54 protein-coding genes (2 of these 54 cut by a window edge) are annotated in these 54,119 nt (G+C 69.5%); 30 read left to right on the forward strand and 24 right to left on the reverse strand.

Features of this window, described 5'->3' with window-relative positions; all coding sequences use genetic code 11:
* Nucleotides 1-856: the 3' portion of an N-acetylmuramoyl-L-alanine amidase gene (locus C7416_RS09685; RefSeq protein ID WP_111518557.1), read on the forward strand. It extends 659 nt beyond the left edge of the window; 856 of the gene's 1,515 nt are visible here — the last part of the coding sequence; its start codon lies beyond the left edge, outside the window; its stop codon occupies nt 854-856.
* An 80-nt stretch (nt 857-936) separates the two neighbouring features.
* On the opposite strand, the gene C7416_RS09690 is transcribed toward C7416_RS09685, so the two are convergent.
* The gene (locus C7416_RS09690) at nt 937-1,962 is read right to left on the reverse strand and encodes a bile acid:sodium symporter family protein (protein WP_111518559.1); all 1,026 of its coding nucleotides are present in this window, start codon (nt 1,960-1,962) and stop codon (nt 937-939) included.
* Between the two features lie 104 nt (nt 1,963-2,066).
* Here C7416_RS09690 and C7416_RS09695 point away from each other — a divergent pair, with 104 nt between their 5' ends.
* A complete protein-coding gene (locus C7416_RS09695) occupies nt 2,067-2,984 on the forward strand; it encodes a LysR family transcriptional regulator (RefSeq protein WP_111518561.1) in 918 nt (305 codons plus the stop codon).
* A 16-nt stretch (nt 2,985-3,000) separates the two neighbouring features.
* Here the strand turns inward: C7416_RS09695 and C7416_RS09700 are convergent, their stop codons facing one another.
* On the reverse strand, nt 3,001-3,780 hold the full coding sequence (locus C7416_RS09700; protein WP_111518563.1) for a class I SAM-dependent methyltransferase: 780 nt from the start codon (nt 3,778-3,780) through the stop codon (nt 3,001-3,003).
* Nucleotides 3,781-3,940: 160 nt separating this feature from the next.
* Here C7416_RS09700 and C7416_RS09705 point away from each other — a divergent pair, with 160 nt between their 5' ends.
* Nucleotides 3,941-4,759: an MmyB family transcriptional regulator gene (locus C7416_RS09705; protein ID WP_111518565.1), complete on the forward strand. Its 819-nt coding sequence runs from the start codon at nt 3,941-3,943 to the stop codon at nt 4,757-4,759.
* 21 nt (nt 4,760-4,780) lie between these two features.
* Here C7416_RS09705 and C7416_RS09710 read toward each other — a convergent pair whose 3' ends face one another.
* The 8 genes from C7416_RS09710 to C7416_RS09745 form a co-directional block, all read right to left on the reverse strand.
* A complete protein-coding gene (locus tag C7416_RS09710; RefSeq protein WP_111518567.1) occupies nt 4,781-5,539 on the reverse strand; it encodes a 3-hydroxyacyl-CoA dehydrogenase in 759 nt (252 codons plus the stop codon).
* A gap of 162 nt (nt 5,540-5,701) precedes the next feature.
* Nucleotides 5,702-5,911, reverse strand: coding sequence for a type II toxin-antitoxin system Phd/YefM family antitoxin (locus C7416_RS09715; protein WP_111518569.1), 210 nt, complete (start codon nt 5,909-5,911; stop codon nt 5,702-5,704).
* 121 nt (nt 5,912-6,032) lie between these two features.
* Nucleotides 6,033-6,698: an adenylate kinase gene (gene adk, locus C7416_RS09720; protein WP_018008913.1), complete on the reverse strand. Its 666-nt coding sequence runs from the start codon at nt 6,696-6,698 to the stop codon at nt 6,033-6,035.
* 403 nt (nt 6,699-7,101) lie between these two features.
* Nucleotides 7,102-7,911 (reverse strand): 3-deoxy-manno-octulosonate cytidylyltransferase, encoded by an 810-nt coding sequence (kdsB, locus tag C7416_RS09725; RefSeq protein WP_111518571.1) that lies wholly within the window; start codon nt 7,909-7,911, stop codon nt 7,102-7,104.
* An 11-nt stretch (nt 7,912-7,922) separates the two neighbouring features.
* The gene (locus C7416_RS09730) at nt 7,923-8,126 is read right to left on the reverse strand and encodes a Trm112 family protein (RefSeq protein ID WP_111518577.1); all 204 of its coding nucleotides are present in this window, start codon (nt 8,124-8,126) and stop codon (nt 7,923-7,925) included.
* Nucleotides 8,107-9,210 (reverse strand): tetraacyldisaccharide 4'-kinase, encoded by a 1,104-nt coding sequence (lpxK, locus tag C7416_RS09735; RefSeq protein ID WP_111518580.1) that lies wholly within the window; start codon nt 9,208-9,210, stop codon nt 8,107-8,109. The genes C7416_RS09730 and lpxK overlap by 20 nt, the downstream gene beginning before the upstream one ends.
* Nucleotides 9,211-9,354: 144 nt before the next feature.
* Nucleotides 9,355-9,780, reverse strand: a complete 426-nt coding sequence (locus C7416_RS09740) for an ExbD/TolR family protein (protein ID WP_111518582.1) — start codon at nt 9,778-9,780, stop codon at nt 9,355-9,357.
* Between the two features lie 24 nt (nt 9,781-9,804).
* A complete protein-coding gene (locus C7416_RS09745) occupies nt 9,805-10,425 on the reverse strand; it encodes a MotA/TolQ/ExbB proton channel family protein (protein WP_026164567.1) in 621 nt (206 codons plus the stop codon).
* 1,073 nt (nt 10,426-11,498) lie between these two features.
* Here C7416_RS09745 and xseA point away from each other — a divergent pair.
* The 5 genes from xseA to C7416_RS09770 all read left to right on the forward strand — a co-directional run bounded on the left by xseA (nt 11,499) and on the right by C7416_RS09770 (nt 18,019).
* A complete protein-coding gene (xseA, locus tag C7416_RS09750) occupies nt 11,499-12,884 on the forward strand; it encodes an exodeoxyribonuclease VII large subunit (RefSeq protein WP_111518584.1) in 1,386 nt (461 codons plus the stop codon).
* Nucleotides 12,885-13,084: 200 nt separating this feature from the next.
* Nucleotides 13,085-13,666 carry a superoxide dismutase [Fe] gene (gene sodB, locus C7416_RS09755; RefSeq protein ID WP_012351891.1) on the forward strand — a complete coding sequence of 194 codons (582 nt, stop codon included), beginning with the start codon at nt 13,085-13,087 and terminating at the stop codon, nt 13,664-13,666.
* A 451-nt stretch (nt 13,667-14,117) separates the two neighbouring features.
* Nucleotides 14,118-15,212 (forward strand): porin, encoded by a 1,095-nt coding sequence (locus tag C7416_RS09760; RefSeq protein WP_111518586.1) that lies wholly within the window; start codon nt 14,118-14,120, stop codon nt 15,210-15,212.
* 53 nt (nt 15,213-15,265) lie between these two features.
* Nucleotides 15,266-16,246: a tripartite tricarboxylate transporter substrate binding protein gene (locus C7416_RS09765; RefSeq protein ID WP_111518588.1), complete on the forward strand. Its 981-nt coding sequence runs from the start codon at nt 15,266-15,268 to the stop codon at nt 16,244-16,246.
* A gap of 111 nt (nt 16,247-16,357) precedes the next feature.
* A complete protein-coding gene (locus tag C7416_RS09770) occupies nt 16,358-18,019 on the forward strand; it encodes an amidohydrolase (RefSeq protein ID WP_240988143.1) in 1,662 nt (553 codons plus the stop codon).
* 53 nt (nt 18,020-18,072) lie between these two features.
* On the opposite strand, the gene C7416_RS09775 is transcribed toward C7416_RS09770, so the two are convergent.
* Nucleotides 18,073-19,017 carry a LysR substrate-binding domain-containing protein gene (locus C7416_RS09775; protein WP_111518592.1) on the reverse strand — a complete coding sequence of 315 codons (945 nt, stop codon included), beginning with the start codon at nt 19,015-19,017 and terminating at the stop codon, nt 18,073-18,075.
* A gap of 79 nt (nt 19,018-19,096) precedes the next feature.
* Entirely contained in the window at nt 19,097-20,110 is a 1,014-nt protein-coding gene (locus C7416_RS09780) for a LacI family DNA-binding transcriptional regulator (protein ID WP_111518594.1), read from the reverse strand.
* 210 nt (nt 20,111-20,320) lie between these two features.
* Here C7416_RS09780 and C7416_RS09785 point away from each other — a divergent pair, with 210 nt between their 5' ends.
* Nucleotides 20,321-21,262: a zinc-binding dehydrogenase gene (locus C7416_RS09785; RefSeq protein ID WP_111518596.1), complete on the forward strand. Its 942-nt coding sequence runs from the start codon at nt 20,321-20,323 to the stop codon at nt 21,260-21,262.
* Between the two features lie 13 nt (nt 21,263-21,275).
* Here C7416_RS09785 and C7416_RS09790 read toward each other — a convergent pair whose 3' ends face one another.
* A complete protein-coding gene (locus C7416_RS09790; RefSeq protein WP_111518598.1) occupies nt 21,276-21,656 on the reverse strand; it encodes a hypothetical protein in 381 nt (126 codons plus the stop codon).
* 261 nt (nt 21,657-21,917) lie between these two features.
* Between C7416_RS09790 and C7416_RS09795 the strand changes: the two genes are divergently transcribed.
* Nucleotides 21,918-22,199, forward strand: a complete 282-nt coding sequence (locus C7416_RS09795) for a hypothetical protein (RefSeq protein WP_111518600.1) — start codon at nt 21,918-21,920, stop codon at nt 22,197-22,199.
* A gap of 5 nt (nt 22,200-22,204) precedes the next feature.
* Here the strand turns inward: C7416_RS09795 and C7416_RS09800 are convergent, their stop codons facing one another.
* Nucleotides 22,205-22,813, reverse strand: a complete 609-nt coding sequence (locus tag C7416_RS09800) for a UdgX family uracil-DNA binding protein (protein ID WP_111518609.1) — start codon at nt 22,811-22,813, stop codon at nt 22,205-22,207.
* A gap of 188 nt (nt 22,814-23,001) precedes the next feature.
* Between C7416_RS09800 and C7416_RS09805 the strand changes: the two genes are divergently transcribed.
* Complete coding sequence (locus tag C7416_RS09805; RefSeq protein WP_111518611.1) at nt 23,002-25,704, forward strand: ABC transporter transmembrane domain-containing protein; 2,703 nt, start codon at nt 23,002-23,004, stop codon at nt 25,702-25,704.
* A gap of 22 nt (nt 25,705-25,726) precedes the next feature.
* On the opposite strand, the gene C7416_RS09810 is transcribed toward C7416_RS09805, so the two are convergent.
* The 4 genes from C7416_RS09810 to C7416_RS09825 form a co-directional block, all read right to left on the reverse strand.
* Nucleotides 25,727-26,635: a glycosyltransferase family 2 protein gene (locus tag C7416_RS09810; protein WP_111518613.1), complete on the reverse strand. Its 909-nt coding sequence runs from the start codon at nt 26,633-26,635 to the stop codon at nt 25,727-25,729.
* Nucleotides 26,636-26,665: 30 nt separating this feature from the next.
* Nucleotides 26,666-27,427, reverse strand: a complete 762-nt coding sequence (locus tag C7416_RS09815) for a PIG-L family deacetylase (RefSeq protein ID WP_111518615.1) — start codon at nt 27,425-27,427, stop codon at nt 26,666-26,668.
* A gap of 29 nt (nt 27,428-27,456) precedes the next feature.
* Nucleotides 27,457-28,485, reverse strand: a complete 1,029-nt coding sequence (locus C7416_RS09820) for a UDP-glucuronic acid decarboxylase family protein (protein ID WP_111518617.1) — start codon at nt 28,483-28,485, stop codon at nt 27,457-27,459.
* Between the two features lie 77 nt (nt 28,486-28,562).
* Nucleotides 28,563-29,834: a glycosyltransferase gene (locus C7416_RS09825; protein ID WP_111518619.1), complete on the reverse strand. Its 1,272-nt coding sequence runs from the start codon at nt 29,832-29,834 to the stop codon at nt 28,563-28,565.
* Nucleotides 29,835-30,243: 409 nt separating this feature from the next.
* Between C7416_RS09825 and C7416_RS09830 the strand changes: the two genes are divergently transcribed.
* From C7416_RS09830 to C7416_RS09865, 8 genes are all read left to right on the forward strand, one after another.
* On the forward strand, nt 30,244-30,756 hold the full coding sequence (locus C7416_RS09830; protein ID WP_111519046.1) for a hypothetical protein: 513 nt from the start codon (nt 30,244-30,246) through the stop codon (nt 30,754-30,756).
* A gap of 201 nt (nt 30,757-30,957) precedes the next feature.
* Nucleotides 30,958-31,728: an SDR family oxidoreductase gene (locus tag C7416_RS09835; RefSeq protein ID WP_373424922.1), complete on the forward strand. Its 771-nt coding sequence runs from the start codon at nt 30,958-30,960 to the stop codon at nt 31,726-31,728.
* On the forward strand, nt 31,725-32,366 hold the full coding sequence (locus tag C7416_RS09840) for a D-glycero-alpha-D-manno-heptose-1,7-bisphosphate 7-phosphatase (protein ID WP_111518623.1): 642 nt from the start codon (nt 31,725-31,727) through the stop codon (nt 32,364-32,366). The genes C7416_RS09835 and C7416_RS09840 overlap by 4 nt, the downstream gene beginning before the upstream one ends.
* Nucleotides 32,363-33,604: a glycosyltransferase family 9 protein gene (locus C7416_RS09845; protein WP_111518625.1), complete on the forward strand. Its 1,242-nt coding sequence runs from the start codon at nt 32,363-32,365 to the stop codon at nt 33,602-33,604. Before C7416_RS09840 ends, C7416_RS09845 begins: the two co-directional genes overlap by 4 nt.
* Nucleotides 33,585-35,366: a carbamoyltransferase family protein gene (locus tag C7416_RS09850; protein WP_111518627.1), complete on the forward strand. Its 1,782-nt coding sequence runs from the start codon at nt 33,585-33,587 to the stop codon at nt 35,364-35,366. The genes C7416_RS09845 and C7416_RS09850 overlap by 20 nt, the downstream gene beginning before the upstream one ends.
* On the forward strand, nt 35,353-36,339 hold the full coding sequence (locus C7416_RS09855) for a glycosyltransferase family 2 protein (RefSeq protein ID WP_111518629.1): 987 nt from the start codon (nt 35,353-35,355) through the stop codon (nt 36,337-36,339). The genes C7416_RS09850 and C7416_RS09855 overlap by 14 nt, the downstream gene beginning before the upstream one ends.
* Nucleotides 36,340-36,464: 125 nt before the next feature.
* A complete protein-coding gene (locus C7416_RS09860) occupies nt 36,465-37,466 on the forward strand; it encodes a glycosyltransferase family 9 protein (RefSeq protein WP_232344495.1) in 1,002 nt (333 codons plus the stop codon).
* A complete protein-coding gene (locus tag C7416_RS09865; RefSeq protein WP_111518631.1) occupies nt 37,459-38,406 on the forward strand; it encodes a glycosyltransferase family 4 protein in 948 nt (315 codons plus the stop codon). The genes C7416_RS09860 and C7416_RS09865 overlap by 8 nt, the downstream gene beginning before the upstream one ends.
* Nucleotides 38,407-38,421: 15 nt before the next feature.
* Here the strand turns inward: C7416_RS09865 and C7416_RS09870 are convergent, their stop codons facing one another.
* Nucleotides 38,422-38,835 carry a hypothetical protein gene (locus C7416_RS09870; protein ID WP_111518633.1) on the reverse strand — a complete coding sequence of 138 codons (414 nt, stop codon included), beginning with the start codon at nt 38,833-38,835 and terminating at the stop codon, nt 38,422-38,424.
* A 61-nt stretch (nt 38,836-38,896) separates the two neighbouring features.
* The gene (locus C7416_RS09875) at nt 38,897-39,544 is read right to left on the reverse strand and encodes a recombinase family protein (protein ID WP_111518635.1); all 648 of its coding nucleotides are present in this window, start codon (nt 39,542-39,544) and stop codon (nt 38,897-38,899) included.
* Between the two features lie 371 nt (nt 39,545-39,915).
* On the opposite strand from C7416_RS09875, the gene C7416_RS09880 reads away from it, so the two are divergent.
* Entirely contained in the window at nt 39,916-40,383 is a 468-nt protein-coding gene (locus tag C7416_RS09880; RefSeq protein ID WP_111518644.1) for a hemerythrin domain-containing protein, read from the forward strand.
* 148 nt (nt 40,384-40,531) lie between these two features.
* Nucleotides 40,532-40,861: a ferredoxin FdxA gene (fdxA, locus tag C7416_RS09885; RefSeq protein ID WP_111518646.1), complete on the forward strand. Its 330-nt coding sequence runs from the start codon at nt 40,532-40,534 to the stop codon at nt 40,859-40,861.
* Here fdxA and C7416_RS09890 read toward each other — a convergent pair.
* On the reverse strand, nt 40,858-41,958 hold the full coding sequence (locus C7416_RS09890) for a substrate-binding domain-containing protein (RefSeq protein ID WP_111518648.1): 1,101 nt from the start codon (nt 41,956-41,958) through the stop codon (nt 40,858-40,860). The genes fdxA and C7416_RS09890 overlap by 4 nt on opposite strands.
* Nucleotides 41,959-42,118: 160 nt before the next feature.
* On the opposite strand from C7416_RS09890, the gene C7416_RS09895 reads away from it, so the two are divergent.
* The 5 genes from C7416_RS09895 to C7416_RS09915 are packed head-to-tail and all read left to right on the forward strand — an operon-like array spanning nt 42,119 to nt 48,261.
* Complete coding sequence (locus C7416_RS09895; protein WP_111518650.1) at nt 42,119-42,676, forward strand: formate dehydrogenase subunit gamma; 558 nt, start codon at nt 42,119-42,121, stop codon at nt 42,674-42,676.
* Nucleotides 42,673-44,235, forward strand: coding sequence for a formate dehydrogenase beta subunit (locus C7416_RS09900; protein WP_111518652.1), 1,563 nt, complete (start codon nt 42,673-42,675; stop codon nt 44,233-44,235). Before C7416_RS09895 ends, C7416_RS09900 begins: the two co-directional genes overlap by 4 nt.
* A gap of 35 nt (nt 44,236-44,270) precedes the next feature.
* Nucleotides 44,271-47,150, forward strand: coding sequence for a formate dehydrogenase subunit alpha (gene fdhF / locus C7416_RS09905; protein WP_111518654.1), 2,880 nt, complete (start codon nt 44,271-44,273; stop codon nt 47,148-47,150).
* Nucleotides 47,151-47,176: 26 nt separating this feature from the next.
* On the forward strand, nt 47,177-48,040 hold the full coding sequence (fdhD, locus tag C7416_RS09910) for a formate dehydrogenase accessory sulfurtransferase FdhD (RefSeq protein ID WP_373424923.1): 864 nt from the start codon (nt 47,177-47,179) through the stop codon (nt 48,038-48,040).
* A complete protein-coding gene (locus C7416_RS09915) occupies nt 48,037-48,261 on the forward strand; it encodes a formate dehydrogenase subunit delta (RefSeq protein ID WP_018008943.1) in 225 nt (74 codons plus the stop codon). Before fdhD ends, C7416_RS09915 begins: the two co-directional genes overlap by 4 nt.
* Before the next feature lie 10 nt (nt 48,262-48,271).
* Here C7416_RS09915 and C7416_RS09920 read toward each other — a convergent pair whose 3' ends face one another.
* Both C7416_RS09920 and C7416_RS09925 read right to left on the reverse strand, forming a co-directional pair.
* Nucleotides 48,272-48,967 carry a transglycosylase domain-containing protein gene (locus C7416_RS09920; RefSeq protein WP_111518658.1) on the reverse strand — a complete coding sequence of 232 codons (696 nt, stop codon included), beginning with the start codon at nt 48,965-48,967 and terminating at the stop codon, nt 48,272-48,274.
* A gap of 67 nt (nt 48,968-49,034) precedes the next feature.
* Nucleotides 49,035-50,561 (reverse strand): DASS family sodium-coupled anion symporter, encoded by a 1,527-nt coding sequence (locus C7416_RS09925; RefSeq protein WP_111518660.1) that lies wholly within the window; start codon nt 50,559-50,561, stop codon nt 49,035-49,037.
* 265 nt (nt 50,562-50,826) lie between these two features.
* Here C7416_RS09925 and C7416_RS09930 point away from each other — a divergent pair, with 265 nt between their 5' ends.
* The 4 genes from C7416_RS09930 to C7416_RS09945 all read left to right on the forward strand — a co-directional run bounded on the left by C7416_RS09930 (nt 50,827) and on the right by C7416_RS09945 (nt 53,499).
* A complete protein-coding gene (locus tag C7416_RS09930) occupies nt 50,827-51,072 on the forward strand; it encodes an RNA-binding protein (RefSeq protein ID WP_111518662.1) in 246 nt (81 codons plus the stop codon).
* Between the two features lie 50 nt (nt 51,073-51,122).
* Nucleotides 51,123-51,956, forward strand: coding sequence for a tyrosine-protein phosphatase (locus C7416_RS09935; protein ID WP_111518664.1), 834 nt, complete (start codon nt 51,123-51,125; stop codon nt 51,954-51,956).
* Nucleotides 51,957-52,052: 96 nt separating this feature from the next.
* Nucleotides 52,053-52,847, forward strand: a complete 795-nt coding sequence (locus C7416_RS09940) for a TOBE domain-containing protein (RefSeq protein ID WP_111518666.1) — start codon at nt 52,053-52,055, stop codon at nt 52,845-52,847.
* 52 nt (nt 52,848-52,899) lie between these two features.
* Complete coding sequence (locus tag C7416_RS09945) at nt 52,900-53,499, forward strand: LysE/ArgO family amino acid transporter (RefSeq protein ID WP_111518668.1); 600 nt, start codon at nt 52,900-52,902, stop codon at nt 53,497-53,499.
* Between the two features lie 47 nt (nt 53,500-53,546).
* On the opposite strand, the gene C7416_RS09950 is transcribed toward C7416_RS09945, so the two are convergent.
* Nucleotides 53,547-54,119, reverse strand: the 3' portion of a protein-coding gene (locus tag C7416_RS09950; RefSeq protein ID WP_111518670.1) for an ATP-binding cassette domain-containing protein. 150 nt of this gene lie beyond the right edge of the window; the window shows 573 of its 723 coding nt (coding positions 151-723); its start codon lies beyond the right edge, outside the window — the gene reads right to left on this strand; it ends in the stop codon at nt 53,547-53,549.

The raw sequence follows: 54,119 nt of genomic DNA on the forward strand, positions 1-54,119 counted from the left end.
CACTGCGCCGCCGCCGGTGGCAGCGGCCCGGCCGCGGCCGTCGACACCATCCACGGCACCGGTGCCGCCGGTGCCGGCCCCGAATGCCCCGGTGGTGCCGCCGGTTGCGCGCGACAATCCCACCGCCGAGCGTCCCTTCAAGATGCGTCGCCTGCTGACCGTGGCGATCGACCCCGGCCATGGCGGCGAAGACCCGGGCGCGATCGGCGCGGCCGGCTCGCGCGAGAAAGACGTGGTGCTGCAGATCGCGCACCGGCTGCGCGCCAAGATCGATGCCCAGCCCAATATGCGCGCGATGATGACGCGCGACGCCGATTTCTTCGTGCCGCTGAACGTGCGCGTGCAGAAGGCGCGCCGGGTGCAGGCCGACCTGTTCGTGTCGATCCACGCCGACGCCTTCCTGTCGCCCGAGGCGCGCGGCGCGTCGGTGTTCGCGCTGTCCGAGCGCGGCGCGTCCAGTACCGCGGCGCGCTGGCTGGCCAACAAGGAAAACGCCTCCGACCTGATCGGCGGCGCCAACATGGGCAACAAGGATGCGCAGGTGGCGCGCGTGCTGCTGGACCTGTCGACCACCGCGCAGATCAACGACAGCCTGCTGGTGGGCAAGGCCGTGCTGGGCGAGATCGGCGGCATTAACAAGCTGCACAAGGCCCGTGTCGAACAGGCCGGGTTTGCGGTGCTGAAGGCGCCGGACATCCCGTCGATCCTGATCGAAACCGCCTTCATCAGCAATCCGGAAGAGGAGCGCAAGCTCAACGACAACGCCCACCAGGAACAGCTGGCCAATGCCATCCTGAAAGGCATCCGCTCGTACTTCGCGCGCAATCCGCCGCTGTCGAAGAATCCGTCGGTCTGATCCGCCGCGCAGGCGGCGGGGCACAGAAAAAACCGGACATGCCCCAAGGGCATGTCCGGTTTTTTTCATGGTGGCGCGCTTCAGGCGCGCGCCGTGGCCTGGTCCTCCAGCAGCGCATCGCGGTTGGCATAGCGCGACGCGATCACCGAGCAGACGATCAGCTGCAGCTGGTGGTAGACCATCAGCGGCAGCACCAGCAGGCCCAGCGCCGGATGGCCGGCAAACAGGATCTTGGCCATCGGGATGCCGTTGGCCAGGCTCTTCTTCGAGCCGCAGAACACCGCGGTGATCTCATCCTCGACCGAAAAGCCCAGGCGGCGCGCGGTCAGCGTGGTGAAGCCCAGCACCACGAACAGCAGCACCGCGGCGATGCCCATCACCGCGCCGATGGTCTGCCACTGGTACTGGTGCCACAGGCCTTCGGCGGTGGCGTCGCAGAACGACGAGTAGACGATCAGCACGATCACGCCGCGGTCGATCTTGTTGGTGATGTGCTTCTTCTTGGCGAGCCAGCTGCCGATCAGCGGGCGCAGCAGCTGTCCCAGCGCGAACGGCAGCAGCAGCTGCAGCGCCACGCCGGTCAGCGCCTTGCCCAGCGGCATCGACGCGCCGCTGGCGCTGATCACCAGCCCCATCAGCAGCGGCGTCACCAGCATGCCGATCAGGCCCGAGATGGTGGCGTTGAAGATCGCGCCGGAGACATTGCCGCGCGCCATCGAGGTCATGGCCACCGACGACGACACCGTGGACGGCAGCGCGCACAGGAAGAACACGCCCAGCAGCAGGTCGGCCGGCAGCGTATTGCGCAGCGACAGCATCAGCAGCGCGCCCACCACCGGGAACACCACGTAGGTGAAGACCTGCACGAACACATGCAGGCGCCAGTGCTTGGCACCCGCCACCAGCTTGTCGCGCGACAGCGCCGCGCCGTGCAGGAAGAACACCAGCGCCACGCCCAGGCTGGTGACCACGCCGAGTTGCAGCGGGCCGTCGCCGGTGCCGAGTTCGGGCGCGGCCAGCGCGATGGCGATGGCGGTCAGCATGACGAGCACAAAGCCGTCGATCAGGTCATAGAGCTTCTTGAGATTGCGGACAATACGGGACATGACTGCGGGTGAAATCCTGCGATGTTAGGGTTTTGCCTAGTATTGGACGCTAGCCCGGTCTAGAATGCAAATTCATTTATAGAATCTATTTATCCGGTTGTTGCATGAATTACACATTGCGCCAGTTGCGCGTGTTTCTGGCGGTGGCCAGCAGTGGCGGCTTCAGCCGGGCCGCGGACGCGGTCGGACTGACCCAGCCGGCAGTCAGCCGCGGTGTCGCCGAGCTGGAAGACGCGCTCGGCGTGCGCCTGCTGGACCGCACCACGCGCGAAGTGGTGCTGACCGAGGCCGGCCATGCGCTGGCGCCGGCGCTGGAGCGCCTGCTCGGGCAACTGGACGACACCCTCGAAGAAACGCGGCAGCTCGGTGAGCGCTATCGCGGCCGTGTAGTGATAGCCGGCGCGCCGACCATCTCCGCCCGGCTGATGCCGCTCTACGTGGCCGCCTGCGCCGCGCAATATCCCGAGATCCGCCTGACCGTGCGCGACAACGTCCAGGCCGACGGGCTGGAGCAGGTCCGCGCCGGCGCGGTGGACTTCGGCGTGCTGATCGACCCGCTGGTGCGCGACGGGCTGCTGGTGGAGCCGGTCGCGACCGACCCGTTCTGCTTCGTTTGCCGGCGCGACCATCCGCTGGCGCAGGCGGAAACGGTGCCGTGGTCGGCGCTGCATGGGATGCGGCTGGTGCTGCTGGACTTTGCCTCGGGCAGCCGGCCGCTGATCGACCGCGTGTTCGGCCGCCACGGCGTGGTGCCGCAGGTGGTGCAGGAGCTGGGCCATTCGGCCAGCGTGTTCGGCATGGTCGAGGCCGGCATCGGCGCATCGGTGCTGCCGTCGTTCTCGCTGCCGCTGCCGGCGGCGTCGCCGCTGGTGTGGCGCCCGCTGGTGCCGTGCGAGGAACGCAGCATCGTCATGGTGCGGCGCGAGGACCGCTCCTTGTCGCCGGCCGCGGCGGCAGTGTGGGAACTGGTGCGGCGCCTGACCGTGCGGGCCGAGCCGCCAACGATCAGTGCCGCGGCCTGAGCAGGCTTGCTCCCTGTCAGCGCGCTGTCACCATCACCGCTTCCAGCTCGAAGCTGCCGTCTGCCTGCACGCGATAGTGCTCGCGCACTTCGGCGGGCGCCACCTGCCACAGGTGCCGGATCGCTTCCACCGCCACCGCCGGCGTGCGCATGCGCTGCACCCAGCTGTCGAACTCGATGCCAATGCGCCAGGTTTCCGATACGGCAATCGCTTCCGCGGCAAAGCCCGCGGCTTCGAACATCGCGCGCCAGGCCGCCGGGGTGTAGTCGCGCACGTGCGAGGGGTCGCGCAGCAACTCGACCGATTGCAGCCAGGTATCGCGCAGCGGATCCGGCGCGCCGGCGATGTCGATCATCACCACCTTGCCGCCGGGCTTGAGCACGCGGCGGATCTCGGCCAGCGCGGCGGGCACGTCGCGCCAGTGGTGCGCGCTCATGCGCGACACCACCGCGCAGAAGCTGGCATCGTCGAACGGCAGTTGCTCGGCCGCGCCCTGGCGGGTGCGCACATTGGACAGCCCGCGCTCGCGCGCGGCGGCCCCGACCACGGCCAGCATGTCGTCCGACAGATCGTAAGCGGTGACCTCGCCCGCCACCGCGGCGGCGGCAAAGCTGGCGTGGCCGGCGCCGCAGCCGAGGTCGAGCACGCGGCTGCGCGCGCGGTTGGCCGCCGGAATCAGCGCGGCCAGTTCGTCCTTCAGTTGCTGCAGGTCCGCGCCGCTGGCGTGGACCGCGCTGGTGAGATAGGCGCTGGCGGTGGCGCCGAACTGGGCGGCGACGAGTTCCTGTTGCTGCATGGTGCTGGGCTCCTTCAAGCCGCGGCCGAGCCAGGCCGGGCGGGTGCTGTTGTTGTCGGGGAGGGGACTTGCCCGCGAGGCGGGTCCGGCATACTGTAGGCGGGTCGTTTTCCCGGTACAAGTCACCGCTTTATCCTGGTATAAGCGCCACCAGCCTGCCATGCCGCCACTCGCCCCGCCTGCCCCTCCTCCAGCTTTGCCATCCTCGCCAGCCTCGCGGGAAGCAGTGCTCGGCGCCTTCCTGCGCGCGCACCGAGAACGCCTGGCGCCGGCGGATGTGGGGCTGGCGCCAGGCCAGCGCCGGCGCACGCCCGGGCTGCGCCGCGAGGAAGTGGCGCACCTGGCAGGGCTGAGCACGACCTGGGTGACATGGCTGGAACAGGGCCGGCCGGTGGCGCTGTCGGCGCGTGCGCTGGCCAGCCTGGCCGCGGCGCTGCGGCTGTCGCGCGCCGAACGCGCCTACCTGTTCGAACTGGCCGGCCGGCGCGATCCGCAACACGCCGCCGGCGAGCCGCTGCCGCCCGCGGTGCTGGCCAGCGTGCATGCCATCGACGGGCCGGCGTACCTGCTCGACCGCCAATGGACCGCGCTGGCCTGGAATGCCGCCGCCGCGGACCTGTTCATCGGCTGGCTCGACGCCGCCGCCACCGAGCGCAACTTGCTGCGCGCGATGTTCCTGTCGCCGGCGCTGCAGGCGCTGGTGCAAGACTGGCCGCACCGCGCCGCACGGCTGGTGGCGGAATTCCGCGCGCACAGCATCCGCCACGCCGATGCGGCGCCGACGCGGGCATTGATCGAGGGATTGATGGCTGAGAGCGCCGACTTCCGTGCCGCCTGGCTGTCGCAGGACGTGGAAGAGCGCGAGGGTGGGCGCCGCGGCTTTCGCCATCCGCGCCAGGGCGCGCTGCAGTTCGAGCAGTTGACGCTGGTGCCGGCGGCGGCGCCGGGGCTGATGCTGGTGATGCTGCTGCCCGGCTGAGCGGGCAGCAGCCAGGGCTACTTACTTAGGCTGCATCCGGATCGCGCCGTCCAGGCGGATCACCTCGCCGTTGAGCATGGGGTTCTCGATGATCGAGCGCGCCAGCTTCGCATATTCGGCGGGCCGGCCCAGTCGCGACGGGAACGGCACCATCTTGCCGAGCGCGTCCTGCACCTCCTGCGGCATGCCCAGCAGCATCGGCGTCTCGAACAGCCCCGGGGCGATGGTCATGCAGCGCACGCCGTCGCGCGCCAGGTCGCGCGCGATCGCCAGCGTCATGCCGACCACGCCGCCCTTGGACGCGGCATAGGCGGCCTGCCCGATCTGGCCATCGAAGGCCGCCACCGAGGCGGTATTGATGATCACGCCGCGCTCGCCCTCGCTGTCGGGGGCGTTCTGCACCATCGCCGCGGCGGCCAGGCGGATCATGTTGAAGGTGCCGATCAGGTTGATGCGGATGGTCTTGTCGAAGGCATCGAGCGGATGCGGACCATTCTTGCCGACCGTCTTGTTGGCGGTGGCAATGCCGGCGCAATTGACCAGCCCGGCAAGACGGCCAAGCGACTGCGCCGCCGCGACCGCGGCCTGGCCATCGGCTTCCGAGGTGACGTCGCAGCGCACGAAGCGGCCGCCGGTCTCGGCTGCCAGTGCCTGCCCGGCGGCCTCGTTCAGGTCGGCAATGACAACCCTGGCGCCGGCTTCGGCAAGCAGCCGCGCGGTGCCGGCGCCAAGGCCGGAGGCGCCGCCGGTGATGATGAAGACGTTGTCCTTGATTTCCACGATGGTGTCTCCTCGGTATGGTTTCCGTTTACGTAAACGTTAAGCATTGTACGGAGGCAGGGCCGATGTGCAAGGGGGCGGTCAATTTCCGGTAAGGGTACTGTTCAGGCGAAGTTGCCCGAAAATTGGGCGCCGATCACTCCGCCGTCACTGAACGGTCGTTCACACTGGATCACACGGTCTTTCATAGTGGGCCACCGTACCTTGCAAGACCTGCAGGGGATTGCGCGCCAGTCCGCGGTATGGACGCACTTCAAACGCCGGTCGACCGTGGTCGGTCACGACCATCGTTTCTCCGGTGGTTTCAATCTGGCGAAAATATTCGAGCGCGCGTGCCTTGAAATCCGTTTTCGATATATGGCTGGGTGGCATGACGTCTCCTAATAGCTGACGATTCGAACCATCACCACGATGCCAGACCAACATTCTTTGCTCAATAAAAAAAGCGGCCCGAAGGCCGCTTTCATCTTTCTGCATTGTCCGGCGAGACAAATTACTTCAGCGCCTCGAACACCCGCGCCGTGATTTCGTCGACGTTGCCGACGCCCAGGATCTTGCGGTACTTCGGCGGTGCCACCTTGGCCGCGGCGTCGCCGTTGGCGGCCCATGCCGAGTAGTAGTCGACCAGCGGACGGGTCTGCTGCGAGTAGACGTCGAGGCGCTTCTTGACGGTTTCTTCCTTGTCGTCGTCGCGCTGGATCAGCGGCTCGCCGGTCTCGTCGTCGACGCCTTCCGCCTTGGGCGGGTTGTACTTGAGGTGGTAGGTGCGGCCCGATGCCACGTGCACGCGGCGCCCGCTCATGCGTTCGATGATGGCGTCGAACGGCACGTCGATCTCGAGCACGTAGTCGATCGCCACGCCCGCGTCCTTCATCGCCTCGGCCTGCGGGATGGTGCGCGGGAAGCCGTCGAACAGGTAGCCGCTCTTGCAGTCGTCCTGCTTCAGGCGGTCCTTCACCAGGCCGATGATGATGTCGTCCGACACCAGTCCGCCCGCGTCCATGACCTTCTTGGCTTCCACGCCCAGCGGCGTGCCGGCCTTCACCGCGGCGCGCAGCATGTCGCCGGTGGAGATTTGCGGAATGCCGAACTTCTCGCAGATGAACTTGGCTTGCGTGCCTTTGCCGGCGCCAGGCGCGCCCAACAGGATCAAACGCATTTACGGGTCCTCAGAGTTTTTAATCCGGTATGGCGGGAGATCAGAAGGAGGGTAACGCCGTAACTTGACGCGAGACTGACTGCGGTCCCGGTGCGCGCTGACTGCGTTCAGCGCGGGCACGGCACAGGCGTACCCACGCGTACGGCCGGCGGCGGCTGCCAGGGGGATGGCGGCGCGGCGCACCGGACGGGCTCTATCTTTATCTCCCCACCGAGCCTTGGCCGGCGGCGCGATTGCTCGCGCCAGCGGGGCGGCTCTGTATCGGCAAGCATTATGCCATGAGGCAGCGGGGATTCGGCCCGAAATCGGCCCCCCGGTTCGGTTGCAGCAGAATCGACCTGAGCGGGCAGGCAACCGGCGCGGTGGCCCTGCCCGCGCCGGCGGGGATGCGTCGGGATGGCGGTCAGGGCCCTTCCTGGGCCATCGACTGCGCCCACAGCGCGCGCACCCGCTCGAGGTCGGCCTGGGTGTCGACGCCGGGCGCGGGCGCGGCGGCGGTCTGCATCACCGCGATGCGCTCGCCGTGCCACATCGCGCGCAGCTGCTCCAGCGCCTCGGCCTGCTCCAGCGGGGCCGCGGCCAGCGTGGGGAAGCGGCGCAGGAAGCCGGCGCGATAGGCGTACAGGCCGATATGGCGCAGCACCGGCATGTCGGGCAGCGGCACCCGGGCCGAAGCGGCGGGCATGGACGGCACGCCGGACCATGCGTCGCGCGCCCACGGAATCGGCGCGCGCGAGAAATACAGCGCGCGGCCGGCGGCGTCGCACACCACCTTGACCACGTTGGGATTGAACACCTCGGCGCTGTCGTGCAGCGGGTGGGCCGCGGTGGCGATGGCGCAGTCGGCGTGGTGCGCCAGGTGCAGCGCGACTTCGTCGATCAGCGCCGGCTCGATCAGCGGCTCGTCGCCCTGCACGTTGACGACGATGGCGTCGTCGGCCAGGCCCAGTTGCGCGGCGACCTCGGACAGGCGGTCGGTGCCGGACGGGTGGTCGGCGCGGGTCAGCACGGCTTCGATGCCGTGCGCGGCGCAGGCCTGCGCCACCGCGGGCGCGTCGGTGGCGACCACGGTGCGCTGCGCCGACGAGGCGTGCGCGCGTTCGGCCACGCGCACCACCATCGGGCGCCCGCCGATATCGGCCAGCGGCTTGTCGGGCAGGCGGGTCGAAGCCAGCCGTGCGGGAATGACGACGGTAAACGCGGGCAAGGTCATGGCCGCGCTGCTCAGTTGCCCGCCGGCGTGTCCGGCTCGATCACGCGGCCGGGCACCGACTGGCGGGCCTCGTCGGCCAGCATCACGGGGATGCCGTCGCGGATCGGGTAGGCCAGCTTGTCGGCGTGGCAGATCAGCTCCTGCGCGGCGCGGTCGTATTCCAGCTTGCCCTTGCACAGCGGGCAGACCAGGATTTCAAGCAGCCGGTTGTCCATCTCGGTGTTCCTCGTTGCGCCCGGCGGCGCCGCTCGCGGCGGCCGGCGCGGTCGGCGCGGGTTGGATTTGCGCCTGCACGGCGCGGCGGATTTTATCGATCAGGCCCGCGTCGATCACGGGCCTGGTGGGCACGACCCAGATGCGCGGGTCGTCGAAGCGCTCGCATTTTACGGCATCCTTCTCGGTGATCAGGATCACGTCGGCATCGAGCGCATCGGGATGGTCGACGAACGGGTCGACCACGAAGTCATAGTGGTCCGGCAGCGGCAGCGTCTTCGGCGCCAGGCCGGCGCCGCGCAGGCTGGCGAAGAAGCGCTCGGGGTTGCCGATGCCGGCCGCGGCCAGCACGCGCCGGCCGGCAAACGCGCTGAGCGGCCGCGCCATGGTGGGATCGGCAAGCTGCCACGCGTCATCCAGTTCCAGGCGCATGCCGTACACGCCGGGGCGGTCGGGGGTGGCGCGGAAGTTGGGGTCGTTGATCAGGGTGGCGTCGCGCGGGCGCGAGAGCGGCTCGCGCAGCGGGCCGGCCGGCAGCATCAGGCCGTTGCCGCCCATGCGCGCGTCGAACATCACGATCTCGAAGTCGCGCTGCAGCTTGTAGTGCTGCAGGCCGTCGTCGAGCAGCAGCACGTTAATGCCGGGGTGCGACACCAGCATGGCCTGCGCGCACAGCGCGCGGTCGGGGTAGACCCAGACCGGCACGTCGGTGGCGCGCGCGATCAGCAGCGGTTCGTCGCCCACGTCGCCGGCTTGCGAGGTCGGCTTGACCCGGCGCGGGTGCTTCAGCTGCACGCCGTAGCCGCGCGAGACCACGCCGGGCCGCAGCCCGGCCTCGGTCAGCGCATGCGCCAGCGCGATCACCGCGGGGGTCTTGCCGGTGCCGCCCACGGTGACGTTGCCGACCACCACCACCGGCATCGGCAGCCGCGTCGACTTGAACCAGCCACGCTGGTAGCCATGGCGGCGCACCCGCGCGACCAGGCCGAACAGCAGCGAGAACGGCAGCATCAGCCACGCGAACCAGCCGCGGCGTTGCCACTGGGCGGTCACGAAGTCGGCAAGGGCATGGCGGGGAACGGGCATGGACGCGGCGTGCGAGAGTCGATGGTCGGGATGCGATTGTAGTGCGCTCGCGGCTACGCCCCTCGGGGCGACTCAACCATTATGGGCATTGGCGTGCGCATGGAGCAAGGCCGCCGGCCGCCGGCGCACGGGCCGGCCTGGGGATCAGCGCGGCTGCGCGCTCTGCGTGGCAAAGGTCAGGCGCGACAGCCCGGCCAGCCGCGCGGCCTCCATCACGTTGACCACGGCCTGGTGCGTGGCCTGTGCGTCGGCGTTGACGATCACCACCGGCGCCTGGCCGCCGTTGCCCGCAACGGTGCGCAGCTGGTCGGCGAGGCTGGTGACGTCCTTGTGCTCCATCACCTGCTTGTTGACCGAGTAGACCCCGCGCGCGGACACCGACACCACGATCTCCTGCGGCTGCTGGCGCGCGCGCTCGGCGTCGGCGGTGGGCAGCTGGATCTGCAGCTCGGTAAAGCGCGAGTACGTGGTCGTGATCATCAGGAAGATCAGGATCACGAGCAGCACGTCGATCAGCGGGATCAGGTTGATCTCCGGCTCTTCGCGCCGCTGGCGGGAACGGAAGTGCATGGCGGTCGGGTGGACGAGCCGCGCTCAGGCGCGGCGCTGCGGCAGGATGGCGTCGAGGAACGAGGTGGCGCGGAATTCCAGTTCGGCCACGTAGTCGTCGACGCGGCGGCGGAAGTAGCGCCAGAAGATCAGCGCCGGGATCGCCACGATCAGGCCGAAGGCGGTGTTGTACAGCGCCACCGAGATGCCATGCGCCAGCTGCTCGGGGCTGGTGCCGGTGCCGCCCTGGCTGCCGAAGATCTCGATCATGCCGATCACCGTGCCCAGCAGCCCCATCAGCGGCGCCACCGAGGCGATCGTGCCAAGCGCGTTCAGGTAGCGCTCGAGCTCATGCGCGACCACGCGGCCGGCTTCCTCGACCACGTCCTTGGCGGCATCGCGCGAGGTATGCGGCTGCAGCACCACGTGGCGCAGCCCGGCGGCCAGCACGCGCCCCAGCGGTGAATTCTGTTCCAGCGTGTTGACCACTTCCGGCGTGGCGCGGCGCTGCTGCGCGGCCGCCAGCGCCTCTTCATAGAGCTTCGCCGGCAGCACCTTGCTGCGCTTGAGCGACAGGAAGCGTTCGACGATCAGCGCCAGCGCGATGACCGAGGCGAGCAACAGCGGCCAGATCGGCCAGCCGGCCGCTTGAATGATGGAAAACAATTGGACCCCCGGGATCGACAACCGAATTACGAAACCCCAAACCACCAACCGGCATGCCTTGAGGCGCGTGGGCATGGTGCCTTGCTGCGCGCTCCGGCATTGCTCTGAAAAAACAGGCGCCACTCTAACCCGCGGCCTGGCGCGCGGCAAGGGACGATGCGCGCCTGTCTCCGGCGCGCATCGTGTCACTGCCGCGCAGGCTGCCGCTTTCCACAGCCGGCAGGGACAGTGTTGTGGATCGATTGTGGAAAGTCGCCGGACAAGATGGCTAACTCATTGATCGGACAGGGAAAAGCAGGTGCTGCTTAAATTTTGTGCAATTGCGCTCCCCGGCGGCTGCGGCGCATCCGGCACGTGCCGCCGCGACGGCTGCCACGGTTTCGGGCCCCGCTTCTGTGCGCAAGCGCACGACTTTCCACAAAGCAGCGGGACAGTACTGTGGAGGGCTTGTGGAAAGATGCCTGAGAGTTTCCATAAACCATTGATTCCAAAGGGACTCCAATCCCCTGCTTAAAAAACAGGCAGACACGCTTATTCGCTGCGGGCCGGCGTCGCAGCGGACAGGCGTGGTTAAAAGCGCGGCTTGTCCACAGCGCGCAGGGAGAGCGCTGTGGATGGCTTGTGGACAAATCCGGGAGAAGATGCACAAGTTTTTGAATATCAAAGGTTTTTTTGGTGCTGCCGAGAAAATGTGCAAACGCAGCAGAAGCGTCCCCTGACGGCGCTGCCTTCGGGCGCTGGTTGGCCGGGCGCAGGGCGAGGCGCTTGGCGCATCCGATAAGCGGGCTACCCGCCACGCAGCGTGAAAAAGAGTTCTATAAGCCTCATTTTATCCAGAGAGGCTGTGGATAACTTTGTGAACAAGCGCTTGGGCGGCGATGTAAGTGGTTGATGCAAAAGAGAAATGGTTATATTGCCTAATTTTTGTTGTGCTCATAAATCGCATAAGAATCAAAGGCTTGCACGAACGAATGCGGCTTTCGGGGTAGCCCTTTGCCATCAACGCTACCCCCTTGACATTGCAGTTATGCTGTGGACATGTCTGATCCACGCCGCTTGCCCGCGGCCTCCTCATGTCTGACCTGCCGAATTTTCCGCGTGACCCTTCCACCACCACGCCGCGCAGCGGCCGCGAGGTGATTCCCGTCGGCGAACTCAACCACGCGATCGCGCGCGTGTTGGAACGCAGTTTTCCGCTCGCCTGGGTAAGGGGCGAAATCTCAAACTTCACGCGCGCCGCCAGCGGGCACTGGTATTTCTCGCTGAAGGACGCGCGCGCGCAGATCCGCTGCGTGATGTTCCGCGGGCGCAACCAGCATGTCGACTTCCAGCCGCGCGAGGGCGAGGCGGTCGAGGTGCGCGCCGTGGTCTCGATGTACGAGGCGCGCGGCGAGCTGCAACTGGGAGTCGAGGCGATGCGCCGCGCCGGCCTCGGCAACCTCTATGAAGCCTTCCTGCGGCTCAAGGAAAAGCTGTCGCAGGCCGGGCTGTTCGCGCCGGAGCGCAAGCGGCCGGTGCCGGCGCAGCCGCGCACCATCGGCGTGATCACGTCATTGCAGGCCGCGGCGCTGCGCGATGTGCTGAGCACGCTGCGGCGGCGCGCGCCGCATGTGCCGGTGGTGGTCTATCCGGTGCCGGTGCAGGGCACTGGCGCGGCGCAGAAGATCGCGGACATGCTCGACATGGCGGCCGCCCGCGCCGAATGCGACGTGCTGATCCTGTGCCGCGGCGGCGGCAGCATCGAAGACCTGTGGTCGTTCAATGAAGAGGTGGTGGCGCAGGCGATCGCGCGCTGCACGCTGCCGGTGGTCTCCGGCGTCGGCCACGAGACCGATTTCACCATCGCCGATTTCGTTGCCGACGTGCGCGCGCCGACGCCCACCGGCGCGGCCGAACTGGTCAGCCCCGATCGCGCGCACCTGCTCGCGCAGACGCTGCGCGCGCGCGATGCGCTCAGGCAATGCCTGCGCCGCGGGCTGGACCTGCGCGCGCAGCACCTCGACTGGCTGGCGCGGCGCGTGCGCAGCCCGCAGGCGCAGCTGCAGGAGCGCCGCGCGCAGGTCGACAATCTGGCGCGACATTTGCGGTCGGCATTGCGTGACACCGTGGTGTCGCAGCGCCATCGCCACCAGTTGCTGGCGATGCGCTGGCGCGCATGCCGCCCCGACGCCGCCGCGGCCCACGCCGACGTGGCGCGCCTGTGGCAGCGGCTGCAGGCAGCGGCGCTGCGCCAGCACGAGCGCGCCGGCCAGCGCCTGGCGCGCAGCGCCGGCGCGCTCGAATTGCTGGCGCCGCAACGCACGCTGGAGCGCGGCTATGCGGTGCTGCTCGACCAGCGCGGACGCGCGCTGCGCGCTCCCGCCGAGATCCGTGCCGGCAGCGTGGTCGAAGCGCACCTGGCCGAGGGCGTGGCCGATCTGGCGATCGCCGGCGTGCAGGCCAAGTTGCCGGAATTCTGAGCCGCCGCGCGGCGCCGGGAACGCCTCCCATTCGCGTGCGGCACAGGCCCGAAAGGCCGCGCCGAAATCTCCCGGAAAGCCGCGCGCGGACAAACTAACATCGGAGCAGGGGGCTTTGCGCCGCGGTTTGCGTGGGTCTTGCAAGTCCCCTACAATCGGCAATTCCGGACCCAACAACCCCAACCCACAGAGACAGAACAATGGAACACAAGCTCCCCCCGCTTCCGTACGCGCATGATGCCCTGGCTCCGCACATCTCCAAGGAGACGCTGGAGTTCCATCATGACAAGCACCACCAGACCTACGTCACCAACCTGAACAACCTCATCAAGGGCACCGAGTTCGAGAACGCGACCCTGGAAGAGATCGTCAAGAAGTCGTCGGGCGGCATCTTCAACAACGCCGCCCAGGTGTGGAACCACACCTTCTACTGGGATTCGCTGAAGCCCAACGGCGGCGGCCAGCCGACCGGCGCACTCGCCGATGCCATCAACGCCAAGTGGGGCTCGTTCGACAAGTTCAAGGAAGAGTTCACCAAGGTTGCCGTCGGCACCTTCGGTTCGGGCTGGGCCTGGCTGGTCAAGAAGGCCGACGGCTCGCTGGACCTGGTGTCCACCTCCAACGCCGCCACGCCGCTGACCACCGACGCCAAGCCGCTGCTGACCTGCGACGTGTGGGAGCACGCCTACTACATCGACTACCGCAATGCCCGCCCGAAGTACGTCGAGGCATTCTGGAACGTCGTGAACTGGGACTTCGCCGGCAAGAACTTCGCTGGCTGATCCACGCATCGTCCAGACCGCAGCAAACAAAAAAGGGCCGCCAGGCCCTTTTTTGTTGCCCCGCAATTCCGTAGTCCCGCACACTCCGCACTTCCTGTTTTCACGCCGTCCCATGGCTGGAACACAGCGACACACCACCGCCCACTACCGGGTCCCGCACCCGCGCCCTATGCTGCGGATGTCCATGCCAGCGTGGTCCGCCATCACGATAACAAATCGATATGGTGACCAAAAGAAAATGCGAATGGACGCTGCGATACCCGATTTCTAGAATCCCCTCACGCTGCATCGCCGCGTACATCCGCCGCATGAGATAGCGCAATCAAGAATCCAGACATTGCTGATGCCGTAGTCCGGGCAGGGGTTGCTGCTGCCCGCGATTTCGCGCACGGGGCGGGGCAGGCATCCCCGTATCGATTCGGACAGGCGCAAGACCGACACTGGAGACAACATGAACAACCCCCTTGCGGGCGCCACCTTTGCGGCGCTCGCGGCCTGCTGCACCGTCGCTTCGGCGCAGAACCACGTGACGCTGTATGGCCGGCTGAATACGTCGATGGAGTATTCGGACGCGTCTACGGCGTCCGACGGCACCAAGCTCGGCGGCACCGGCCGGCTTACCAACAACCGCTCGGTGTTCGGCATGCGCGGCGAAGAGGCGCTGTATGGCAGTCTGAAGGCGATCTGGCAGATCGAAAGCAACATCTCTTTGGATACGGGCAGCGGGCAACTGGCCAGCCGCAATACCCGCGTTGGGTTGGCCGGATCGGCCGGCAGCTTTTTCATGGGCAACTGGACCACGCCCTACCTCGAAGCCACGTCGTCCTACGATCCGTTCTATCCGACCACGGCCGGCTATATGGCGCTGATCGGCAACGGCTCGACCCCGACTTCCGACAACGTGCAGGACACCAGTGCCTTCGACCGCCGACAGAAGAACAGCCTGCACTACCGCAGCCCGAAATGGAACGGCTTCAGCGGCGGCGTGACCTGGGGCGTCAATGAAGAGCGCACCACGGTGCCGCGCAACCCCAGCCTGTGGTCGTTCGCCGCGGCCTATGACAACGGACCGCTGAACGTGGTGCTGGCCTACGAGCGCCACAACAACTACCAGGCCGCGGGCCGCGACGACGAAGGCATGAAGATCGGCCTGTCGTACCAGTTCCCGACCACCAGGGTATCCGCGATCTACGAGCGGCTGCACTACCGCACCGCCACCGGCGACCTGAAGCGCGATGCGTACTACGCCTCGGTGGTGCAGAAGCTGTGGACCGGCAGCCTGCGTGCCGGCGTCGGCTACGCCGGCAACGGCCGCGGCAACGCCACCGAGACAGTCGGCTTCTTCCGCAGCGGTCCGGACACCGGCGCCGTGCAGGCCACCGTCGGCTACGAATATCCGCTGTCCAAGCGCACCTCGGTGTTCGGCTTCTACAGCCGCATCTTCAACAAGAAGAACGCCACCTACGACTTTGCCATCAATGAACTCGGCATCTCCGCCGGCGCCGATCCGCAGACCTTTGCGCTGGGCATGCGCCACGTGTTCTGAAGGCGCTTCGCCGCAGGCCATTACCAAGACACCCACGATCCAGGAGACCCCACATGAGATTCCGCAACATGCTGCGCGCCACGCTGGCCGCCGCCTTGTGCCTGCCGCTGCTGCACGGCGCCGCGCGCGCCGACAGCTATCCCGACAAGCCGATCCGCATGGTGGTGCCGTTTGCCGCCGGCAGCGCCACCGACCTGCTCGCGCGCATCGTCAGCGCCGAGATGAGCGCCTCGTCGAACATGCAGATCGTCGTCGACAACCGGCCCGGCGCCGGCGGCACCATCGGCACCGCGGTGGTGGCCAAGGCTCCCGCTGACGGCTACACGCTGCTGCTGACGTCCGCCGGCCATGCGGTCAATCCCACGCTCTATCCGAAGCTGCCGTACGACACCACGCGCGACCTGAAGGGCATCTCCACGGTGGCGACCATGCCCTACCTGCTGGTGGTCAGCGCCTCCAGCCCGTACCGCACGCTCAAGGACCTGCTGGCCGCGGCGCGCGCCAAGCCCGATTCGGTCACCTACAGCTCGGCGGGCACCGGCAGCTCGTCGCACCTGAGCGGCGAGCTGTTCAACGTGACCGCCGGCGTGCAGACCCGGCATATCCCGTACAAGGGCGCGCCGGCCGCGATCACCGACGTGATGAGCGGACGCGTCGACATGTTCTTCGCCCCGTCGATCACCGCGCTCCAGTTCGTCAAGGACGGCAAGCTGCGCATCCTGGGCGTGGCCACGGCGGCGCGGGTGCCGTCGCTGCCGGACGTGCCCACCATCGCCGAGGCGGGCGTGCCGGGTTATGTGTTCGATGCGTGGTTCGGCGTGCTGGCGCCGGCGGGCACGCCCAAAGAGATCGTGGCGCGCCTGAATACGGCGATGCAGCAGGCGCTGGGCGCGCCGGCGACGCGCGACAAGCTGATGGCGCAAGGCGCCGAGGCCAAGCCGTCGACGCCGGCCGCGTTCGACAAGCTGATCGCCGCCGACATCGCCAAGCTCGAGCCCATCGTCAGGCGCTCGGGTGCGCAGCCGGGCCAGTAACGCTGCAGCACTGGCGCCCGCCCTGCGGGCGCCGCTTCCACTGACACACGGAACTCCGTTATGCGATGCATTGCACGGGCCCTGGCACATGCCACGGCGGTTGGTTGCCTGATGGCGGCATGGGGAACCCAGGCGCAGGCCGCCGCCGCGCACGCGGACCGGATCCTGGTCAACGGCACGGTGCTGACCATGGACGCCGCCGATACGGTGGCGCAGGCCATCGCCATCCGTGGCGAACACATCGTCGCGGTGGGCGCCAACCCGCAGATCCGCCGCCTGGCCGGCCCGGCTACCGAGGTCATCGACCTGGGCAGGCGCACTGTGATCCCGGGCCTGATCGACACCCATATCCACGCCATCCGCGGTGGCCAGAGCTATGCCTTCGAGACCTACTGGTACGAAGGCGAAACCACCAGCCTGGCCTCGGGGCTGGAGCAGTTGCGCCAGACTGCGCAGGCGCGCGGCCCGGGCAAGTGGGTGGCCGTGACCGGCTCGTGGCACCCCGACCAGTTCACCGAGAAGCGCGCCCCGACGCCGGCCGAGCTGACCGCGCTGCTGCCCGACAATCCGGCCTACGTGCAGTACCTGTACGACTACGCGCTGGTCAACGCCAGGGCGATCGAAGTGCTCAAGCTCGACCAGCCCGATGCGCTGCCGCCCGGCATCCGCATGGAGCGCGACGGCGACGGCCGTCTCACCGGCCGCGTGTTCGGGGCGATCCGGCCGCTGTCGGCGCTGTTCGGGCGCATCCTGGCGCAGAGCGATGTCGATGCCAAGGCCAGCCTGCAGGCCTTCTTCGGCCGGCTCAACAGCCTCGGTGTCACCGCGCTGATCGACCCGACCGCCGGGCCAGGCGTCGCGTACGATCCGCTGTTTGCACTGTGGCGCGAACAACGGCTGTCGCTGCGGGTCGGCTATCGCATCCCGACGCTGGTCGCGGGCAACGAGGCCGAGTGGTTCCGCAACACGCTGGCCTACCTGCCGCCGCGCATGGGCGACGGCAAGCTGCGTTTCCTTGGGCCGGGCGAGATGCTGGTGCATGGCATGGACGACGGCGTCACCATGGGCCCCGGCTTCCGTCCCACGGCGAAGGACCGCGAGGAGCTGCTGAAGGTTGCCACCTTCGCCGCCAGCCGCGGCTATCCGGTGGAGATCCACGCCTATACCGACGATGCCGCCAACGCCATCCTCGATGTGTTCGAGCAAGTGGCAAGACACCATGACCTGGGCAAGCTGCGCTGGGCCATGGCCCACCTGAACACCGGCAAGCCGGAAACGTTCCGGCGCATGAAGGCGCTCGGGCTGGCCTACACGGTGCAGATGGGGCCGTACTTCGAGGCCGGCGCCATCGGTCATGCCAACGGCCATCATGTGGCCGAAGCCGCGCCGCCGGTGCGGCTGGCGCTGGAGAACGGGCTGAAGGTGGCCGGCGGCACCGATGCCACGCGTATCGGCATCCCCGGCGTCTGGCGCGCGCTGGAGTTCCACGTCGGCGGCTATTCGATTGGCAGGGAAGTCCGGCGCAAGGAGGAGTTCCGGCTCTCGCGGCTGGAAGCGCTGCGGCTGTACACCGCGAATGCGGCGTGGATTTCGTTCGACGAGAGTTCGCGCGGCACGCTCGAGGCGGGCAAGCTGGCCGACCTGGCGGTGCTCGACAAGCCTTACCTGACCGTCCCGGTCGAAGACATCCATCGTATCCGTTCGGTGCTGACGATGGTGGGTGGCAGGGTGGTGCATGGCGATGGGGGCTTTGCTGCGCGCAAGGAGCGATAGGAGCAGCGAAAGCTCCGCGGAAGGGCAGACGTGCTTAACCGCGCCAACGCCCACTAAGAACCACCCCCGATCTCCCCCAGCACCCTGCAATTCGGCCAGCTCCCAGCCACCGCCAACTCCGTCGCCACCCGCCTCAGCGTTTCCATCACAGCCAGCGTCGCCCGCGACGGCGGCCGTGCCGCGGCATAGCCGATCAGCCGATGCAGTTCGAGCCCTTGCACCGGCACGGCCTGCAGGTGTCCGGCCTCCAGTTCATCCCGGATCGCCGCGGCAAAATGCACGGTCCAGCCGAACCCGCGCGCCACCAGTCGCCGGGCTACCTCGATCGATTCCACCTCCATCGTGACCTGCAACTCCAGGCCCTGGCGCGCGGCCAGTGCTTCCAGCGCCAGCCGCACGCCTGACTTCGGCACCCCGGTCAGGATCAATGGGAGGCCCTGCAGCTGTTCGATCTCCACCGGCCCATCACCCAGCGCGGCATCGCCCCGCGGGCCGATCGCGCACAGGCTCTCCGCCACCAGCGGCACCGCCGAAACCCCGGGGCTCGACACCGGCCCGCTCAGCAGCGCGACGTCGAGCGTGCCTTGCAGCAGCGCATCCTGCAGCGCGGGCGCGAAATTCTCCACCAGGCGCAGGCGGATCTCCGGATACTGCTCGCGCAGCGCTTCGGCCAGCGGGATGAACAGCAGGGGCGCCAGCGCCGGCGTCAGCCCCACCGCGACCAGCCCGCGCGGCGACGCGGCAAGGTCGGCGATATCCACCTTGACCTGGTCGGCGTAGCGCAGCAAAAAGGACGCGCGGTCCAGCAGCACCAGGCCCTCCGGCGTGGGCGTGGCGCCGCGCACGTGGCGCTCCAGCAGGCGCACGCCCAGTTCTTCCTCGAGCAGCCGGATCTGGCGGCTGAGCGCAGGCTGCGCGATATGCAGCGCAGCCGAGGCGCGGCCGAAGTGCTGCAGCGTGGCCAGCACCTTGAAGTAGCGAAGCTGTCGGAGATCCATGGCGAAGCTCTACTGGCGTGATTTGTGCAATCGATTGCACAAGATGTCCAAAAAAACGGCGCCCTTGCGAGCGCCAGCGTTACAGCGGCCGGGTCGAGCCCCGCACCACCAGTTCGGGCGCCAGCAGGGTCCGCGCCGTGGTGGTGATGCTGCCGTCCAGCGCGCCCAGCATCAACGCGGCAGCGCGCGTGCCCATCTCGTAGAACGGCACGCGGATGGTGGTCAGCGCCGGGGCCACCGCATGCATCAGCAGCATGTCGTTGTGCCCGACCACCGACAGGTCCGACGGGCAACTGCCGCCCGCCGCGTTGACGGCCGCATAACAGCCCAGCGCCAGGAAATCATTGGCGGCCACCACCGCGGTGACGCGCTGGCGGCGCGACAGCAGCTGCGCGCACGCGGCCTGGCCCGCCGCTTCCGTGTAGGCCGGCGCGCGCACCACCGGGCAGGACGAGGCGGGCAGGCCCAGCTCCGCCACCGCCTGCAGGAACCCCGCTTCGCGCTCGTGGCCGGTGGAGAGATTGGTCGGGCCGGCCACATGGCCGATGCGCCGGTGGCCCAGCGCGTGAAGGTGGCCGACGGCAAGCGCCATCGCCTGACGGTGGTCGGCGACGATGCTGGACACGCGCCCGGCATCGTCGCTGCGATTGACCATCACCAGCGGCACGCCCTGCGCCAGGCAATGGTCCACCACCGGGTCGTTGCGCTCGGCGGTGGCGAGGATCAGACCGTCGACCTGCCGCGCCAGCAGCTGATCGACGATAAAGGTCTGGCGCGCCTTGTCGCCGCCGGCATTGGCGACGATCGGGATATAGCGGTGCCGCGACAGTGCGTTCTCGATGCCGAGTACGATCGGCGGAAACACCGGGCTGCCGATGTCCGGCACCACCACGCCGATGGTGCCCGAGCGCCGTGTGCGCAGCGCCGCGGCGATGCGGTTCGGCGAGTAGTGCAGGTCCTGCGCCGCCTTCAGCACGCGCGCCACCAGTTCGTCGCCGATGCGATGGCGGGTCTGCGGGTTGAGCACGCGCGACACGGTCGAGGGATGCACGTCGAGTGCCTCGGCAATCTGCTTGATGGTGGGCTTGCTCATCGCTATGTGCTACGTGCGGCAGACGGCGCGCCATACCGCCTGGTTATCGGGATACCGGCAAAAAGTGGATTGGACGCAAGGCACCGGCGCTTCCTAGAATCGGCCCGGATGCGCGCAATCTCGCGCTTGTCGTGCAATCGATTGCATTGTAATCTGCCCGGCGCGTCATGCCAAGCCATGGCTGGCCGGGCGTAGCAAAAGGAGACGGAGATGAAGGCAGCGGTTTCGCTCGCCGGCCAGGCGCCGGTGTACCAGGAGTTCGACGACCCGGTCGCCGAGCCCGGCAAGGTGGTGGTCAAGGTTGCCGCGTCTGCGCTGACGCGGCTGGACATGGCGATTGCGGAAGGCCGCCACTACATCAAGCCGGGTGCGGGCCGCTTCGTGGTGGGGCGCGAGGGCGTGGGGCGCCTTGGCGACGGCCAGCGGGTCTACTTCAACGTCAATGCGCCGCGCGCGCCGTACGGCTCGATGGCGCAGCGCGCGCTGGTCGACCCGGCGTTGACCTTCCCGGTGCCGGACGGCATCGACGATGCCCGCGCGGCCGCGCTCGGCAACGCGGGCCTGGCGGCATGGCTGCCGCTGTCGTGGCGCGCGCGCATGCAGCCGGGCGAAACCGTGCTGGTGCTCGGCGCCACCGGTATTTCCGGGCTGCTGGCGGTGGCCGCGGCAAAGCTGCTAGGCGCCGGCCGCGTCATCGCCGCCGGGCGCGACGTGCACGCGCTGCAGCGTGCGCGCCGGCTCGGCGCCGATGCGGTGGTGCCGCTCGACCAGCCCGGCGACCTGCTCGACGCCTACCGCAATGCGGCCGACGGCAGCGTCGATATCGTGCTGGACTACCTGTGCGGCGCGCCCGCCGAAGCCGCGCTGCTGGCGCTCGGCCACGGCGGCCGGCTGGTCCATATCGGCACCACGGTCGCGCCGACCATCACCTTTGCCGGCGCGGCCGCGCGCCAGGCGTGCTTCGACATCATGGGCTTTGCCTATTACCACGCACCCATTGACGCGCAGGCGCAGGCCTATGCCGAACTGTGCCGGCATACCGCCGCGGGGCGCATGGAGATCGATATCGTCGCCGAGCCGCTCGAAGCGGTCGGGCGCGTGTGGGCGGCGCAGGCCAGGGGCGCACGCCAGCGCTTCGTGCTGCTGCCCTGAACACGCGTCCGGATCAGCGCCCCTTGGCGTCCGGCACGCGGGTCTGGTCGATCGAGGCCCCGCCGCTGCCCGTGCGCGGCTTGCCGTGCAGGCCATCGCGGTCGACCTTGCCGGCGCTTTCTGACGCGGGCTTGGGCTTGTCGCGGCCAGGCAGGCCGCCCGCGGTGTGCGGCTCCTTGGGCACGTCGCCGAGGTCCTTGGCGAGGCCGCCGGGGTTGGTCGGGGTAGCGCCCGGCGTGCTTGCCGGCGCCACGCTGGCGCCGGGCGGCGGTATGGTCTGGCTGCCCTTGGGGCCCTTGTCGGTGCGCACGCCGGTCTCGGGCTGCGCCAGGGTGCCGCCGGCGAGCGCGCACAGCAGCGCGACGGCGGCGGCGCGGGGGATGATGGATCGCATCTGGGTTCTCCTGTCAAACGCTGACATGCTGGTACGGCAAAAGCATTTGCCGGGCCATCTCGCGTGCTGCCGCGCGGGGCCGGGCGGGGCACCGGCGCAGCGCACTTTCTACAAGCGCCGGTGGTTGTTACAAGGGCGCGGCGGCGACGGGCGATGCAATGCCAGCAGGCGCGGGCAGCGGCCAGGCCAGTGCCGCGGGAACGGAAGTTGCGCGCACTTCAGCGTTGGCCCGCGATTGCGGCCCACCTCAGCGGAGGCGTCATGAAGCACAGCAAGCACGACACGTCGAACGATCCGGCGCTGGACCGGCGCCAGGGCCTGGATGACCGTGAACTGAAGGAAAACGCCGCGGACAACCAGCGCGCGCGCGAGCGCGCCCGTGCCGATTGGGAGCATGCGGCATCACACCGCAAGGACGACCAACCGGCGCGCAAGCCGGACAAGGCCGGCAAGGGCGAGATGCCGCCGGGGGTCGGCGCGCGTGACCTGCACGATCCCGGCAGCCGCGACCCCGACGCGCCGCCGACCGTAAACCGGTCCTGACGCGGTCAGGGCTTCGCGCCGCGCGCCAGCCGCGCGGCTGCCTGCAGGCTGCGCACGATGCGGTCGAAGGCCGCGGCACGCGCTTCGTCGCTGCGCTGGCGCAGCGCAAACGAGGGGTGGTAGGTGGCGATGACCAGCCGCCCCTCGTGCTCGACCGGCGTCTCCATCATGCCCGCCAGCGTTACGCTCTTGCGGCCCAGCACCGCGCGCGCCGCGGTGGCGCCGAGCGCGACCACCACCGTGGGGTGCACTTTTTCCAGCTCCCGCTCCAGCCACAGGTTGCAGGCCTCGATCTCCTGCTGCGCCGGCGATTTGTGCAGCCGGCGCTTGCCGCGCCATTCGAACTTGAAATGCTTGACCGCGTTGGTCATGAAGAGCTTGTCGCGGTCCAGGCCCGCAGCCTGCAGCGCTTCATCCAGCAAGTGCCCGGCCGGCCCGACAAAGGGCGAGCCTTGCAGGTCTTCCTGCGAACCGGGCTGCTCGCCCACCAGCATGATGCGCGCGTGCGCCGCGCCGGCGCCGGGCACGCCCTGGGTGGCGTTGCGCCACAACGGGCAGCGCCGGCATTCGTTCAGTTCGCCGCGACTGACAGGCGGCTTGTTGCGCTCGGGCATGGCGGATGACGGTGGCGCAGCGCGCGCGGGGGCTGCTGCCGATGCGCTGCAGGTTTCGCGCCATGGCGCCGCGTGGCGATCGGTATGGAACTTGCCTTCTCCCCTTGTTTTCTCGCATGACGCGCGTCGGCCACGCCACCGCGCGCCTTGCCTTGCCGCACCGAACGCCTGACGCCTGAACCGCGCGCATGTCCCAGACGATCCGTCCCGCCTCCCGCCGCCGCATCGCGGCCGAACTGTTCCGCGCGATCTGGCGCTTCCGTGCGCGCGTGCTGATCGCGGTGTCGTTGCTGCTGCTGGCCAAGGCCTGTGCCGTGGCGGTGCCGCTGATGCTCAAGCTGGTGGTCGACGAGGTCACGCCCGCCGCGGCCGGCACCGATGCCGCGCGCCTGGGGCTGGTGGCGATGCCGGTGTTCCTGGTGCTGGCCTATGCGATCCTGCGGCTGCTCGGCAACGCCTTCAGCGAACTGCGCGACGTGGTCTTTGCCTACGTCACGCAGAGCACGGTGGCGGGCTTCATGGAACGTGCCTTCGCGCACCTGCATGCGCTGGGGGCGCGCTTCCACGCGCAGCGCGCCACCGGCAGCGTGATCCGCGACCTGGAGAAGGGCACCGCGGCGATCGGCTTCCTGCTGGGTGTGGCGGTCTTCACCATCGTGCCGACGCTGATGGAGATCGTGTCGGTGCTGGCCATCATGATCGGCGCCTATGGCGCGGCCTTCGCCGCGATCATCCTGGGCGTGTTCGTGCTGTACGCCGGCTTTACCTATGTCTTCACGCAGCGGCGCATGCGCGTGCAGCGCCAGGTCAATGCGGTCGAGGCCACCACCAACAGCAAGGTGGTGGACAGCCTGCTCAACTACGACACCGTCAAGTTCTTCGCGCGCGAGTCGTTCGAGACGCGGCGCTTGTCCGAGATGCTGCAGCGCTGGATCGGCATCAGCGTGGAAAACCAGTATGCGCTGTCGGCGCTGCATATCGGGCAGAGCCTGTGCATCGCGGTGGGGGTCGGCGCGGTGATGCTGCTGGCCACGCAGCGGGTGATCCAGGGCTCGCTGTCGGTGGGCGACCTGGTGCTGATCAACGCCTACATCATCCAGGTGGTGCTGCCGCTCAATACGCTGGGCTTTATCTTCCGCGAGTCGAACGACGCCATGACCAATGTCGAGCGTCTGTTCGCGCTGCTCGACGCCCACGGCAAGCCCGGCGAGGACAGCGACGCGCCGGCGGCGCGCCCGCTGCGCGTGAGCCGCGGCGAGATCGTGTTCGACCGCGTCAACTTCAGCTACGACCCAAGCCACCAGACCCTGTGGGACGTCAGCTTCCGCGCCGGCGCCGGCCAGACCGTGGCGGTGGTGGGCGGCAGCGGCTCGGGCAAGTCGACGCTGGCGCGGCTGCTGTTCCGGCTGTACCAGCCCGACAGCGGCAGCATCAGCATCGACGGCCAGGACCTGCGCCTGGTGACCCAGCGCAGCCTGCGCGAACTGATCGGCATCGTGCCGCAGGACACCATCCTGTTCAACGACACCATCGCCTACAACATCGGCTACGGCCGCGAAGGCGCTACCCGCGCCGATATCGTCGCCGCGGCGCGCGCGGCGCAGCTCGACGCCTTTATCGACCGCCTGCCCGACGGCTACGAAACCCAGGTGGGCGAGCGCGGCGTGCGCCTGTCGGGCGGCGAGCGCCAGCGCGTGGCGATTGCGCGCGCGATGCTCAAGCGCCCGCCCATCGTGGTCTTCGACGAGGCCACCTCGGCGCTGGACACGCGCTCGGAGCGCGCGATCCAGCAGGAGCTGTCCGCAGTCGCGCGCGGGCGCACCGCGCTGATCATCGCGCACCGGCTCTCGACCATCGTCGATGCCGACCGCATCCTGGTGATGGAGCACGGCCGCATCGTCGAAGACGGCAACCACGCCACGCTGCTCGAGCGCGGCGGCATCTACACCCAGATGTGGCAGTTGCAGCAGCAGCAGCGCGAGCTGGAACGCGCCGAACGGCGCCTGGCGCTGCAGCCGGTGCGGCTCGAGATCCTGCTGGCGAGCGTGGTGGACGGGCTGCGCGAGCTGATCGCCGAGCGCCATGTCAACCTGTTCACGGTGCAGAGCGAGTCCGAGCTGCGCGTCACCGGCGATCCGGGCGTGTTGCAGAAGGCGATCTGGGAGCTGTGCCAGCACATGATCGCCACTATCGAGCCGGGCGGGCGGCTGGAACTGCGGCTCGAGCGGCTGGACGGCCAGGCCGGCCTGCGGCTGTCCGCCACGCCGGGCGATCTGCCGCTGCCGGATGTGCAAGGCCTGCACGAATGGCTGGCCGAGCACGGCGTCACGCTGACTGCCGACGGGCCCGCGCACGCCTACCAGCTGCTGATGCCGATGCGCGCCGTGCAGGAACCCGAGCCGCGCCGCGCGCCGGACGCCACCCCGCACGCCGAGCCCGCACCCGAGGCGCCCGATGCGCAGGCGCTCAAGGGCCTGCGCGTGCTGCTGCTGGACGACGACGAGCCCACGCGCGAGGTGCTGAGCGCCTCGCTGGAAGACTACGGCGCGCATGCCATCGCGCAGCAGCGCGGCGACGACGTGATCGCGCTGCTGGCCGGCACGCACCCGGGGCAATGGCCGCAGGTGCTGTTGTGCGACCTTGCGCTCGAAGAGGAAGACGGCTACACCGTGCTGCGCCGGGTGCGGCGGCTCGAGGCGCAGATGCAGGTGCCGCTGGGCAAGCGCATGACCGCGATCGCGCTGTCCGGGCACGCCGAGCCGCAGGACCGCATGCGCGCGCTGATGGCGGGGTTCCAGCTGCACCTGTCCAAGCCGGTGCGGGTGGGCGAGCTGGTGGCGGCGATCCGTTCGCTGGCGGTGCGCTCCACGCAGGACGCGCAGGAAGCGTAGCGCGGTTGCCCCGACCCCGGCCTCAGGCGCGCGGCTCGCGCAGCCGGCGCCGCAGCTTCAGCACCTCTGCCGGGATTACCCGCCGCTCCTGCCACACCCACGGCATGCCGCCCAGCACCTCGGCCAGGCCGCGCCATCCCTGGCAGTGCCACAGCTGCGGCAATGCCGCCGCGGTCTCGCTCAGCGCCACATGCCAGGGCAGCCGCAGCCAGGCGGACCAGATCGCATTGCGTGCCAGCAGCGAGCGGCGCTGCGCGGGATTGCGCAGCGGGCTGGGATGATGGTGCACCACCAGCTGCGGCGCGTACACCAGCTGCCAGCCATGCGCGGCCAGGTCCAGCGCCAGCAGCGTTTCCTCGCCGCCGAGGAAGAAGCGCGGATGGTAGCCGCCGGCCTGGCGGAAGGCATCGGTGCGGAACGCGGTGGCGCCCGCCATCAGGCCCAGGATCGCACGGCCCGGCAGCATCGCCGAGGGCAGCGGGCTGGCCGCCATGCGCGTGCAGGTCGGGTCTTCGCCGCGGTGCTCGCCCACCAGGATGCGCGCCGTCAGCGCGGCGACGCGCGGATGGCGCTCGAACATGGCGCACGCTGCCGACAGCGATCCGGGCGCCCACCAGCAGTCGTCGTCGCAGAAGGCGACGTAGCGGGTGCGGGCCCAGTCCGCGCCCAGGTTGCGGCCGGCGGCGCCGAGGTTGCGCGCGCTGCGCAGCAGCGCGGCGTGCGGGAATTCGCTGCGCACCATGGCGGCGGTGCCGTCGTCCGAGGCGTTGTCGACCACGGCGATGGGCGGGCGTTCCGGCAGCGCGCTCAGGCGCGCCAGCGCGGTGCGCACCGAATCGCGCCGGTTGTGCGTCAGCACCACCACGCTGATGTCGCAAGCGCGGGTACGCGGGGAAGGGCGGGAAGCGGAAGCGGTGGCTGGTATCGGCATGGGTATTTGCAGGAAGGACCCGGGCAAAAATCAGGCAAGCCCGGCATCGGCCGGCTGCAGCATCCAGTAGCGCTCGGGCGCGCACAGGTCGCACAGCCGGTCTTCGCTGAACAGTTGCAGCTGGCTCTGGTAGGCATTGAGCGCGTAGCTCTTCTGCGTCAGGTACTGCGCCACCGGCAGGTTGAGGGGCGTGGCGCGCAGGCCGCTGTCCCGGCATTGCACCAGGCGCTGCTGCAGCAACCCCGGCATGCGGCGGTAGATCGCGTCTTCGTAGTAGAGCCACTGCACGGGCGGGGGTGCGGCCGTGGGTGCGGCGGCATGCGGCGCGCTCCAGGCGGGGCCGCGCGCATGCGCGGCGAGCATCAGCAGCCGGCAGGCGTCATGCACCAGGGCATGGTCGGAATGGAACAGCCCGAGCGGAGCCACCACCACGCCCTCGGTCTGCGTCAGCAGCACGGTGTGCAGCGCGTCGGCAAGCTGCTGCGCGGTGTAGCGGCGCCCGTACTGGCTGTCCCAGAAGTCCAGCCACACCGCGTGCGCGCCCAGCATGGTCAGCGCGTGGTTGTCCTCGCGGCGGCGCGACAGCACCGCCTGCTCGGCGCTGGCGAAGCCGGCGGCCTGGTCCCAGTCGGGCGCCGCCATGTCCGCCGGCGGCACGCCCGCGAACACCGTCACCACGCGCGCCGCGCGCGCGGCCGCGATCAGCCCGCCGCAACTGAACACGGCATCGTCCAGGTGCGGCGAGATCACGGTCACCGCGGCGGCGAGATCGACCACCATCGCCGTGCCCATGCCGCCCCCTCGCGCGCCCCGGCACGCCGTCAACTGAGCGCGGCACGCGCTTCGCGCGCGGTGGCGGAAACCGGCACCACGTTGCCGGGCGCACCGTCGGCATGCGCCTGTGCGGCCAGCCGCGCGGCAAAGTAATCGACGGTGCGGCGCAGGCCGTCTTCCAGCGCGGTGTGCGGCTCCCAGCCCAGCAGCTGGCGCGCCAGCGTGATGTCGGGGCAGCGCTGGTGCGGGTCGTCGGCCGGCAGCGGCCGCAGCTCGATGCGCGATCGCGAGCCGGTGGCGCGCAGCACCGCCTGCGCAATCTCGAGCATGGTGGTTTCGCACGGGTTGCCCAGGTTGACCGGGGTGCCGCTGGCGGGGGCTTCCATCAGCCGGATCAGCGCATCGACCATGTCGTCGACATAGCAGAAGGCACGCGTCTGCGCGCCGTCGCCGTAGACCGTCAGCGGCTGGCCCGCCAGCGCCTGGGTGATGAAGTTCGAGACCACGCGGCCGTCGGCCGGGTGCATGCGCGGCCCGTAGGTGTTGAAGATGCGCGCGATGCGCACGTCCAGCCCGTGCTGGCGGTGGTAGTCCATGAACAGGGTCTCGGCGCAGCGCTTGCCTTCGTCGTAGCAGGAGCGGATGCCCACCGGATTGACGTGGCCCCAGTATCCTTCCTGCTGCGGATGGTGCTCGGGGTCGCCATAGACCTCGCTGGTGGAAGCCTGCAGGATGCGCGCCCTGAGCCGCTTGGCGAGTCCCAGCATGTTGATGGCGCCGTTGACGCTGGTCTTGGTGGTCTGCACCGGGTCGTGCTGGTAGTGCACCGGCGAGGCCGGGCACGCGAGGTTGTAGATCTCGTCGACTTCCACATACAGCGGGAAGGTGACGTCGTGCCGCAGCAGCTCGAAATTGGTCCGGCCCAGCAGGTGCGCGATGTTCTCCTTGGTGCCCGTGTAGAAGTTGTCCACGCACAGCACGTCCTGCCCGGCGCGCACCAGCCGCTCGCACAGGTGCGAGCCGAGGAATCCCGCGCCGCCGGTGACCAGGATGCGCTTGCGATCGCTTTCCTTCATTTCCGCTCTCCTTGTATTGCTTGCTCATGCGGGCCGGTCGTGTCCGCCGCTGGTGTCTACATCAAGCCGCGCCCCCATCAGGCCGCGGCGCGGCGGGCGCCCGCCTGCAGCACCGGCGCGCCGGCGCAGACGCGCGCATAGACCGCCTCCATCTGCCGGGCCACGCCGGCCCAGGTGAAATGCGCCTGCGCGCGGCGCCGGCCCGCTTCGCCCAGCTGGCGTGCCAGCGCGGGGTTGGCGGCCAGCTGTGCCAGCCGCGCCGCCAGCGCCGCCGGCGCCTTGGGCGGCACCAGGAAGCCGGTGTGCCCGTCCACCACGGTGGAGCGGATGCCGCCGACGTCGGCGCCGATCACCGGCGCGCCGCACGCCATCGCTTCCACCGGCGTGATGCCGAAGGGCTCGTACCACGGCGTGGTCACGAAGACATCGGCGGCGCTGTAGAACAGGCGCAGGGTGTCGCGCCCGCGCCGGCCGGTAAACACCACGCGTTCGGCCACGCCTTCGGCGCCGGCCACGTCCTGCAGCCGGCCGATTTCAGGCGTGGCCTGCACGCTGGGCTGCTCGGCGTTGCCGCCGACCACGTACAGGGTGGCGTCGAGGCCGGTGTCGCGGCGCAGGCAGCCCAGTGCGCGGATCACGTTGTCGATGCCCTTGCGCGGCACCAGCCGCCCCAGCTGCAGCACGCGAAAGCCATGCAGCGGCCAGCCCAGTGCGCGCCGCGCCGCGTCGCGCGGCACCGGCGCGAACTCGGCCGCGTCGAAGCCGCACGGCACGGTCTGCACGCGCGCGGGATCGGCGCTGTACAGGTTGACCAGGTCGTCCAGGTCCTGCGGACATTCCGCCACCACGCAGTCGGCCTCGCGCACCAGCGTGTCCTCGATGCCGAAGCGGTCGTCGGGGAAGCCGTCGGTGCTGCCCTGGTGCAACCGGCGCACCTTGCCCAGCGCATGGAAGGTCATCACCAGCGGGATGCCGAGGGTGTGGCGCGCGCGCAGCGCGGCCAGCCCGGACATGAAGAAGTTGGCATGGAGCACGTCGTAGCCGGTGGCATCGCGGCGCACGAAGTCAGCCAGGAACGCGCCGAAGTCCTCCATATAAGGCAGCAGCTGTTCCTTCGGGATCTGCACCGGCGGCCCAGCGGTAACGTGGATCACGCGCACATTGGGCGCGAACGACACCACCTCGGGCAACAGCGCCTTGTCGCGCCGGGTGAAGACATCGACCTGGTAGCCGCGGCTGCCAAGCTGCCTTGCAAGATGCGCCACATAGATGTTCTGTCCGCCGCAATCGGTGCTGCCGACACTGGCGAGTGGCGAGGCATGTTCGCTGATCAGCGCGATCTTGCGCATGGTGAGCTCCGGTGTTTTTGCGGCCGTGCCCGCAACGCGGACAGGTGCCGGGAGGTGGTGGCCCCTGCAGCTAGCGTGCCAATGCAGCGCGGCCTGCCATGCCCCGCGACACGTGCCGGCATGGAACCGATGGAGAAGCGATATAACGGTTCTCGCCCGCCCTACGGCACCGCATAGCGCAGAAGACGCACCAGCCCTTGCAGATGCGGTTTGGTCATTCTTACGCCGCCCATTTGTAATTTGCGCTTACCGATCTTTCATTTGCCGGCCTGCATAGCGCAGCGTTGCAACCGGCCCGATGTTTGCTGTGTCGATGGCGCCCATGCAGGTCTTGCTGCACGCGCTGCACGCGTTGCACGCGTTTCGGTGGCGGCCTGCCGTTCAACCATCGATGGAGTTGCCCATGCCCATGACCCCCGATGCGGGCCAGCCGCCCCGCGCTTCCCAGGCCGGCGCCAGCCGCTTCAGCGATCCCGCCGCGGCGCGGCGCGCGGTCGAGCTGGCGTTGCCGATGCTGCAGGCCTCGCTGCGCGACAAGGCCGTCGGCGAAAGCGGCTGCATGCATGTGGTCGTGATGGATCCGACGCTGCAGCCGGGCGATTGCGCCTTCGAGGAGGCGATCCTCTATGAGCATTCGCTGCCGTCGCGCGAGGCCTGGGATGCCGACTACAGCCGCTATGCGCGCGCCAAGGCCAGCCTGAGCTGGCGCACCGGCATGGCCAGCGCGCAGGTAGTGCACTGCAGCCCGCACCGGCTGCGCAGCGACGACACCCTGCTCGGCGGCGCCGCCGTGGTGGATGGCATCGTAGTCGCGGTCAGCGGCGCCAACGCATGGTACGACGAGGCCTTTGCCGGTTGCGTGGCGATGCTGCTGCGGGCCGTGGCGCAAGGGTCCTGCATGCGCGCGCAGCCGGCCGGCTGATGCCGGCAGCCGCGCGTTCGCCTGACTGTTGGCACACATTTCGCACCGGCAGCAAGCCTGCGCACCAGGCAACGCCTGTCCCGGTCGCGGCATGCCGCAGCCGACAGGGTGCCAGCGCCGATGTCCGATTCGTCGTCCGATTCGTTGTCCGCTCGTCGTCCGAATCACAGTCCACCACCTACCGATCGCCAGGGAACCACCATGCCAACTTCGCATTCGCCACGAGCCGCCGCGCACACCGAGGCCGCCATGCCGCTGCAGCACCGCACCTATCTCGTCAGCGGGGCGGGCCGGGGACTGGGCGCCGCCATCTGCCGCACGCTGAGCGCGGCCGGCGCCGCCGTGATCGTGGCCGATATCGACGACAAGCTTGCGCGCGACAGCGCCGGCGGGCTGGCCGAGGCCGGCGCGCAGGCGTGGCCGCTGCACCTGGATGTCTCCGACCCCGCTTCCGTGCGCTCCGCCTTCGAAGCCGTGCGCGCGCGCGGCGGGCGCCTCGACGGCATCGTCAACAACGCCGCCATCGACATCACGCTGCCGGTGGACGAAGTCGACGCCGAGACCTGGCGCAAGGTGCTGATGGTCAACCTGTACGGTCCCTACCTGATGGCGCATGCCGCGGTGCCGGTGCTGAAGGCGCAGGGCGGGGGGCATATCGTCAACATCGCGTCGACCGCGTCCAAGCGCGCGTGGCCCAATGCCTCGGCCTACCACGCTACCAAATGGGGACTGCTGGGCTTCTCGCACGCGCTGCATGCGGAATTGCGGCCGCACGGGATCAAGGTGTCGGCCATCGTCGCAGGTGGCATGCGCACGCCTTTCCTGCTTGACCGCTTTCCCGACATCGACCAGGGCAACCTGCAGGATCCGGCCAATGTCGCCAACGCGGTGCGCTTCGTGCTGACGCAGCCCGAAGAAACCGTGATCCCCGAGGTGATGGTGCTGCCCATGAAGGAGACCTCGTGGCCATGAGCCCCGCGCCCGCGCTACGGGCGGCCGTGCTGCTCGACAAGGACGGCACCGTGCTGCAGGACGTTCCCTACAACGTCGATCCGGCGCGCATGCGGCTTGCGCCAGGCGCCGCCGCCGCGCTGCGGCTGCTGGGCGGCCTGGGCTTGCCGCTGGTGGTGGTGACGAACCAGCCCGGGGTGGCGCATGGCCTGCATACCGAGGCCGAACTGGTGCCCGTGCATGAACGGCTGGCGGCGATGTTTGCCGAGCATGGCGCTACGCTGGCCGGCTTCCTGTATTGCCCGCATCATCCCGAAGGCCAGGTGGCGCCCTACGCGCGCGCGTGCCTGTGCCGCAAGCCCATGCCCGGACTGCTGTTGCAGGCGGCCGCGGCCATGCGGCTCGACCTGGCGCGGTCCTGGATGATTGGTGACATCCTCAATGACGTCGAGGCCGGCAACCGCGCAGGCTGCACCACCGTGCTGGTCGACTGCGGCAACGAGACCGAATGGCAGCTGTCGCCCGCGCGCCAGGCGGATTACGTGGTGCCCACGCTGGACGCCGCTGCGCGCCTGGTGGTGGCACGCATCCGGGCCGCAAGTCACGCCGGCGCGGCAGCATCGGTGGACGCGTCGCCATGCCATGCGGAGGCGCCATGAACTGGCAATCCGCGCGCAGCGTGCTGTGCGTGCGCCTCGACAACATGGGCGACGTGCTGATGAGCACGCCGGCGATGCAGGCCCTGGCCGATGCGTTGCCGGGCCGCCGGCTGACGCTGCTGACCTCGCACAGCGCGGCGGCGCTGGCCCCGCACCTGCCGATGATCAGCCGCGTACTGGCCTGGGACGCCCCTTGGGCGAAGCACGCCGAGGCCCAGGCGGCGCCGGCACCGGGGCCGGAGATTGCCGCCTGCGCGCGCTGGCTGGCGCGCTTCCGATTCGACGCGGCGGTGATCTTTACCGTCTACAGCCAGAGCCCCTTGCCCGCCGCGGTGTTGTGCGCGCTGGCAGGCATTCCGCTGCGGCTGGCCTGTTGCCGCGAGAATCCCTACACCTTGCTGAGCGACTGGATTCCCGACACCGAGCCAGGCACGCAACCGGGCCCGCGTCCGCGCCACGAAGCGCAGCGCCAGCTCGACCTGGTGGCGCGGGTGGGCGCGGTCCCGCGCGATACGCGCCTGCGTTTTCGCGTGCTGGCGTCGGACCGCACCGCGGTCGCGGGGCGCCTGGCCGCGATCCGCGGCGGACGCAGCGGGCCGGTGGTAGTGGTGCATCCCGGCGCCAGCGCGCCGTCGCGGCGCTGGCCGCCGGCGCGCTTTGCCCAGGTAGCGCACGCGCTGGCGGTGAAGGCCGGCGCGCACGTGCTGGTGACCGGCGATGCCGCCGAGCACGACATCGTGCGCGCGGTCTGTGCCGCCGCCGGCCACGCGCGCGTGGTGCCGCTCGCCGGCGCCTTGCGCCTGGGGGAAATGGGCGCGTTGCTGGAAGCCGCCGACCTGCTGGTGTCGAACAACACCGGGCCGGTCCACCTGGCCGCCGCACTGGGCACGCCGGTGGTGGACCTGTACGCGCTCACCAACCCGCAGCACACGCCGTGGCAGGTGCCGCACCGCACGCTGTTCGCCGATGTGCCGTGCCGCTATTGCTACAAGAGCATGTGTCCGCAGGGACACCATCGCTGCCTGGAAGACGTGCCGGCCGCGCACGCGGTGCAGGCCGCGCTGGCGCTGCTGGGCGGCACTCCCGACAGCCTGCCCGCGGTCGAACTGCCGTGGCCGGGCACGGGCGCGGCCGCAGCGGCGCCAGCCGAGTTCGATGCCGTGCCGGCGATGCCGGACGACGGTGCAACCCGCCACCTCCCACACGACGAGGCCGACCATGTACACCCTTGGCATTAACGCCGCCTACCATGACTCCGCCGCCTGCCTGGTGCGCGATGGCGAGGTCATCGCCGCGGCGGAGGACGAGCGCTTCACCCATATCAAGCACGGCAAGCGCCCGGTGCCGTTCACGGCGTGGGAGCTGCCGTTCCACGCCATCGACTATTGCCTGGGCGAGGCCGGCATCGCGCTGCGCGACGTCGACCATGTCGCCTACGCGTTCGACCCCGCGCTGATGCTGGGCGCGCGCCGGCATGACGCCACCGTGACGCTGCCGCTGGAGCCGTCGGCGCACGGCGCCGCCAGTGGGCACGAGTCGCCGTGGGATCCGCTGTTCCTGTCGTACGTGGTCAACGCGCCGCGGCAACTGGCCAGCGGCGCGCCGCACCACCTGGCCGCGCGCTTTCGCGGCGTGCGCCACGACGGGCCGTTCCGCTGGCATTTCGTCGAGCACCACATGGGGCATGAAGCCAGCGCCTTCCTGGCGGCGCCGTTCGCGCGCTGCGCGGTGCTGACCATGGACGGCCGCGGCGAACGCGCCACCACCAGCTACGGCGTGTTCGACGGCAAGGAGTACCGGCGCATCAAGCAGATCGACCTGCCGGACTCGCTCGGCCTGCTGTACGAACGCGTCACGCGCCACCTGGGCTTCCTGCATTCGTCGGACGAGTACAAGGTGATGGCGCTCGCCTCCTACGGCAAGCCCGCGCATCTCGGCGTGTTCCGCGACATGGTCAGGCGCGATGCCGAAGGCGGCTACCGCGTGGCGCAGCCCGACCTGGAAGCGTTGCTGGGCCCGCCGCGCCAGCGCGGCGAGGCCTTCGGCGCCGCCCATTTCGATATCGCGCGCTCGCTGCAGGAGGTGCTGGAGGAAACCGTGGTCGGCATGACCACCTGGCTGGCGGAGGCCAGCGGCGAACGGCAGCTGGCCATGGCCGGCGGCGTGGCGCTGAATTGCGTGATGAACGCGCGCGTGCGCGACCAGAGTCCGTTCGACGAGGTCTGGGTGCAGCCGGCCGCGGGCGATGCCGGCACCGCGCTGGGCGCGGCGCTGTGGATCGACTTCCTGCAGCGCGGACGTCCGGCGCGGCAATGGTCGATGGCACACGCCTACCTCGGCCCGGCGTATGGCGAGGACGAGATCGCCGCCTTCCTCGACTGGGCCAAGCTGCCTTACCGCCGGCTCGACGACCTGGCCGGGCAGACCGCCGAGCTGCTGGCGCAGAACAAGATCATCGGCTGGTTCCAGGGCCGCATGGAGTTCGGCCCGCGCGCGCTGGGGGCGCGCTCGATCCTGGCTTCCCCGATTGATCCCGGCATGCAGCAGCGGCTGAACCAGATCAAGGATCGCGAAGACTTCCGCCCGGTGGCGCCGGTGGTGATGCAGGAGCGCGCGCCAGAGTGGTTCAGCGCGGCCAAGCCCGGCCGCGGCGAAGCGCCGTTCATGCTGTTCATCTACGACGTGCGCCCCGAGCAGGCGGCGCGCATCCCGGCGGTCTGCCACGTCGACGGCACCGCGCGCGTGCAGACCGTGCGCCGCGAGCAGAACCCGGCCTATTACGATCTGCTGGCAGCGTTCGAGCGCCGCACCGGCGTCCCGATCCTGGTCAACACCTCGTTCAATACGCGTGGCGAGCCCATCGTCTGCACGCCGCGCGATGCGGTCGAGTGCTTCTGGACTTCGCCGCTGGATGCGCTGGTGATCGGCCCGTTCCTGCTGGAGAAACCCGGCGCCGGAGGCGCCCAGGGACAGACGGGAGGCGCCCATGGACAGGCCTGAGCCCAGGGTCGCGGTGGTGGTGCCCACCTGGCGCCGGCCGGCGCTGCTGGCGCGCTGCCTGCAGGCGCTGTGCGCGCAGCGCCTGCCCGCGCAGGCATACGAGATCATCGTTGCCGACGATGGCTGCGAGGCCCGCATCGAACGGCTGGTGGCGCTGATGGCTGCGCAGCATCCGCACCATGCGCTGCGCTATGTGCCGGTGCCGGGCACGCAGGGGCCGTCGGGCGCGCGCAATGCGGGCTGGCGCCGCGCGGGCGCGTCCGTGATTGCCTTTACCGACGACGACACCGTGCCGGATCCGGGCTGGCTCGAAGCGGGCTGCGCCGCGCTCGCGGAGCAGCCGGAATGCTGCGCCGTGGCCGGAACCGTGCACGTGCCGCTGCCCGCGCGGCCGACCGACCACGAGCGCGATACCGGCGGCCTTGCGCACGCCGAGTTCGTCACCGCCAATTGCTTTGTCCGGCGCGACGCGCTGCTGCGCATCGGCGGCTTCGACGAGCGCTTCACGCGCGCGTGGCGCGAGGATTCGGACCTGCAGTTCCGGCTGATCGAGCAGGTCTGCCCGGTGGGGCGCGCGCCCGCGGCCGTGGTGGCGCATCCGGTGCGCCCGGCCGCATGGGGCAGCAGCGTCGCCGCGCAGGCCAAGGTGTACTTCGACGCGCTGCTGTACAAGAAGCATCCGCGCCTGTACCGGCAGCGTATCCGCCGCGTGCCGCCCTGGCATTACTACGTGACGGTGCTGGCGCTGCTGGCCGCGCCGATCGCATGGCTGGCGGGCGCGCCGGCCGTGGCGGCGGCGGCGGGCCTGCTGTGGCTCGGGTTTACCGCGGCATTCTGCGCGCGCCGCCTGCGCGGCGCGGCGCTGACGCCGGCCCATGTGGCCGAGATGGCGTTAACCTCGATGCTGATACCGCCGCTGTCGCTGTACTGGCGGCTGCGCGGCGCGCTGGCCTTCCGGGTGGTGTTCCTATGAACGCACGCGTCGAGCCGGTCACGGCCTTGCCCCTCGCCCGGTATCCCCAGCAAGCGGCGCGACGCCGCGCGGCGCCGGCGCGCGTGCGGCGCATTGCGGTGTTTCGCGCGCTGCAGCTGGGCGACATGCTGTGCGCGGTGCCGGCGCTGCGGGCGCTGCGCGCGGGCGAGCCCGAGGCCCGCATCACGCTGATCGGCCTGCCGTGGGCGCAGGAGTTCGTGTCCCGCTTCAGTGCGCTGGTGGATGACCTGATGGTCTTTCCCGGCGCACCGGGGATGCCCGAGCAACCTTGCGCCGAAGCGGCGGCGGGCCCGTTCTACGCGGCCGCGCACGCGGCGCGCTTCGACCTGGCGATCCAGCTGCACGGCAGCGGCGCGCTGACCAACGCCGTGGTGCAGCGGCTGGGCGCCCGGCGCATGGCCGGCTTCTGTCCGGACCCCGCCGCGGCGCGCTGCAGCCGCGCCGGCGTGCTGGTGCCGTGGCCGCAGGGCAACGAGGTCGAGCGGCTGCTGGCGCTGATGCAGGCGCTGGGCTATCCGTGCGCGGACCGCAGCCTGGCGTTTCCGCTGCGTCCGCTTGACCACGCCAGCTGGCGGCTGCTGGCCGCCGAGCATGGGCTGGTTGCCGGCGAATACGTCTGCCTGCACGCGGGCGCGCGCATGCTGTCGCGGCGCTGGCCGGTGGAGCGCTTTGCCGAGGCCGGGCGCGCGCTGCGACGCCACTGGAAGGTGGTGCTGACCGGCAGCCGCGACGAGGCCGCGCTGGTGGGGCAGCTGGCGCGGCGCCTGGGCAAGCCGGTGGTCAACCTGTGCGGGCAGACCGCGCTGGGCACGCTGGCCGCACTGATCCGCGACGCGCGCCTGCTGCTGTGCAATGACACCGGCGCCTCGCATATTGCCGCCGCGGTGGGCACGCCCAGCGTGGTGGTCTCGTGCGGCAGCGACAGCGCGCGCTGGGCGCCGCTCGACACCACGCTGCACCGCGTGCTGGCCGACCAGCCGCCATGCCGTCCGTGCATGCACCAGCGTTGCCCGCTTGCCGGGCACCCGTGCGCGTCGAATATCAGCGTGGCCAGCGTGGTGGAGGCCGCGCTCGCGCTGGCGGCCCGGGAGCGCGGCCATGGCTAGGCGGCTGCGCATCCTGACCTGGCACGTGCACGGGAACTACCTGTATTACCTGTCGCAGATCCCGCACGAGCTGTACCTGGTCACCCGCGATGACGGCACGCCCGGCTATGCCGGCGTCGGCGGCGCGTTGCCGTGGGGCGCCAACGTGCACGAGGTGCCTTACGACGCGGTCCCGGCCGGCCGCTTCGACTGCGTGCTGTACCAGCACCGCCACCATTACGAGCATGACCGCGCAGACCTGCTCAGCGCCGCGCAGCGCGCGCTGCCGGCGATCTACCTGGAACACGATCCGCCGCAGGAACACCCGACCAACACGCGCCATCCGGTGCAGGATCCGTCGATGCTGCTGGTGCACGTGACGCCGTTCAACGCGCTGATGTGGGATAGCGGCGTCACGCCGTGCCGCGTGATCGAGCACGGCGTGCTGGTCGACGAGGCGGTGCGCTACAGCGGCGAACTGGCGCGCGGCATCAGCGTGGTCAACCACCTGTCGCGCCGCGGCCGCCGGCTCGGCGCCGATCTGTTCGCGCGCGTGCGCGAGCAGGTGCCGCTGGACCTGGTCGGGATGGCGGCGCAGGAGGCGGGCGGGCTGGGCGAGATACCCAACCCGGACCTGGCGGCGTTCGTCGCGCGCTACCGCTTCTTCTTCAACCCGATCCGCTACACCAGCCTGGGGCTGGCCGTGGTGGAGGCGATGATGCTGGGGGTGCCGGTGGTGGGCCTGGCCACCACCGAGCTGGCCACCGTGATCCAGAGCGGCAACAACGGCTATGTCGATACCCGCGTCGAGGTGCTGGTCAGCGTGATGCGCGAACTGCTGGACGATCCGGAACTGGCGCGCGCGTGGGGCGAGCGCGGCTGCCGGGTGGCGCGCGAGCGCTTCGGCATCGGCCGCTTCGTGGCGGAGTGGGACGAGACGCTGCGTGCGGTCTGCGCGTGACCGCAGCACGTGCCGCTAGCCCGGCCCGCCGTTGCCGTGGAGCCGCGCGCGGCTTCCCGACGACGCCGTGCAGCACACCAGGTAGTACGCGCGCTTGAACTGCAGCGCCGCTTCGAGCCGGCGTCCGGCGGCCGCTTCGGCAAACGCTGCCTGCAGGCAGCGTTCGATGCTGTCGGCGGTGCCGTCCTGCTCGAACAGCCCCGGCGCGCGCTGGTCCCATAGCCGCATCAGCACGGCGCGGCGCTGCGCCAGCGTATGCGGCGGCCAGCCGTGGTCGCGGCTGAGCAATTCCAGCCGCGTCGCCAGCAGCGTTTCGAGCAGCAGGGTAGGCCTGGCAAAGCGTGCGGGCAGCGGCGTCGCGTCGGGCGACCCGGTGGCATCGACCAGTGCCGCAGGCAGCTCCGTGGCGTTGGGCGGGCGCTCGGTCATGGCAGCACGCAACAGATAGCCGGGCGCGGCACAGCGGTGCCGCGCGTTGCGGCGGAGGGTTTCATTCCGTCGCCGTTTCGGTGGCGGGTTCTTCGGCGTCGGCCAGGGCGATGGCCGCCGCGCGCTGCGCCAGCGGCTCGGCCGCCCGGATCCGCAGCACGGTCTGGCGCGACGTGCTGAAGCGCCGCGCGGTCTCGCTGACCGAATAACCTGCCGACAGCGCGCTCAGGATCGCGTGGCGCTGCTCGGGCGTGTGCTTGGGTGGACGGCCCACCTGGCGCCCCATGGCCTTGGCCGCGGCCAGGCTCTCGCGCACGCGCACGCTGCGGGTGGCGCCTTCCAGCGCGGCCACTGCACGCAATACCTCGACCGCTTCAGGCGGCGTCGCGCTGGCGAGGTCATCGCGCGACAGCTGCACGCAGTACAGCGCCACGCCCAGCAGGCGGAAGCGCCGGACCGTGGCCAGCACTTCGGGCACGCTCCAGCCCAGGCTGCACAGGCGCAGCGCAACCACCGCGTCGCCGGGCTGCACCTGGTGCTGCAGCGCGCGCAGGCGCGGGCGCTGCAGTGCCTGCACCGAGGCGGGCGCAGCCTCCCAGAACACGTGTTGCGGGTCGATGCCATAGCCGGCGGCGCTGGCGGCCTGCAGTTCATCCTGGACCGCCGACGCAGCATCGGCGCAATTGGAGTAGAGGAAGGTGGTCGGCATGATGGTGTCGGACGGCGCGCGCGCCGCCCGCTGGTGAGAGCGGTCCGGACAGAGGATTCTGTTCCGGCGGGTTGCGCGATAACGCAACGGTTGCCGTAGCTGCCGCAACTTTCATGCCGCGCGTGCCGGCCCCCATCAAAGCGGCGCAACGCTATACCCGCGCTATACCGGCGCGCTAAGGCGATGCGAGGACGCCATGCGCGGCCCCACGCGCCGCCGCGGGCACAATTACAAGGCTTCGCGCAGGAATTGCAATGACATGCAGGCCAGGCCGCCATGCGCGCGCCACGGCGCCCGATGCGGTGCGGGCACGGAACCTGCCTGCCTTGCGGGGCGAAGCCGGAGTGCCGGCTCCCCACCAGGAGAGAACCGTGGACAAGTCGAAGATCCCCGCAGACCAGGCCGAGGCACTCGGTGCCTTGATGGACGACCACCGCGCGGTCAAGAAGCAGTTCAAGGCGTTCAAGGACACCGAGGACCGCGACGAGAAGGAATCGATCGCGCTTGACGTGTGCCACCAGCTCACGGTGCACGCCACCATCGAGGAAGAAATCTTTTACCCGGCGTTGCGGGGCGTCAGCGAAGAAATCGATGACATGCTGGACGAGGCCCAGGTCGAGCACCAGGTCGCCAAGGACCTGATCGCCGCGATCGAGGAAGATCCCGCCGGCGACATGCTCGAGGCCAACTTCACGGTGCTGTCGGAATATGTCTCCCACCACGTCGAGGAAGAGGAAGGCGAGCTGTTCAAGAACGTGATCAAGGAAAAGGTCGAGCTGCGCGATGTGGCGCAGACCATGGCCGCGCGCAAGGAAGAGTTGATGCGCGAGACCGCTTGAGGCTGCGGTAACTGCGGCGGTGCCGGGCGGGCGCGGCGCCCCGCCGCTTCAGCGGATTTGAAGAAGTCGCACAAGCCGGGGTGCTCCACGCGCCCCGGCCGGCCGTTAACATCACGCACCACTTTCCCCGCCGTGCCGTGATTGCCCCATGACCTTTGTCGTGACGGATGCCTGCATCCAGTGCCGCCATACCGACTGCGTCGAAGTCTGCCCGATGTCGTGCTTCCACGAAGGGCCGAACTTCCTTGCCATCGATCCCGACCAATGCATCGACTGCTCGATGTGCGTGCCGTTGTGCCCCGTCGGCGCAATCTACTCCGAGCATGACCTGCCGGAAGACCAGCGCCATTTCCTCGCGCTCAACGCCGAACTGTCGCGACGGCCAGACTGGCTTCCGCTGATGAAGGCGAAGGGACCGCTACCGGACCACGAGCAGTGGGCCGGCCATCCTGACCGCTTGTCGTTGCTGCGGCGCTAGCGCGGCGGCGTGTCGCGGTAGTCCGGGAAGGCTTCCGGCAAGGTCTGCACGGTCCCGGTCAGGGTGCCGTCATAGCCGGGCAGCGCGTTGACGCGCTGGCGGAAGGCCTCGCTGGTCAGCGCCCCGACCGCGCCGGCCAGCGCCGCGCTGCGCAGCTTGGCGCGCTCGATCGCAAAGAAGTAGCGCTCCTTGATCACCGGCACGAACGCCAGGCCGAAGCGCCGCGCCGCGGTCTCGACGCCGAAGCCCACGTCGGCCATGCCGCTGCCGATGTAGGCCGCCACCGCGGCGTGGGTGAATTCCCCGTTGCTGTAGCCCTCGATGCGCGCGCCGTCGATGCCGCGCGCCGCCAGCATCAGGTCCAGCAGCAGCCGCGTGCCGGAGCCCACCTGCCGGTTGACGAAGCGCACTTCGCGCCGGGTCAGGTCCTCGAGCGTATGGATGCCGAGCGGGTTGCCCGGCCGCACGAACAGCCCCTGGCTGCGCACCGCCAGGTGCACCAGGCAGTGGGTCTCGGGCTTGAGCCAGGTGGTGAAGTGGCGCCACATGCCATGCTCGAACTCGCCCACCGGCACGTGGAAGCCGGCGATGTCGCAGGCGCCCTCGGCCAGCGCCGCCACGGCCTCGACGCTGCCGCAGTACTTCAGGTCGTGCCGCACCTGCTGCTCGTCGAGGAAGTCGCGCAGCGCCGCCACCGCGAAGCCGTGGCTGGCATGCAGCCGCGCCGTGGCCTCGGGCTGCGCCATCAGCTTCTTCAGCTCGATCTCCAGTTCGGACGCAAGGCTGTCCAGCGTCGGCGACAGCCGCGCGCCGATCCGCTTGCTGGCCCACACCAGCTGCTGCGCCAGCGGCGTCAGCGCGCTGCCGCGCCCGCGCGTCTTGTCGATCAGCGGGCCGCCGAACAGCGCCTCGGCATCGCGCAGGATGCCCCAGGCATAGCGGTACGACAGCGACACCGCCTGGGCCGACTGGCTGATGCTGCCCGATTCGCCGATATGGCCGAGCAGGGCCACCAGGCGCGACACGTCGAGCGGCTCGGCGCCCGGCCGGGCGTCGTCCCGGATCTGCAGGTGGGGTTGGATCGAGATGCGGATCATATGTAGAAAATAGCTTATTGAAGGCCCGCTGTCACTCTCATATAGTCCGCCTAACGGGCGAAACGGCGAACCGGTAGCCCGGAAATAGGAAAAAAATAGCATATAAGCGGGATCCGGCAGGCACTTTGGCCGGTCCTGGCGAGCCCTCACAGGAGACGCCATGCCAGACATCGCCCCCCACGCACCCCGTGCCTCCGGTGCCGCGGCATCGCCCGATGCCGCGCGCATCGCCGCCATCGTCGCGGCACGCCAGCACATGCCGGGCGCCTTGCTGCCGATCCTGCACGAGATCCAGGACACCCAGGGCTTTATCCCCGACACCGCCGTGCCCGTGATTGCCCGCGCGCTGAACCTGTCGCGCGCCGAGGTGCATGGCGTGATCACCTTCTACCATCACTTCCGCCAGCAGCCCGCCGGCCGCCACGTGGTGCAGGTGTGCCGCGCCGAGGCGTGCCAGGCGGTCGGCGCCGAGGCGCTGGCCGAGCACGCGCAGCGCGCGCTGGGCTGCGGCTTCCATGAAACCAGCGCGGACGGGCAGGTGACGCTGGAGCCGGTCTATTGCCTGGGCCAGTGCGCCTGCGGCCCGGCGGTGATGGTCGGCGAGCAACTGCACGGCTATGTCGATGCGGCGCGCTTCGACGCGCTGGTGCGCGCGCTGCGCGCGTCGCCCAACCCGGCCACCCCGCCCACCCCGGCAGAAACGGAGGCGCAGGCATGAGCAAGGTCACCACTCTCTTCGTGCCGCGCGACTCGACCGCGCTGGCGCTGGGCGCCGACGAGGTCGCGCGCGCGATCGCCAGCGAAGCCGCCGCGCGCGGCGAAGCCGTGCGCATCGTGCGCAACGGTTCGCGCGGCATGTTCTGGCTCGAGCCGCTGGTCGAGGTGCAGACCGATGCCGGCCGCGTAGCCTACGGCCCGGTCGGCGCGGCCGACGTGCCGGGCCTGTTCGATGCAGGGCTGCTGCAGGGCGGCGCGCATGCGCTGGCGCACGGCCCGACCGAGCAGATCCCGTTCCTGCAGCGTCAGGAGCGCTTGACCTTCGCCCGCGTCGGCATCACCGACCCGCTGTCGCTGGACGACTACCGCGCGCACGAGGGCTACGCCGGCCTGGAACGCGCGCTGGCGATGCCGCCCGCCGAGATCGTGCAGGAGGTCACCGACTCCGGCTTGCGCGGCCGGGGCGGCGCGGCGTTCCCGACCGGCATCAAGTGGAAGACCGTGCTCGGCGCGCAGTCCGCAACCAAGTACATCGTCTGCAATGCCGACGAAGGCGACTCGGGCACCTTCTCCGACCGCATGGTGATGGAAGACGATCCCTTCATGCTGATCGAAGGCATGACCATCGCCGGCCTGGCGGTGGGCGCGGAGCAGGGCTACATCTACTGCCGCTCCGAATATCCGCATGCAATCGCCGTGCTGGAAAGTGCGATCGGCATCGCCAGCGCCGCGGGCTGGCTCGGCGACGACATCCGCGGCAGCGGCCGGCGCTTTCATCTCGAAGTGCGCAAGGGCGCCGGCGCCTATGTCTGCGGCGAGGAAACCGCGCTGCTGGAAAGCCTGGAAGGCCGGCGCGGCGTGGTGCGCGCCAAGCCGCCGCTGCCGGCGCTGAAGGGCCTGTTCGGCCAGCCCACGGTGATCAACAACGTGATCTCGCTGGCCACGGTGCCGGTGATCCTGGCGCGCGGCGCGCAGTACTACCGCGATTTCGGCATGGGCCGCTCGCGCGGCACGCTGCCGTTCCAGCTGGCCGGCAACATCCGCCACGGCGGGCTGGTGGAGAAGGCGTTCGGCGTCACGCTGCGCGAGCTGCTGGTCGACTACGGCGGCGGCACCCGCAGCGGCCGTGCGATCCGCGCGGTGCAGGTGGGCGGGCCGCTGGGCGCCTACCTGCCCGAGTCGCGCTTCGACGTGCCGCTGGACTACGAAGCCTATGCCGCGTTTGGCGGCGTGGTCGGCCACGGCGGCATCGTGGTGTTCGACGAGACCGTCGACATGGCGAAGCAGGCGCGCTACGCGATGGAGTTCTGCGCGATCGAATCGTGCGGCAAATGCACGCCGTGCCGGATCGGCTCGACCCGCGGCGTCGAAGTGATGGACCGCATCATCGCCGGCGAGCAGCCGGTGCGGCATGTGCAGCTGGTGCGCGACCTGTGCGACACCATGCTCAACGGCTCGCTGTGCGCGATGGGCGGCATGACGCCGTACCCGGTGCTGTCCGCGCTGAACGAATTCCCCGAGGACTTCGGCCTCGCATCCAATCCGGCCAGGGCCGCCTGAGCCAGGTCCGTCAGAGACACGGGAGACAAACCGCCATGAACGCCCGCAACGAGATTGATTTCGGCACGCCCGCCAGCCCTTCGACCGAGATGGTCACCCTGGAGGTCGACGGCGTCAGCGTCACCGTGCCGGCCGGCACGTCGGTGATGCGCGCCGCGATGGAGGCGCAGATCGCCGTGCCCAAGCTGTGCGCCACCGATACCCTGGAAGCGTTCGGCTCGTGCCGGCTGTGCCTGGTCGAGATCGAGGGGCGGCGCGGTTATCCGGCCTCGTGCACCACGCCGGTCGAAGCCGGCATGAAGGTGAAGACCCAGAGCGACAAGCTCGCCGACCTGCGCCGCGGGGTGATGGAGCTGTATATCTCCGACCATCCGCTCGATTGCCTGACCTGTCCCACCAACGGCAACTGCGAGCTGCAGGACATGGCCGGCGTGGTCGGCCTGCGCGAAGTGCGCTACAACGACGGCGGTCCCGAATCGGCCCCGATCGCCACGCACACGCGGATGGAGAAGGACGAGTCCAATCCTTACTTCACCTACGATCCCTCCAAGTGCATCGTCTGCAACCGCTGCGTGCGCGCCTGCGAGGAAACCCAGGGCACCTTCGCGCTGACCATCAGCGGCCGCGGCTTCGATTCCCGCGTCTCGCCCGGCACCAGCCAGCCGTTCATGGAGTCGGACTGCGTCTCGTGCGGCGCCTGCGTGCAGGCGTGCCCGACCGCGACGCTGACCGAGACTTCCATCATCAAGCTGGGCCAGCCTTCGCACAGCACCGTGACCACCTGCGCCTATTGCGGGGTGGGCTGTTCGTTCAAGGCCGAGATGAAGGGCAATGAAGTGGTGCGCATGGTGCCGTACAAGGACGGCAAGGCCAACGAGGGCCACGCCTGCGTCAAGGGCCGCTTTGCCTGGGGCTATGCCACGCACAAGGACCGCATCCTCAAGCCGATGATCCGGGCGAAGATCACCGACCCGTGGCGCGAGGTGTCGTGGGAAGAGGCGATCGACTATGCCGCGTCCGAATTCAGGCGCATCCAGGCCAAACACGGCAAGGACTCGATCGGCGGCATCGTGTCGTCGCGCTGCACCAACGAAGAAGGCTACCTGGTGCAGAAGCTGGTGCGCGCCGCGTTCGGCAACAACAACGTCGACACCTGCGCGCGCGTATGCCATTCGCCGACCGGCTACGGGCTGAAGCAGACCCTGGGCGAATCGGCGGGCACGCAGACCTTCAAGTCGGTCGAGAAGGCCGACGTGATCATGGTGATCGGCGCCAACCCGACCGACGGCCACCCGGTCTTTGCCTCGCGCATGAAGAAGCGCCTGCGTGCCGGCGCCAAGCTGATCGTGGTCGACCCGCGCCGCATCGACCTGGTCAATTCGCCGCATATCCGCGCCGACTTCCACCTGCAGCTGCGCCCCGGCACCAACGTCGCGCTGGTGACGTCGCTGGCGCACGTGATCGTCACTGAGGGCCTGCTCAACGAAGCCTTTATCGCCGAGCGCTGCGAGGATCGCGCGTTCGGGCAGTGGCGCGACTTTGTCGCGCTGCCGGAGAACTCGCCCGAGGCCATGGAGAGCGTCACCGGCATTCCCGCCGACCAGCTGCGCGGGGCGGCGCGCCTGTACGCGACCGGCGGCAACGCCGCGATCTACTACGGCCTGGGCGTGACCGAGCATGCGCAAGGCTCCACCACCGTGATGGGCATCGCCAACCTTGCCATGGCCACCGGCAATATCGGCCGCGAGGGCGTCGGCGTGAACCCGCTGCGCGGGCAGAACAACGTGCAGGGCTCGTGCGACATCGGCTCGTTCCCGCATGAACTGCCGGGCTATCGCCACGTGTCGGACTCGACCGTGCGCGGCCTGTTCGAGGACGCCTGGAATGTCGAGATCAGCCCCGAGCCGGGCCTGCGCATCCCCAACATGTTCGAGGCCGCGCTGGCCGGCAGCTTCAAGGGCCTGTACTGCCAGGGCGAGGACATCGTGCAGTCGGACCCGAACACCCAGCACGTGTCCGAGGCGCTGTCGTCGATGGAATGCATCGTGGTGCAGGACATCTTCCTGAACGAGACCGCCAAGTACGCGCACGTGTTCCTGCCGGGCTCGTCCTTCCTGGAAAAGGACGGCACCTTCACCAACGCCGAGCGCCGCATCTCGCGCGTGCGCAAGGTGATGCCGCCCAAGGCGCGCTATGCCGACTGGGAGGCCACCATGCTGCTGGCCAATGCGCTCGGCTACCCGATGGACTACCGGCACCCGTCCGAGATCATGGACGAGATCGCGCGGCTGACGCCGACCTTCGCCGGCGTCAGCTACCAGCGCCTGGAGCAGTTGGGCAGCATCCAGTGGCCGTGCAATGCCGACGCGCCGGAAGGCACGCCGACCATGCATATCGATGCCTTCGTGCGCGGCAAGGGCAAATTCATCATCACCAGGTACGTGCCCACCACCGAGAAGGTCACGCGCGCCTTCCCGCTGATCCTGACCACCGGTCGCATCCTGTCGCAGTACAACGTCGGCGCGCAGACGCGGCGCACCGACAACGTCCACTGGCATGCCGAGGACCGGCTCGAGATCCACCCGCACGATGCTGAAGAGCGTGGCATCAAGGACGGCGACTGGGTCGGGGTGCAGAGCCGTGCCGGCGACACCGTGCTGCGCGCCATTGTCAGCGAGCGCATGCAGCCGGGCGTGGTCTACACCACCTTCCACTTCCCGGAGTCGGGCGCCAACGTGATCACCACCGACAACTCCGACTGGGCCACCAACTGCCCCGAGTACAAGGTCACCGCGGTGCAGGTGCTGCCGGTGGCGCAGCCGTCGGCATGGCAGCGCCAGTACCAAGACTTCAACGCCACGCAGCTGCGGCTGCTGGAGGCGGCCAGCGCCGACCCGGCGCAGGCCGCGAGCTGAACGGAGGGCTACGCGAGATGCGTTGCATGCAGTCGCCGGAACGCGATCCGGCCGCGGCGGAGGACGCCGCAACCGCGACCCACAGCACCTTCGCCGTCAACCGCTGGCGCGGCGGCGAGCTGATGCTGGGACCCGACGAGGTCGCCGAGGAGGTGCCGGTGGCGCTGGAGTACAACGGCATCTCGCATGCGGTGATGCTGGCGACGCCGGCCGACCTGGAAGACTTCGCGCTGGGCTTCAGCCTGAGCGAGGGCATCGTCGGCAGCGCGCGCGAGGTCTACGACATCGAGGTCGACACGCGCGCGCACGGCATCGCCGTGCAGCTGGAGATCGCCTCGGAAGCCTTCATGCGGCTTAAGGACCGGCGCCGCACGCTGGCCGGGCGCACCGGCTGCGGGCTATGTGGTACCGAATCGCTGGAACAGGTGATGCGCACGCCGGCGCCGGTGCGCAGCACGGCGAGCTTCCATACCGACGTGATCCAGGCGGCCTTCGTGCAGCTGCAGCTGCGCCAGGCCTTGCAGCGCCATACCGGCGCGACCCATGCCGCCGCGTGGCTGCGCGCCGACGGCCATGTCGCGCTGGTGCGCGAGGATGTGGGCCGCCACAACGCGCTCGACAAGCTGGCCGGCGCGCTGGCCCGCAGCGGTGAAGACATCGCCGGCGGCGCGGTGCTGGTGACCAGCCGCGCCAGCTATGAAATGGTGCTGAAGACAGCCGCGATCGGCGCAGGCGTGCTGGCGGCGGTGTCCGCCCCCACCGCGCTGGCGGTGCGCCTGGCCGACCAGGCCGGCATCACCCTGGCTGGCTTCGTGCGCGCCGGCGCGCATGTGGTCTATGCCCATCCCCAACGGCTGCAGCACGGCAGCACCCAAGAGAGCCTGGCATGAAGATCGATAACCTTGTCACCATGGCCAACCAGATCGGCAGCTTCTTCGAGGCCATGCCCGATCGCGAGGAGGCGGTCGCGGATATCGCCGGGCATATCAAGCGCTTCTGGGAACCGCGCATGCGCCGGGCACTGCTGGGGCATGTCGATGCCGACGCCGGCAGCGGGCTGCTGGAGATCGTGCGCGAGGCGCTGGGCCGGCACCGCGCCATGCTCGAGTAGCCGGCGCGGCTCAGCGCAGGCGCAACGGCTCCAGCAGGGCGCCGTCGTATTCGCCGCGCGAAATCCGCCCCAGCTCCAGCATCCGCTGCAGGATATACACCTGCCGCTGGCGCGCGCGCCGGGGATTGGCCACCGGGTTGTTCGCCGAGGGCGCCTTCGGCAGGCCCGCCAGCATCGCGCACTCGGCCAGCGTCAGCTGGTCCAGCCGCTTGCCGAAGTAGGTCTGCGCGGCATTGGCAAAGCCGTAGGCGCCCTGTCCCAGGTAGATCTTGTTCAGGTACAGCTCGAGGATCTCGTCCTTGCTCAGGGTCTTTTCGATCCGGTAGGACAGCAGCACCTCGTACAGCTTGCGGGTGTAGGTCTTTTCCCGCGACAGGTAGAAATTGCGCGCCACCTGCATGGTGATGGTCGACGCTCCCTGAGACAGCTCGTCCGACAGGTTGGCCACGCCCGCGCGGATCACGCCGACATAGTCGATGCCGTCATGCAGGTAGAAGCGTTCGTCCTCGATCGCCACCACGGCCTCGGTCAGCGCGCGCGGCATCCTGTCAATGGGCACGTAGTCCGGCGTATCGCGGAAGGCGGTGAGCGCGTCGAGCGACGGCAGCTGCCGGTCGGCGGCGAGGATGGCGATGGCGGCCAGCAGCGCGCCGCCGATCGCGGCGAGCAGCAGCAGCTTGAGCAGGGCGGAGCACAGGCGTTTCATGGCGCGTATTGTGCCAGCCGCCGCGCGCCCCGCGCGAGCCCCCGGTTTTCGGGTTTGCGGGTTTTGCTTACACCCAGCCCAGCCAGCGCCAGTAGGTCGCGGCGAACAGCAGCATCATGGCGTAGCCGATGATCGTGACCGGGATGCCGATGCGCGCGAACTGCCGTCCGTTGAAGGTCTCGGTGCCCAGGCACACCATGTTCTGCGGTGCGTTGATCGGCAGGATAAAGCCGAAGCTGACGGTAAAGCCCAGCAGCATGGTGATGCCGACGCGGTTGATGTCGCCGGGCAGAGTCTGCAGCACCGAGATCAGGATCGGCAGCAGCGCCGCGGTCAGCGCGGTGGCGCTGGCAAAGCCCAGGTGGATCAGGATCAGGAAGGCCGACAGGATCGCAAACACCAGCAACGCGCCATGCGCCGCCAGCCCCGAATGCGTGACCACGAACTGGCCCAGCCACTGCCCGGCCTGGGTCGACAGCAGCGCGGTGCCCAGGCTGATGCCAACCCCGAACACGATCAGCGTGCCCCACGGCGTGCGCTGCTGCATGGTCTTCCAGTCCATCACGCCGAGGCGCGGCAGCATCAGGATCACCAGTCCGACGAAGGTCACGGTGGCGGTGTCGAAGCGGTGCAGCTTGCCCTCGGTGGCCCAGAACAGCAGCAGTCCCAGCGACACCGCGGCCAGCCGCTTCTGCGGGCCGCTCATCGGGCCTAGCGCGGACAGTTCACGCTGCACCGCCTCCTTGCCGCCGGGAATGGCCTCGGTCTCGGCCGGCAGCAGCCAGCGCACCAGCACATAGAGCACCACCGACATCGCCACCGCCCACGGCGCGCCCGCGATCAGCCATTGCAGCCAGGTGACGCGCTCGCCCAGCAGCTTGTCCATGAAGCCGACCGTCAGCAGGTTCTGCGCGGCGGCGGTCTGGATGCCGACGTTCCAGATGCTGGTGGCCTGCGCCACCGTGATCATGATGCCGGCGGCGATATTGGACTTCTTGTCGACGCCGAAGGCGGCGATCACACCCATCATGATCGGCACCACGCAGGCGCTGCGTGCGGTGGCGCTGGGCACTACCAGGCTCAGGGCGATGGTGACCGCGATGGTGCCGACCAGGATGCGGCGCGTACTGGTGCCGATTGCCGACAGCGTCACCAGCGCGATGCGCCGATCCAGCCCGGTCACCGTCATCGCCGCGGAAATAAACAGCGCCGCCGCGACCAGCGCCAGCGCGGTGTTGGAGAACCCGGCCAGCGCCATGCCCAGTGCCTTCGACGTGCCGTATTGCACCGAGGGGTCGTTCACGGTCGGCGCAAAGCCGATCAGCCCGGCCATCAGCGAGGTGATCATGATGGCGCTGGCCTCGTACGAGACCGCCTCGGTGATCCACACCACGATGGCGAACGCCAGGATCGCCAGCATGCGCTGGCCGGCAATGGTGAGCCCGTCGGGCTGCGGGATTGCCAGCACCGCGATCAGCGCGGCGGCGGCTGCGAACAGGCCCCAGTGCAAAGTGAGCTTCGGTGCGGGCGTGGCCGCGGCCGGGGCGAGAGGGGCAGGGGCAGGGGCGGGATGGGAGGCGGGAAGTTCTGGCATCGCCGACGTTCCTTGTCGTTTCGACTATCTGAAATTTTCCGGCGCGCAGCGGGCGATGTCGAGGACCGGGGCGGGCTAGTTACGCCCGTCATGCGCAAGATCAAGGCGATGGCAGATCGCCGGATTCCCCGGCCGCGGCCCGCGTCATACCAGTGAGAGGCTCGCCACACAAGGCTCGCGCGGCAGTCCGCATGAGCTGACACCGGCGCCGCGCCGTGGTGTGTGAGACACGAGCCGGAGTGATCTGAAATAATTGGAGCCGACCATGAAGGTTTTAGTACGCGGTCTCAAGGCCGGGCTGGACCCGGCAGCGCTGCGCAAGGCGCTGGCACGGTATGCGAAGATCCGTTCGGTGGAACTGGTGAAGGAAGGTGACCCCAGGCATCCCTGGGCCTGGGTCGATATCGACGCCGGCGCGCTGACGGTATGGAAGCTGGTGGCGCGGCTGGACCGGCGCTATGTCGCCGGCTGTCATCTGCGCTGGCACGTGCCGGCGTACCGCGAGCGCTGAAGCGACGCACCGGCACCGGCGCGCCTGGCAACGACAAAATGGAAAAGACAATGCTCAAGTGGCTTCAACGCGCGGCATGCCCGCATGCCTCCGCGGCCATGCCGCAAACACCGGCGGCGACCGGCCCCGCGCCGCACATGCCGGACGCGCCGGACCTGGTGTTCGAACGCATCAGCAACGCGCGCGACCTGGGCGGACTGGTGGGCGCGGAAGGGCGCCGCGTGCGCCATGGCCGGCTCTTCCGCAGCGGCAACCCGGCGCTGGCGAGCGACGCCGACCTGCAGCGGCTGCAGGCACTCGGGCTCGACATGGTGGTGGATTTCCGCTCGCCCGGCGAGAAGTCGCCGGGCGAAGCGGCCTTCGGCCAGCGCTTCCGCTGGCAGGCGGTGCCGGTGCTGGAAGGCAGCATGGCGATGGATGTGCTGATGCCGCGCCTGCGCGCCAGCACGCCGGCGCAGATGGATGCCTTCATGCTCGAGGTCTACCGCGATTTCCCGGTGCGTTATCGCAAAGCCTTCGGCGGCTTCATGCAGACCGTGCAGGGCGGCCAGACCCTGCTGTTCCACTGCACCGCGGGCAAGGACCGCACCGGCTTTGCCGCGCTGCTGTTGCTGGCCGCGCTCGGTGTGGGGCAGGACGACATCCTGGCCAACTACCTGGAATCGAACCAGCGCAACGCGCAGTTCAACGCGGCCGTGCTGGCGCAGATGAGCGGGCTCGGGGTCGATGCCGCGGTGATGATGCCGCTGCTGGAAGTCCGGGCCAGCTATCTCGACGCGTCGATGCAGGCCATCGACGCGGGCTGGGGCAGCGTCGCCAACTACCTGCGCGACGCGCTGCAGGTCGACGTCGCGCAGTTGCGCGCGCACTACCTGGCTGGCTGACTCACCGGCTCACTGGCGGGGCGGATCCCGAAATCGGATTACCATAACCGCGTTTCGGACTTCATTGCGGTGCCCGCCAGCGGCGCCCGACCCTCAATGCTCGAACTCCAGGGAGCCATCTGGTTCCGCTCCGGCTCGCAGGACTGGGGCGGCAAGGACCGCATCGCGCTGCTCGCCGCCATCGGCGCGCACGGCTCGATCACGGCCGCCGCGCGCGCCGTCGGCATCAGCTACAAGGCGGCGTGGGACGCCATCGACGCGATGAACAACAGCGCCGGCGAGCCGCTGGTGGTGCGCGCCGCGGGCGGCAAGGGCGGCGGCGGCACGCGCCTGACCGCGCGCGGCGAACAGCTGATCCGCACCTATCGCGCGCTCGAGGACGAGCACCGGCGCTTTGTCGCGCAGCTGTCGCGGCTGGGCGAGGGCGTGGCCGACGATATCCACCTGATGAGGCGAATGATGATCAAGACCAGTGCGCGCAACAAGCTGTTCGGACGCGTGGCCAGCGTCAAGGGCGGCGCGGTCAATGACGAGGTCGAGCTGGAACTGGCCGGCGGGCAGCGCATCGTCGCCACCATCACGCACGAGAGCGTCGAGACCCTGGAGCTTGCCGAAGGCGTCGAGGCGTTTGCGCTGATCAAGGCGTCGTCGGTGCTGGTGGGGCTGCCGGAGCCGGGCCTGCGGCTGTCGGCGCGCAACCAGCTGCCGGGCGTGGTCGCGCGCGTGATGCCCGGCGCGGTGAACGCCGAGGTGGTGATCGAACTCGACGGCGGCGGCACGGTGGCCGCGATCGTCACCAACGGCAGCGTCGAGGCGCTCGGGCTGCAGGCCGGCGTGGCCGCGGTGGCGATATTCAAGGCCTCGAGCGTGATCCTCGGCGTGGTGGGATGATTGCCGCGGCGTGCAATAATAGCCGCCCCCAAAGCATGTCGTTTTCCCCGCAATGCACGCCGCGCTGGCTGGCTTTTCCCTCGGTCTTTCCCTGATTCTTGCCATCGGTTCCCAGAATGCCTTCGTGCTGCGGCAAGGCCTGCGGCGCGAGCATGTGTTCTGGGTCTGCCTGGTGTGCGCGCTGTCCGATGCGCTGCTGATCCTGCTGGGCGTGTCGGGCTTTGCCGTGATGATCCGCACGCTGCCGTGGCTGGGCGAGGCGATGCGCTATGGCGGCGCGGCCTTCCTGCTCTGGTATGGCGCGCGCAGCTTCATCGCGGCGTGGCGCTCGAACGCGGTGCTCGATCCCAGCGATGCCGCGCCGCGGCCGCTGGCGCCGACGCTGGCCGTGTGCCTGGCCTTCACCTGGCTCAATCCGCATGTGTATCTCGACACGGTGATGCTGATCGGCTCGGTGTCGACCCAGTTCGCGGGCCACGCGCGTGAATTCGCCGTGGGGGCCATGACGGCCTCGTTCCTGTTCTTCTTCGCGCTTGGCTATGGCGCGGCGCTGCTGCGGCCGGTGTTTGCGCGGCCGCGGGCGTGGCAGGTGCTGGAGGTGGTGATCGGCATCACCATGTGGGTGATTGCCGCGCGTTTGCTGATTGGTTGAACGAAACGAGCGGGGATGTCGGCCTACGTCGACCTGCTGCGCGCGGCTCAGGCCACGCGCGCCGACACCGGCGCGTAGACCGGCGGGTGGTGGCGGCTGGTGCCGCTGCCGAAGATGCGGCCTTCGCGGATTTCGAGCACGTGGTCGCCCAGCGCCTCGACATCGGCGGGGTCGTGCGAGATCACCACCATCGGCACGTCGAGGCTGGCCTGCAGCGTGCGCAGCTCTGCCCGCATGCGCGCGCGCAGCGCGGGGTCCAGCGCCGAGAACGGTTCATCCAGCAGGACGATGTCGGGCTGCGCTACCAGCGCGCGCGCCAGCGCCACGCGCTGCTTCTGGCCGCCGGAAATCTCCGACGGGTAATTGCCGGCGATGTCGGCCAGGCCGAAGGCGTCGATCCAGCGCTGCGCCTGCGGATGCACCGTGCCGCGGCGCGGATTGCGCCAGCCGCGCGCCAGGCCGAAGCCGATGTTCTGGCTTACGGTCAGGTGCGGTAACAGCGCATATTCCTGGAACAGGTAGGCCACCCGGCGCTCCTGCGGACGCACGTCGATGCCGGCGTCGGCGTCGAACAGGGTGCGGCCGTTCAGCACGATGCGGCCGCTGTCCGGCGCCAGCAG

Source organism: Cupriavidus phytorum (assembly GCF_003254285.1).
Taxonomy (GTDB): Bacteria; Pseudomonadota; Gammaproteobacteria; order Burkholderiales; family Burkholderiaceae; genus Cupriavidus; species Cupriavidus phytorum.

What these genes read in the sequence shown, in the direction of transcription:
- C7416_RS09690 (WP_111518559.1), bottom strand. Translation starts at nt 1,962, where the DNA reads ATGTCCCGTATTGTCCGCAATCTCAAGAAGCTCTATGACCTGATCGAC.
- C7416_RS09695 (WP_111518561.1), top strand. Translation starts at nt 2,067, where the DNA reads ATGAATTACACATTGCGCCAGTTGCGCGTGTTTCTGGCGGTGGCCAGC.
- C7416_RS09700 (WP_111518563.1), bottom strand. Translation starts at nt 3,780, where the DNA reads ATGCAGCAACAGGAACTCGTCGCCGCCCAGTTCGGCGCCACCGCCAGC.
- C7416_RS09705 (WP_111518565.1), top strand. Translation starts at nt 3,941, where the DNA reads ATGCCGCCACTCGCCCCGCCTGCCCCTCCTCCAGCTTTGCCATCCTCG.
- C7416_RS09715 (WP_111518569.1), bottom strand. Translation starts at nt 5,911, where the DNA reads ATGCCACCCAGCCATATATCGAAAACGGATTTCAAGGCACGCGCGCTC.
- adk (WP_018008913.1), bottom strand. Translation starts at nt 6,698, where the DNA reads ATGCGTTTGATCCTGTTGGGCGCGCCTGGCGCCGGCAAAGGCACGCAA.
- kdsB (WP_111518571.1), bottom strand. Translation starts at nt 7,911, where the DNA reads ATGACCTTGCCCGCGTTTACCGTCGTCATTCCCGCACGGCTGGCTTCG.
- C7416_RS09730 (WP_111518577.1), bottom strand. Translation starts at nt 8,126, where the DNA reads ATGGACAACCGGCTGCTTGAAATCCTGGTCTGCCCGCTGTGCAAGGGC.
- lpxK (WP_111518580.1), bottom strand. Translation starts at nt 9,210, where the DNA reads ATGCCCGTTCCCCGCCATGCCCTTGCCGACTTCGTGACCGCCCAGTGG.
- C7416_RS09740 (WP_111518582.1), bottom strand. Translation starts at nt 9,780, where the DNA reads ATGCACTTCCGTTCCCGCCAGCGGCGCGAAGAGCCGGAGATCAACCTG.
- xseA (WP_111518584.1), top strand. Translation starts at nt 11,499, where the DNA reads ATGTCTGACCTGCCGAATTTTCCGCGTGACCCTTCCACCACCACGCCG.
- sodB (WP_012351891.1), top strand. Translation starts at nt 13,085, where the DNA reads ATGGAACACAAGCTCCCCCCGCTTCCGTACGCGCATGATGCCCTGGCT.
- C7416_RS09760 (WP_111518586.1), top strand. Translation starts at nt 14,118, where the DNA reads ATGAACAACCCCCTTGCGGGCGCCACCTTTGCGGCGCTCGCGGCCTGC.
- C7416_RS09765 (WP_111518588.1), top strand. Translation starts at nt 15,266, where the DNA reads ATGAGATTCCGCAACATGCTGCGCGCCACGCTGGCCGCCGCCTTGTGC.
- C7416_RS09770 (WP_240988143.1), top strand. Translation starts at nt 16,358, where the DNA reads ATGGCGGCATGGGGAACCCAGGCGCAGGCCGCCGCCGCGCACGCGGAC.
- C7416_RS09775 (WP_111518592.1), bottom strand. Translation starts at nt 19,017, where the DNA reads ATGGATCTCCGACAGCTTCGCTACTTCAAGGTGCTGGCCACGCTGCAG.
- C7416_RS09780 (WP_111518594.1), bottom strand. Translation starts at nt 20,110, where the DNA reads ATGAGCAAGCCCACCATCAAGCAGATTGCCGAGGCACTCGACGTGCAT.
- C7416_RS09785 (WP_111518596.1), top strand. Translation starts at nt 20,321, where the DNA reads ATGAAGGCAGCGGTTTCGCTCGCCGGCCAGGCGCCGGTGTACCAGGAG.
- C7416_RS09790 (WP_111518598.1), bottom strand. Translation starts at nt 21,656, where the DNA reads ATGCGATCCATCATCCCCCGCGCCGCCGCCGTCGCGCTGCTGTGCGCG.
- C7416_RS09795 (WP_111518600.1), top strand. Translation starts at nt 21,918, where the DNA reads ATGAAGCACAGCAAGCACGACACGTCGAACGATCCGGCGCTGGACCGG.
- C7416_RS09800 (WP_111518609.1), bottom strand. Translation starts at nt 22,813, where the DNA reads ATGCCCGAGCGCAACAAGCCGCCTGTCAGTCGCGGCGAACTGAACGAA.
- C7416_RS09805 (WP_111518611.1), top strand. Translation starts at nt 23,002, where the DNA reads ATGTCCCAGACGATCCGTCCCGCCTCCCGCCGCCGCATCGCGGCCGAA.
- C7416_RS09810 (WP_111518613.1), bottom strand. Translation starts at nt 26,635, where the DNA reads ATGCCGATACCAGCCACCGCTTCCGCTTCCCGCCCTTCCCCGCGTACC.
- C7416_RS09815 (WP_111518615.1), bottom strand. Translation starts at nt 27,427, where the DNA reads ATGGGCACGGCGATGGTGGTCGATCTCGCCGCCGCGGTGACCGTGATC.
- C7416_RS09820 (WP_111518617.1), bottom strand. Translation starts at nt 28,485, where the DNA reads ATGAAGGAAAGCGATCGCAAGCGCATCCTGGTCACCGGCGGCGCGGGA.
- C7416_RS09825 (WP_111518619.1), bottom strand. Translation starts at nt 29,834, where the DNA reads ATGCGCAAGATCGCGCTGATCAGCGAACATGCCTCGCCACTCGCCAGT.
- C7416_RS09830 (WP_111519046.1), top strand. Translation starts at nt 30,244, where the DNA reads ATGACCCCCGATGCGGGCCAGCCGCCCCGCGCTTCCCAGGCCGGCGCC.
- C7416_RS09835 (WP_373424922.1), top strand. Translation starts at nt 30,958, where the DNA reads ATGCCAACTTCGCATTCGCCACGAGCCGCCGCGCACACCGAGGCCGCC.
- C7416_RS09840 (WP_111518623.1), top strand. Translation starts at nt 31,725, where the DNA reads ATGAGCCCCGCGCCCGCGCTACGGGCGGCCGTGCTGCTCGACAAGGAC.
- C7416_RS09845 (WP_111518625.1), top strand. Translation starts at nt 32,363, where the DNA reads ATGAACTGGCAATCCGCGCGCAGCGTGCTGTGCGTGCGCCTCGACAAC.
- C7416_RS09850 (WP_111518627.1), top strand. Translation starts at nt 33,585, where the DNA reads ATGTACACCCTTGGCATTAACGCCGCCTACCATGACTCCGCCGCCTGC.
- C7416_RS09855 (WP_111518629.1), top strand. Translation starts at nt 35,353, where the DNA reads ATGGACAGGCCTGAGCCCAGGGTCGCGGTGGTGGTGCCCACCTGGCGC.
- C7416_RS09860 (WP_232344495.1), top strand. Translation starts at nt 36,465, where the DNA reads ATGCTGTGCGCGGTGCCGGCGCTGCGGGCGCTGCGCGCGGGCGAGCCC.
- C7416_RS09865 (WP_111518631.1), top strand. Translation starts at nt 37,459, where the DNA reads ATGGCTAGGCGGCTGCGCATCCTGACCTGGCACGTGCACGGGAACTAC.
- C7416_RS09870 (WP_111518633.1), bottom strand. Translation starts at nt 38,835, where the DNA reads ATGACCGAGCGCCCGCCCAACGCCACGGAGCTGCCTGCGGCACTGGTC.
- C7416_RS09875 (WP_111518635.1), bottom strand. Translation starts at nt 39,544, where the DNA reads ATGCCGACCACCTTCCTCTACTCCAATTGCGCCGATGCTGCGTCGGCG.
- fdxA (WP_111518646.1), top strand. Translation starts at nt 40,532, where the DNA reads ATGACCTTTGTCGTGACGGATGCCTGCATCCAGTGCCGCCATACCGAC.
- C7416_RS09890 (WP_111518648.1), bottom strand. Translation starts at nt 41,958, where the DNA reads ATGATCCGCATCTCGATCCAACCCCACCTGCAGATCCGGGACGACGCC.
- C7416_RS09895 (WP_111518650.1), top strand. Translation starts at nt 42,119, where the DNA reads ATGCCAGACATCGCCCCCCACGCACCCCGTGCCTCCGGTGCCGCGGCA.
- C7416_RS09900 (WP_111518652.1), top strand. Translation starts at nt 42,673, where the DNA reads ATGAGCAAGGTCACCACTCTCTTCGTGCCGCGCGACTCGACCGCGCTG.
- fdhF (WP_111518654.1), top strand. Translation starts at nt 44,271, where the DNA reads ATGAACGCCCGCAACGAGATTGATTTCGGCACGCCCGCCAGCCCTTCG.
- fdhD (WP_373424923.1), top strand. Translation starts at nt 47,177, where the DNA reads ATGCAGTCGCCGGAACGCGATCCGGCCGCGGCGGAGGACGCCGCAACC.
- C7416_RS09915 (WP_018008943.1), top strand. Translation starts at nt 48,037, where the DNA reads ATGAAGATCGATAACCTTGTCACCATGGCCAACCAGATCGGCAGCTTC.
- C7416_RS09920 (WP_111518658.1), bottom strand. Translation starts at nt 48,967, where the DNA reads ATGAAACGCCTGTGCTCCGCCCTGCTCAAGCTGCTGCTGCTCGCCGCG.
- C7416_RS09925 (WP_111518660.1), bottom strand. Translation starts at nt 50,561, where the DNA reads ATGCCAGAACTTCCCGCCTCCCATCCCGCCCCTGCCCCTGCCCCTCTC.
- C7416_RS09930 (WP_111518662.1), top strand. Translation starts at nt 50,827, where the DNA reads ATGAAGGTTTTAGTACGCGGTCTCAAGGCCGGGCTGGACCCGGCAGCG.
- C7416_RS09935 (WP_111518664.1), top strand. Translation starts at nt 51,123, where the DNA reads ATGCTCAAGTGGCTTCAACGCGCGGCATGCCCGCATGCCTCCGCGGCC.
- C7416_RS09940 (WP_111518666.1), top strand. Translation starts at nt 52,053, where the DNA reads ATGCTCGAACTCCAGGGAGCCATCTGGTTCCGCTCCGGCTCGCAGGAC.
- C7416_RS09945 (WP_111518668.1), top strand. Translation starts at nt 52,900, where the DNA reads ATGCACGCCGCGCTGGCTGGCTTTTCCCTCGGTCTTTCCCTGATTCTT.